Here is a 53,320-nt window from a genome sequence, read left to right on the forward strand (position 1 = left end):
ATGAAGGCTATCGATTTGATTCAGAGATAAACGACTGATGATATCAGGTTGTTTTTTATTGATGTGACCAAGCTTTCCTTCTCGCATCTGACGCCCCATCCAATCCACCCATTCAATATAATCGATCAGACGAAATGGAATACCATCGGCTCGCTCCTGAGACAGATACCCGATGAATGGAAACAAACCTGAAGGGGTCTCTTGGTTATTTTCTAATACGTCAACACGCCTCTTGAATGACGTATATTCCGAGGTCTCTGGCGTTTCAGCGATATTAGCCCGGACAGGATTCAAATCGGTATACGTCATCGCTGCCAACAAGGCTTTTTCATCTAACAGCGCCTGAGATTTGAATCGACCCTCCCAAAAATGCCCGCGACATTGATCCTCCTGATTAGCCCGCAAAGCAATGTAATAGTTCAGCTCTTTCATTAGCCAACTGAGTGAGTAAAGACGCTCACGCCAAAGACTAATCAGCTTCAGACACGCTGGATATTCAGATGCTGAAAGCTGTCCCTGAAGATAGGCCTGTATTAATGGTGGTAGTCGATGTTCTTGTCCCCATCTGGCAATCACTTCTCTTTCTGAGAGTTGCAGGGCTTTTGCACGATTAATATGGACAACCAAGTGATAGTGGTTACTCATCACCGCATAAGCACAAATATCAATACAGTAAATTCGGGCTAAAGCCAAAATACGTTGCTCTACCCAATGGCGACGGTGTTCATAAGATATACCAGTGAGTGGGGCGTCGCCACAGAGGAAAGAGCGCCGAACACAGCGAGACACACAATGATAGTATGATGTGATGTCAGGGGAAACGAGCTGTGTTCGGGCAATCGTCATAAAAATTCCTAGTGAAGGATGATGATATGAGTCTGCCTCAAGTGATGGGTCAGAAAAATAGTCCGATGGCGAGGGTACGTGTGATGTAACTTTTTTCTATGTAACTTTTATGTTGCTCAAGAATGACATACTCAGTGGATTTAAGGTGATGTAACTTAGGCGATGTAGCTTGTTGTGTGTCCAGATAACAAAACAGTCTGTCCCCATAACACCTGTGGATTTAAGGTGATGTGGCTTATTTTGTGTGCCCAGATAAACACCATATTTCGTGTGTCCCAGCAAAAATCTCATTTTTGTTAATCAGTCTGTCCCCCGAATAAATCCAGCTTTAATCAGTCTGTCCCCGTAAGCCCCTAATCTTCGAAATATGGCGTTGGTTGTTCTGCCAACCCCTGCCATTCAAAACAGTACTTATTCGGGGACTGTCGTTCTACGGGGCGGACAAACCGTTCTTTCGGTGTGCCGACGGATATCGCGCCAAGTACCTGATCTTCCGGTTGCATCCCCAGTATAGGCTTAAGCTCATCACCAGCCAGAAAGGTATACCAAAAACCACCGTATCCCATCAGATGTAGCCCCGTCATAATATTTTGCACCGCTGCACCACCACATAACCATTGGTCCCACAACGACACATGATGCTCCGGTTTTAAGTCTGTCACCGCTATAATCATCATCGGCGTATTGGCGATTTCCTGACAGGATCGCCGCGCCTTCTCGGTCAGTTCACCATTAGGGAGCTGCCGACGATACATTTCTAAAGTGGAATCTGCCAGCACCTGCATTTTATCACCTTTGACAATCAGAAAGCGCCAAGGCTTCAAATTGCCATGATCCGGCGTGGTCATCACCAACTCAAATAAACGATGCAATTCATGATCATCGGGTGCCGGATAAGTGAGTTTCTTCCGACAGTAAGAACGTCTGGATAATAAAGGCGCTAAAGATTCCATAATTAAACAACCTGTAATGATGTGTGTTTGCTGTTGCGGTGTTCATCTTCAGGATACTCACCATGAGAGAGACTCCGGGCAGCACATAAATCAGAATACTCACCCAAAGCTCGCTGCTGGCCTTGAGACAACATCAGATATTGATGACAGAGGGTTGCTACCATCCCCTGGTCATGGCTGATCACAATGAGGCTGAAATGTCGTTCGGCCTGTAAACGCTGCAGCAGCGCGATAATATGACGACGATTGACCTGATCCAACGCCGTCGTCGGTTCATCGAGAATCAACAGCTTCGGTGACACAATTAACGCCCTGGCAATCATCACTCGCTGCCGTTGCCCGCCAGAGAGTTCATGGGGGTAACGTTCAAGCAGCGATTCATCAAGACCGACTTCTTGCATTGCCTGACTGAGCTTTTGTTTCACGGTATGAGCCTGCCCATGATTCTGAGCCAAATAAGCATCTTTTAGAGAGTGATAAATCGTCAGGCGTGGATTAAAACTGGACGTTGTATCCTGAAAGACAAATTGCATCTTGCCGCGTTGTGCTCGCAGTTCTTGGCGGGACAGACGCTGCCAGTCCATGCCATCGAATTCGATCATTCCCGCTGCGGGAACGAGCTTCAATAAGGCTTTCGCCAGTGTTGATTTCCCTGCCCCGCTCTCACCGATAATCCCCAGATTTTCTCCCAAGGCCAGTTCGAAATGAATACCATCGATAATATTACTGACCGAGAGATCGTTTACACGTAACAGCGGAGAAGAAACTATAGCTTCGGGGCGTCCGAATGACTCATGTTCTAACAACATCCGCGTGTAGTCTTGCGTCGGCGCTGAGAAAATTTGTTCGGTACTGCCCTGTTCGACAATCATGCCCTGTTTCAGAACCAACACTTGATCAGCAATATCACGAACCAATTGTAAATCATGAGAAATAAGCACCATCGCAATGTTCAGCTCTTGCTGCAAACGTTTCAGTAACCGCAGAATCTGCTGCTGAGTTTGTTCATCCAACGCTGTTGAAGGTTCATCAGCAATCAAGAGTTGCGGTGCATTTGCGATCGCAATTGCAATCAGGAGACGCTGCCTTTGTCCTCCCGACAACTGATGAGGAAAACGTTTCCGATGTTCAGAGCGCAATCCCACCTGAAGCAATAAATCATCAACGCGCTGACGAAGTTGGGATTTAGACAGTTTGCGAGTGGACTGATGTAATTGAATGGCTCGGGTGAGTATCCATTCAGCGCGTTTGACAGGATTCAAAGCCGATAAAGGCTCCTGGGACACTCGACCAATGACACTACCGCGCAGTGCTCTCCATTGTTTTTCGGTAATTTTGGTCAGATCCTGATGATCAAAGAGAATCTGTCCCTTGTGCAAACCGTTACTCGGTGCAAGCCCCGTCATCAATTTCGATAACAGCGTCTTCCCGGCCCCACTTTCTCCGACAATCGCAAGCGTCTCACCGGCGGACAGTTCAAAGCTGACATCATTTAACAACGTTTGAGAACCAATCGAGAATGAAAGCTCACAACATTTAAGCACGCCCGTCTCCCCCTTCCGTTTCGGAGTCAGAGTTCGGTGTGTGGCTAGCGCATTCAGGTGTGTGTCCCCGTAGTGAACAGCTTTTGTTGAGGAATGTTGAGGTGTCTGTCCCTTTAATATCCGCATCTGTCAAAGCGTCTGTCCCTGCAACGCCTTCAACGGTTACTGAAACGCCTGTCCCTCTAACGTCTGCTCTAACGTCTGTCCCTCTAACAGAGCTCCGCCTTGCAGCCAGTTCCTGAACCATTTCTCCGATTAAAACTACCGAAGTCACCAACACTAAAATATAGGTACATCCGATCATTCCTAGCCAAGGGGCCTGCAAATTATTCTTTCCCTGAGCCAGCAACTCCCCCAGCGAAGGATAACCGGCAGGCAGGCCAAAACCGAGAAAATCTAACGTGATCAGCGCGCCTAATGCCCCGGCAAAAATAAACGGTAAATTACTGATCAAAGCAACGACGGCATTCGGCAAAATGTGGGTGAAAATAATGCGTCGGTCGGAAACACCGGCAATGATTGCTGCCTGCACGTAATCAAGCTGACGGATTTTCAACACTTCCGCCCGGACCTGCTGTGCCAAATGATGCCAACCTAACAGTGACAAGATAAGCAATAGCATCCAAGGACCCGGCTGCACCAGACTTGCCATAATCATGACAATAAAAATAGCCGGAATGGCTCCCCAGATTTCCGTAATTCGCTGTCCCAGCAGATCAACAACGCCCCCGAAGTAGCCCTGACAGGCTCCAAAAACCAGCGCCAATAACGCAACAATGAAGGTCAGCCCCAGCGCAAACAGCAAACTGATTTGTGTCCCGTAGAGAATCCGGGCCAGCACATCCCGCCCCTGGTCATCCACGCCCAGCCAGTTCATCGCTGAAGGGGGAGATGGAAAACTGACATCATAGTTAATCGTGTCGAAGGAGAAATGCACCGGTGGCCATAACCACCAGCCATGTTGGGTAATTGCTTTGGCAACGAACGTATCTTTATAGTTCGCTTCCGTAGCGAAAATACCGCCAAATTCGGTCTCAGGATAAACATGGAGCAGCGGGAAATACCATTGCCCCTGATACACGATCAGCAATGGCTTATCGTTGGCCAGTAAGGGGGACAGACAACTGATGAGGAAAACCATAGCTAAGATCATCGCTGCAATCTTGCCTCGTCTGATAACTTTAAAATGCTTCTCTTGTAATCTCATCCGTTCACCGCCTCAAACGTCATCCGCGGGTCAATCAGGCGGTACAGAATATCACCCAGTAAAGTCATCATCAGTCCAAGCAACGAATAGACATAGATAATCCCCAACACCACCGGATAATCCCGCTGCAACAAGGATTCAAATGCCAGCAGCGCCACGCCATCAAGCGAGAAGATAATTTCAACTAACAAAGCCCCGCCCATAAATAATGCCAGTAGATCAGCTGGAATTCGGGCTATCAGTACCAGTAGGCTGTTGGGTAATACATGACGAAACAACACACTCTGACGGCTTTCACCGATACTGAGCGCTGTTTCGACATAAGGTTGATTGAGTTGATCGACCACTGAATTTCGGATCAAGACCGTAATCGGAGCCAGCCCGCCAGCGACACAAGTCATCACGGGTAAGAAAATATGCCAGAGATAATCTTTTACCTGTTCCATCAGTGTCATCTGAGCAAATCCAGGAGAGACCAGCCCCCGCAATGGAAACCAGTCAAACACACCACCACCGGCAAATAAAATCATCAATAAAATTGCAATAATGAACGTCGGCAGTGCCACAGAAAGAAACAGCACAAAACTGGTCACTGCATCCAGCCATCCACCGCGATTGAGCGCTTTCCAGACCCCGAGAGGAATCGCGACCACATAGGTAATCAATAAACTCCAAAAGCCGATGGAAAAAGACGTCGGCAATTTGCTCCCGATTAATGCAGCCACCGACTGACCACTAAAATAACTTTTACCGAGGTCCAGCGTCAGATAATGCCATACAGTCTCGGTATAGCGTTGCCAAAGCGGCTGATCAAACCCATACTGTCTGGCGATTTTCTGGCGCAACTGGGTATCTATCTGCTGCCCGTCCAACTGTGTGTTCTCACTTTCAAACAGAGACGTCGTGCCTGTATCCATTCCCCCCATTTGGGCGAGAACCGCATCAAGCGGCCCCCCCGGCAGCCACTGCAACAAAAAGAAATTCAGCGTCACAATCGTCAACAAGGTCGGCACGATCAAACACAACCGTTTGACTACATATTGGCGCATCATGGGTGGGCGCTGTCCTGCTGTACGTTATTCCGACTGTCCCACCAAAATTCGATTTCATAGCCATAGGCCGGGTTTACTTTCGGCCGATGAATATAATCCGCATGCGCCACAAGCTGGAAGTTACGGGCCCATAACGGGAGAAAGTAGTATTTCCACTTCAAGACCCGATCCAATGCTCTGCCGTAGACTTCGGTTCTCTCATAACTGTCGGCATGCACTAAATCATTAACCAACGCATCAATCACCGGGTCATTAAATCCGGCAATATTGTTACTGGTTGCCACATCAGCAAATGACGACAATAAAGCTGAACGGACTTCGGTATTGGGCGGAATACGCACTTTGTATTGAATGGGCGTCATATCAAACTGATGTTGCATCAACTGCTTATAGAATTCAGTACCTGAACGCACCGCGATCTGTCCTTCAATTCCCAGTCGTTTCAAATTTTGCACATAGGCACCAAGGACAGGTTTCATCGCCGGAGACGGCACCAGAAAATGAATCACAAACGGCTGATGATTGGCATCAACCAGCCGCCCCTGCTCGGTTTTCCAGCCGGCGGCTTCAAGCAGTTGCTTTGCTTTAATCAGGTTCGCCCTATCATTGCCTGATCCATCGGTGGTCGGCCAATGAAAGGTTTCAGAGAACAATGCCGGTGGCAGTTCTTGTTTAAACGGTGCTAACACCGCGGCTTCTGATGAAGAAACAGGCCCTTCAGAGGCGAGAAAACTATTGTTAAACAGACTTTCCGCACGCTGATATTTGCCTTGAAAAGCACGTTGATTTAACCACTCAAAATCGAATGCGTACGCCAGTGCTTCACGCGTTTTCGGGTTGGCAAACTTCTCTTCACGCAGATTGAACAGTAACGCAGTCACAAATGACGGTGCCTGATAATCAATCCTGTCTTTAACGACTGTCCCTGTATCGAATGCCTTACCCTGATAGAGTTTTTGCCAGCGAGCCAGGTTAGACTCAGCAATGTAATTCACTTCACCGGCTGCTAGCGCTTGCACAGCTGCGTTGCGGTCACGGAAATATTCAACCCGAATTGTTTTGAAGTTATATTTGCCACGATTGACCGGCAGGTCTTTCCCCCAATAATCATCCCGTAATGCATAGGTAATACTTCGTCCCGGAATGACTGAGGTAATCCGATAAGGTCCGGAGCCAATCGGAATGTCTAACGATGGTTTGGTGAAATCTTTCCCTTGCCAAACATGCTTTGGCAGGACAGGCAGATTACCGGAATTGAGAATTTGTAAACGGCTGCCGTGCTTACCAAAATTAAACTTCACTTCCCGCGGCCCCAGCACCTCAACCGACTGTACGCTCTGAAAGCGGGATTTGATATTACTCAGACCCACGGTTTGGTACTGTTTGACGGAAAATGCCACATCCTCAGCGGTGACCGGTTGACCGTCGCTGAAACGGGCATTCTTTCTCAGTTTATAAGTCACCCACGAATCATCATCAGCAATGGTGATGGTTTCTGCCAAGGCACCATATCGGGTTTTGATTTCATCTTTGTCGTGGCCGCGATCGGTCAGACTGTCATAAAGCCAGAACAAGCCTCTGGGCTTGGTGCCCAGATTAATAAATTGATGCAACGAATCGAAACTACCGATTTCCGCAATCACCAATTCTCCTTGTTTCGGTGCATTCGGATTGGCATAGGCGAAATGGTCAAAATCGGCAGAATATTTCGGCTGTCCATACAGGGAAACAGCGTGGGTCACTTCATTCGCCACAACAGGCTGGCTCAGACAACTGATCGCCAGCATCAGTACGCCCAGTGTTTTTCTCAGCATGTTACGTCTTCCTTTTCATCAGCGGTATGATTCTGAAGGTGAGATGGGTAATCGTGAGCCGTTTCATCGTCTACCATGATATGTCCTTGATCAATCCGGTAGATTTTGTCAGCCATGTAGAAATAGTGATCATCATGCGTAATCGCTATCACGGTTTTTCCTCTGGCTTTCAACTCGGGAAGCAACTCGGTGTAAAAGACTTTGCGGAATGCCGGATCCTGATCGGCTGCCCACTCATCCAACAGGATAATGCTACGATTCTCTAAATAGGCCAGCAACAGTGCCAGACGTTTACGCTGCCCTTGAGACAGTTTGGTGGTACTGAGTTCGCCCTCGCTGACCGTCACCTTCTGCTCCAGTGACAGCGCATTGAGATAATGTTCAACCAGTGCCGAATCCGGTCTTTCACCCGATTCGTTAATCAGTTGTTTAAACAAATAAAAATCAGCAAATACCACAGAGAAATGGCTGAGAAACCAGTCGCGGTTTTCTTCGTTAATCTCCTGACCGGCAAACACGATTTTGCCTGCATGTGGCGTGTAAAGCCCGGTCACTAACCGGGCACACGTTGATTTGCCGCTACCGTTCCCTCCGACCCAAAACACCAGTTCGCCCTGCTTCAGTTCAAAATCAATCGGGCCGACACCAAAACCCGGCTCTCCGGATTCTGACGGGTATTGGTAAGTCACATTTTTCATCTGTAACGATTGCCAGCATGTTTCAGGCTCCGGCTGCTCTCCTACCGCGTCTGTCCCCTCATGCAACGCCAGTTGCTGCACTTTGGCGTAAGCGACAGAGCCTAAAATCAAACTGGGCAGCGAGCCAATCATGCCGGCAAGCGGAGAGCGCAAATACAAAATCGTCAGGGCAAATGTGGTTAATTGTTCTTTGGTACCCACCCCAAACACACTGTGGATGAGAATAATTGAAGCGATCAACAGCAAAATGGACGTATTGACCCAACTGCCGTTTAAGACCGTATATCGATCGGCTTTAACTTCCAGCCCTAACGCCTTACTGACAACGGGTTTTAAACCGTCGCTAAAGAAACTACTGCGACGTTGACGGCTGAGTTTCAACTCATTGCGTCCCAGTAATAAACCGGAATAACGGTCATAGAGTTGATCGTCATTCTCCCGTACTTCTCGCTTCAACTGTCTTGATGCCGACATCAGTTGCCGGGCAATCAGCACTGCGAGGATGGTCATCATCAACGTACAGAGGAAAAATGGCAGTGAAAGCTGTAACAGATAGCCATAACAACACAGCAGAACTGCAGCACCATAGACCACAAATGGTAGGCTGTTAAACGCCTGACTAATCGACGTCACATCCTTGGTTAAAGCTGCCAGAATCGCGGGTTGGCCAAGTTGATCAATTCGCTCGACCGAGGTTTTTAACACCCGTTGAGACAAGTGCAATCGCAGCCGATACACCACGTGATGGCCTAACGATGTCAGCATTGCCTGAGAGAAAAAACTTAAGCCAAATAACAGCAGAATCAGGACGAACAGTAAAGCAACATCCTGCCCCGTAATCACATCAGCTGATGAAACCCGGCTGATCATCGCAATCACCGCCACCCCGGCCCCGGCACTCAACGCACTCAACAGAATCGCTGTCAGAAACTTGAACGTGTTTCCCTTTAATAACGTCCAGACTAAGGTCATATAACACACCAGAAAACAAATAAGAATTATTAGCGTTCGTATTATGAACGAGAGCTTTATAAAAAGATAGAGAAGAAAGCATCAATGATGCGCAATTCATTGCCATTCATAACGAGGACAGGCGGCATAAGAAAGACAGACCTTACGAGGACAGACGGAATTACAGGGACTGACGTTATGATTGCGAGGACAGACGCTATAAGGTGAATAACGTGATTGCGTGGACAGGCAGGATTACCGATTGATTGCAAGGACAGGCACAATGGGAAAGCAAATACAAATAGCGGGGACAGACGCCACAATGCGCAACGCCTAACATTGCAAGCTTTGATTCATCAGGCTTAACGTTCTTCCTGACTGAGATCCGGTGTTTCCGGCATCTTCTCCGGACGCCTCCAGATGTAGTAGCTGCCAATCAACATACCGATGGTCGATACAACGACCCAGACGAAAGCCACCTTGTGTAACAGTAGAATCAGTAGGCAGACCGACATCGATAACGCTGACAGAATCTTATTCTTTCTGGAAATGACTTTGCCATTTTGCCAGTTCTCTATCATGTTGCGGAAAAAGGGCTTTGACATAAGAAAACGATGAATCGTAGGAGAGCCTTTTGCCGAGGCCCACGCACATAAAATCACAAATTCTGTCGTGGGCAGGCCCGGTAAAATGGCACCGATAATCGCTAGAATCAGACTGACGACCGCAATGAGTTTATAAACCCACAGATGCACCCCTGATGATTTTGTTTGCTGCTGTTCTGTCATTGCACTTACCGATATTCTCCAAGATTCAGACCAAATCAACTCACAACCCTGTGCCGAGTGTTAATCAGATCAGTTTATTCACTACAATGTTACCTCAGCATTAAGCTGTGTTCAGTCTCCCACGTCCCACTCAGAAAGTATATGGTGTCTGTCCTTTCTCTTCATTTACACCATAAATAACGACTAGATGCATCAAGATAAATCATTTGGGAATAAATAATCATAAAAATATGAATTTTATGGTAGATATCTAAAAACGAACTATAGTATAAGTGTTATAGTAGAGCCATGAGTCATATGAACTAAAAATATGTAAATAAGCTTGAGGAAACAATGGAAAAAGAAAAAATAAGAAATTTCGTTATATCTTTACTTAAAAAAAATGGTGAAAAAAACGACGTCAACATTAGTGATGATGATTCACTTATTGAGTCAAATCGATTCGACTCACTTGACATTGCTGAATTAACATTATTTCTTGAAGATGAGTATAATATTTACATATCTTCTTCAGATGCCGATTCATTCAAACAAATCGATACCATCAACTTAATTAATAAATATATCACAATGAACAAATAATATTAATTATTTTCATTATCTATCTGTTTGATGTATTTTACTATTTTTTTAGCAAGCAGATGATTCCCATTAGGCGTTAAGTGCGCACTAAAATCTATAAAAAACTGTTCATTCATATCATCAAATACATTAGACATATCGATAACATTACTATTTTTTATAGATAAATCAGACAAATTCCTTGCTACAGAATTCAGGAATGCATTCTTTGTAATATTTTCACCAATATTATCTACATTAGCTTTATTCCCCCAAACAACCGGAGGGATAAAAACTAACGTCTTCGTATTCAAACTAGCACCATAATTAATTATGTCTTCAAAATCACCCATTATTTTATTTGGTATTAATTTATTATAATATCCATCGATTGAGACTGTTGAGTCTGACATTATACTGTCAATCTTTTTTTCCACTAAATCCATAAGATAGGAAAATGCAATTTGATTTTTTATCTCATTATTCTTTCTAGTGATAAATTTATTATATTCAGTTACATAATCAAATGGACCATTAACAATAATTGCTAAATCATAATATTCTCCTGTCATTTCGTGAATCCTTTGCCAATTAGCAAGGTTTTGAGAAACCATTTGTCCCGGAGATGAATAGTTATCAATTTCATATTCAGGCAGTAATGCACTAAGATAAGCAACTAATGCTTTATCAGATGAATTATAGAAACCGAAAGCTTGAGATGCCCCTAAAACTAATAATTTTTTAGTTTTCACACTGGAAGTGTCATAATCATATTCTCTTTTACCAAGCTGATTAATTTTATATATACCATAATCACCCGGTTGAATGACATCCCCAACATATGGAAGATATCTATATTTAAGTGTATGATTATCATCATAATATTTAGCATACAATTGATGATCTAAATGTTCTGGCAATCCATTGATAAAATCATTCTTTTTACTTACCGATAGATGATATTTTCTAGCATATAGTAATAAATCACTCCCCGCATCAACAAGTAAACCAAGTAGTGAAATCAAAAAAAACAATACAATTAAAAATTTAAATTTCTTCATAATATTATTAAAAATCAAAGTAATAAAAGCTTTCAGGCTTCTGTGCAGCAACCATCGAGCAACCAAGAACAATCATAATCATTATTGGAACTGATAGATAAAGTGGAACTTTCATTAATCTAGTTCGTATATAATCAGCACTATCAAATGCATGTAGTGCTAGTGTTAATACAATTAAAGTCAGAATAACGAACTCCTTAGACGTAATCGGTTCAATATGAAAAGAAAATAATGCCTGATAATAAGATACCGCCATATCAACCGATGGATTACGAAACAATACTAATAATAATGTCCAAACCGTAAAATTCAGTATAATCGCTAATGGTTTCACATATTTATTTGCAATCACAAACCGTTCGTACCCGCTGTATTTTTCCAAGATCATGATGACTCCCTGAAGTCCTCCCCACAGAACGAAAGTCCAGTTCGCACCATGCCATAAACCCGAAACCAGCATCGTGATGAAAATCGGCATATAAGGTAAAATATTACGGAAGTAGCGTACCAGCGGAATGAAAACATAATCTCGCAGCCAAAAGCTTAAGGTCATATGCCAACGTTTCCATGTTTCCGTAAGAGAGTGGGCTAAATAAGGAGAACGAAAATTTTCAGGAAACTGGATCCCCAACGCGCCTGCGGTTGCAATCGCCATATCCGAATAGGCACTGAAATCACAATAAATCTGAATACTAAATCCAATCACAGCAAGCAATAGACTAAAACTATCATGTGATTCCGGATTCAAGAATATAGGATGAACATAAGCCCCGATCTGATCTGCGATCAACACTTTTTTTATCATACCAATTGAAAACAGAGGAAGATTATAAACAATATTCTGCCAAGACACTTTGATCTTAGAGAGTTGGGGAATTAGCTCTCGACTTCTTAAAATCGGTCCTGCAATTAAATGGGGAAAAAAACTAATATAGAGGCTAATGTCTAATATCGTGAACTTTTTTTTAGAAGAGCGTGAAAAATCAACCATCATGCTGATCAATGTAAAAGTAATGAACGAAAGTCCTAATGGCAGGCCGAAATTAAGCTTCATATCTAATCCAATGCTGCCTAGCAAAAAATTAGTATATTTAAAAAACACCAAAGGAATTAAGCTAATCATCACTAAAAAAATCAGGAATTTTTGTCGCTGGATCAGCAGCTGACATGATAAAACGCCCAGAAAAATATAGAAAACCAATACATAAATATAATGAACATTCCAATATGCATAGAAAAAGACACTACAAAGCAAAAGAATTATCTTTTGCCACCAATTGTCACGAACTAAACGGACAGTAAACAAAACTGATGTAAAAAACAGCAAAAAAACAGGTAACTGGAAAAGCATATGGCTATCTGAACTCCACCGAATAAAATTCGCTTAGTCTAAATCGTAGTTATATTTATGATACTTTTGGCTGGTTTGCTCATGTTTATCAAGCACGACGTTACCAATGACCAACATATCGATTTCGGTATTCATGAAACAGTTAAATGCATCTTCAGGAGACAGAACCATTGGCTCTCCTCTGACATTCAGGCTTGTGTTGACTAAGACCGGGCATCCGGTTATTTCATAAAACTGTTTCATCAACTGATAAAAACGTCGATTCGTACGCTCAGACACGGTCTGAAGCCTTGCCGTCCCATCAACATGAATAACGGATGGTAGTTTGTGGTTGACACCGTCTTTGGCCGTATAGATAAAATTCATATATGGCGAAGCATCTTCAATATCAAACCATTCACTTGCATATTCTTCCAATATCACCGGAGCAAAAGGCCGGAATGACTCACGATATTTAATCTTTAGATTCAGATCGCGCTTCAAATCAGGCTCCCGGGGATCAGCCAGAATAGAGCGATTTCCTAACGCTCTGGGACTGAATTCAGCTTTCCCTTGGAACCAAGCAACAATTTTACCATCAGCTAAAGCACCAGCCGTTAATTGAAATAGCTGCTCATCCGACACAAGACGATACTGGGCATCCATACAATCTAATTGAACCAACGCTATATCCTGTTCAAATACCGGCCCAAAATAAGGCATATAATCCGATATAGGTGTTCTGGGGGATTGAAGATACATATGATGACAGACTTGTGCAGCCCCTAACGCACTCCCGGCATCTCCAGCAGCGGGCTGAATCCAGATTCGCTTAAATATCCCACTTTTCAGAACTTTTCCAGCGGCTACACAATTCAACGCGACACCACCAGCCAAACACAGGTTGACTTCTCCGGTGAGCTCTCTGACATAGCGAGCCAGAGCCAAAAATATCTCGTCAGTGACGGCCTGAATAGACGCGGCTATATCCATGTGAACTTGTTCTAAACGACTTTCCGGTAACCTGGCTGATATTCCGAATAGGCGTACCAGTTCCGGACTATACATACGAAGCTCAGTTGCAAAGCGAAAATACTTCATATTCAGCCGAAAGCTGCCATCTGACTTAATATTAATTAGATTTTCTTTGATCAGATTGCTATAGACAGGCTGACCATAAGGAGCAAGCCCCATGATCTTATATTCACCAGAATTAACTTTAAATCCCAGAAAAGCCGTTATCGCAGAATATAGCATTCCGAAAGAATGAGGAAACGACATCTCTTTAACTCTGCGAATATCCTTTCCCGCCCCTATTGATATTGTTGTTGTCGCCCATTCCCCGACCCCATCAATCGTTAATATAGCGGCAGATTCAAAAGGAGACGGATAAAAAGCAGCAGCACTATGAGAAAGGTGATGGTCAGAAAAGAGTAGCTTCTGATTCCAAAGCCCTCCCCCTTTAAGCTCAGCCAACTGTTTTTTCAACGCTACTTTCTGAAATAATTTATCTTTCAACCAAACCGGAATTGCCTGACTAAATAACTGATATCCCCTAGGAGCAAAACGTATACAAGTCTCCAGAATTCTTTCAAACTTATTAAATGGTTTCTCATAAAAAATCACATAATCGATATTTTCCATCGTAATATTGTGTTCTTGTAAAATCCATTCAATCGCATGTCGTGGGAACCCATCATCATTCTTCACTCGACTAAAACGTTCTTCCTGAACAGCTGAAATGATCTCACCATTACAAATTAATGCAGCAGCACTGTCATGGTAGAAAGCTGAAATACCAAGAATATAGGCCATCAATTCAGTCCTTTAGAATTGCTTTGTAAAATCATCTGAGGTAAGCGTGTCTTTTTCTGGTTCGCCCCAATAACTAGAGATATTTTTATCTATTTTTAACGGTATCAACTTTGGACGGAACAGACGCAATAACCAACTCAGCGGTGTAATAAAAATAAAAAACAAGACCCAGAATAATCCTTTTCCTATCAAGGTATGAATTTTATCAAAAGTTTTGATTAAAAATTGCAGCTTCATTGGCGCAATCAAGGCATACAACAATACAATCACAGCAAATGGAACAGTCCATAGCCATATTGTCTCTTTGACGAAACTCATCACAGCAGAAAACATCAACAATCCGCAGCCGAGAGCCAAAAGTCTGATACGGATCTGTTGAATCCCTATAAGCGTATTATTTATCATCCCCAAGCTCCTTTTTTATCTTTTCAGCGACCAAGTCAGAGATAATTCCCAATGCTTTCTTATTCAGATGAATATCGTTTTGAGAGACCCAGAATGATGACGTCGGAGCCCCCTGAAACATCGGTAAGGGATTAATAAAATCAAAATGGTACCGCTGAGCAAATTTTTGGGTTATCTCTTCCATAAATGAAAATTGATAATGATTAAAATCATGCATCTCAGGAATTGAGACAATAATAATCTGGCTGCCTGTTTTATCTTGGAGCTGTTTCAGCTGATTAAATGCCTGAGACAATACCATCTGACCAGTCTCACTTTGCCACTGCTTACGATACCCATCGAGTAAAGCATCTTTACCAAACTTTCCACTGATAATTTGCTGGATAAATGTAGATGCAAGCGCCGCCAATTCACTATGTTCGACCAACCATCCAAGTGATTGAGTCGTAACTTGCGCTGTAGATCTGGGCGTAACAAGCACAACAAGGGTATCTGCCGACAGATTTTTTCCAATAGATTCCCATAATGTCACCGACTGATTTAAGTTCATGTTTCCGATACCGGCATTCACTACATCAACATCGGCTGGTAACTCACGTTTTAATTGCCCTCTGAGGCTATCTTTATCTTCTACGCCCCATCCCAGAGCAATTGAGTCACCAACAATCGCAACACGATGAGCAGATGTTTTATCCGGCTCAGGACCACGCATTCCCAGGCTATTAATTTGAATCGTGACGTTCTGTAACGTCGCAGAACGGTTTGGTATATGCTGATGTCCGATATCCGGGTCTGGGCTTTTCTCTTTCAGCAAATTAGCATAACGCCACATTTCAATGACATAATTCTCTTGACTCATCGTCGCCAAACGTACAAGCCCTTCCCCAAGAATCAATGCTAAGACCACACCTAATAGCATCAGAAGGCTATTACGCACCCATGAAATCATATTGATTGAATCCTTTTCATCATCTAAATCAGAGAGCAATTATCAAAATATCCAAAAAATAAGTAACCACTTACTTACAAAAATCAAAGCAAAATGAGACAACTAATCATTACAGAGAAAATATGAACATCGCCTTTGCCCATAGATTTTTAGAAAACTGCATAGATGAAAGGTGCCCAGCTGGAACCACTGGAGAACACAAACAAACCGGACAAAAGAAATAAAACCAATAAAAAAGGAAGCAAAATTATTCGGCTTTTTTTGGAAAACAAAAAACTCAATAGCTCAACAAAAATCTCTTTCATACTCCACCCACTTCATGACGTTAAAAACATTAATATCAACCACACAATTCATTGTAAGCATCTTGTAAATAAGAAGTTTTTTAACCCCCATAATGAATATAGTCGATTTTAAACCTTAGAGAAAACCAATACGTTGAAACAACGCTATCCAAGCGTTTATGTCCCTCAAAAATAACAAAAATATCAATATAATCATAACTTATAACAAGTATCAATCACGAAACACCTATAAGTGCTGTGAATTCAACAACCAAAGGAGCGTCTGCCGCGCGTGGGCGATCCGCGGTTGTCGTAAGGCGCTGGGAGCCCATGCCATATAATACTCTAGTCGCGTGTCTGCTATCGGGGCTTTGATCTGTTGCAGCTCTCCCCGCAGGATTTGTTCGTGGCACAAATAGTCCGGCATCACTGTCCAGCCAAACCCTTGCATCAGTAAACTACGTAGTGCCCGTAAATCCTGACTGACCAACGCAGGGGGATGGCTGCCCAGATGAATGTTATTCTTCTTCAGCCAGCGATCAATCACCGACAACTCAAGGTTGTAAGTCAGCATCGACTCATTGAGCAAGGCCTGTGTCAAATCCTCTGCCTGAGAGATTCTGGCCGCAATTTCCGGCGCGGCAACGGCCATCACCGGAGCTTCCATAACGGTTTCGCTGCGCAGGCGTTTATCCGTCACCGGATGGGCGGTAAATCCCAGATCGCAGTGACCTTCCACCAGCATGTGATGCACCAGATCACCGTCACCGGCATGCATTCTGACCCGAATATCCGATTGTAATAATGGCAACAAACGCGGGGCGATCACTTCAGCCATAAAATCAGCATGACCAATAATTTGCAGTACCCCCTCCATATTCACGGAACGAGCTCGCGCCTGTGCGAGCGCTGATTCGACGGCATCCAACTTATCACCGATATCGACCGCCAGTTCATCAGCAGCAGTGGTCGGCTCAACCCCGGAGGCTTCGCGGGTAAATAACTTTCTCCCGACTGCCACTTCCAGCCCGGCAATATGCTGTGATACTGCCGGTTGAGTCAGATTCAAATTTCTTGCCGCCGCGCTGATCGAGCGCTGACGATAAACTTCCACAAATGTTCTTAAACGGACCAGTGACATCGCAACTCCTGCACCTCAAAAGGCCATAAAAATATTTATACCCCATCTAAAATAACCTTGTTAGGCCAATGAGGCCACTCTCATATATGCTTTTCCCATCTCAAGCACAGCAATCGAACGACTCAGTTATGTTGAAAAAGTGACGTTGTAAAACACGCCATGTTCGACCAACACTGTCAGCTTTATTAAGGAGTCCATATGTCTGTACAAACATCATCCGCTCAGGTCACAGCAGCGAACCTCGATTCTTCCGATACCTCATCTTTTCATGAGATGAACTCAATTCTCAGCAGCATGAAACGGGCTCATCTGAAATCCGGCCCAGCGGATGCTGAATTACGTCAGGACCGTCTCCTGCGGGCGATTCGTTTACTAAAAGAGAACCGGGTCGCTCTGGCACAAGCGATGAGTGAAGACTTTGGACACCGCAGCACTTATCAGTCAATGGTAGCCGATATTGTTACATCAATGCGGGCACTCCAATACGCAGCAGAACATGTTGCAGAATGGATGGTCGCCGAAACAGTCGATGTTGAACAAGGTATGCAAGCCCGAATTCAACCTCAGCCACTGGGCGTAGTTGGCATCATCAGTCCATGGAATTTTCCGCTCAACCTTTCATTTGGCCCGCTGGCAGGGGTTTTCTCTGCAGGCAACACCGTGATGCTCAAACCGTCGGAACTGACGCCGAGAACATCGGAATTGGTCGCCGAACTGGTCGGGCGTTACTTTGACCCGATGGAATTTGTCGTGGTGCTGGGCGATAGCAAAATTGCACAACAGTTCAGTTCATTACCGTTTGATCACCTACTGTTTACCGGTAGCACCACAGTCGGTAAACAAGTGATGCGGGCAGCATCAGAGAATCTGGTTCCGGTCACCCTCGAACTCGGCGGCAAATCACCGGTCGTTATCGCACCGGATGCTGATTTACCCACAGCAATCACAAGAACGCTGACGGTTAAAACATTTAACGCAGGCCAGATCTGCCTGTCCCCGGATTACATTCTGCTCCCTCAAGAGTCTGAGGAACAACTCATCGATGCCGCCCAAAAATTTATGCAACAAGGCTTTCCGACGCTACAGACAAACCCGGATTACACCGCGATAATCAGCGAACGACATTATCAACGGCTGATTCATGTCCTTGAAGACGCAAAACAAAAAGGGGCTCGCGTGATCAGTCTGGCGCCATCGGGAGAAGTCGATTTTGATGTATCCAGCCGCAAAATTGCGCCACATCTGGTACTTGATGTCACCGATGAGATGGCAATTATGCAAGAAGAAATTTTCGGCCCGCTCTTACCGGTCAAAACCTATCAAGCGTTGGAAGATGCGATTGACTACATCAATCAACACCCTCGCCCGCTGGCAGCTTATTATTTCGGAGAGAACCAGACGCAACAAGCCCAGTTTGCCAACCAAACTACCTCAGGCGGGCTGGTCATCAATGATGTCATGACGCATGTGACGATTGAAGATCTGCCTTTTGGCGGCGTTGGTGCATCCGGGATTGGCGCGTATCATGGTATTCACGGCTTCCGTCGTTTCAGCCATGCAAAACCAATTGTCATTCAAAGTCAGGAAGGCGCATCTAGCCTGCGTCTACGCGCACCTTATGCCGATAAACAGACTCAACTGGAAGAGTTTCTGAGCCAGTAAAAAGCTCCCGGACTCAAACAACAAACACAAACAACAATGACTTTAATAGGAAGATAATCATGAAGATTTTAATGGTTCTGACCTCACACAGTGAACTCGGCAACACCGGTGAAAAAACCGGCTTCTGGCTCGAAGAATTCGCAGCCCCATACTACAGCTTCCTCGATGCCGGTGCCGAAGTGGTTCTCGCTTCACCAGAGGGCGGACAGCCACCACTCGATCCGAAGAGTGATCTCCCTGATTTTCAAACAGAGCTGACGCACCGTTTTAAAGCAGACCCGGCAGCACAGGCGGCTCTTGCCAATACCGTTAAGCTGGCAAGCGTCAAACAACAAGATTTTGATGCGGTCTTTTACCCAGGCGGACACGGCCCGCTTTGGGATCTGACCAACTCACAAGACTCCATTCAGCTCATTGAAAGCTTCGAGCGTGCCAACAAACCAATCAGCTTTGTCTGTCATGCGCCGGGCGTCCTGCGTCATGTCAAAGCAGCCGACGGAACCCCGCTGATTCAAGGACGCAAAGTCACTGGTTTTTCCAATAGCGAAGAAGCCGCGGTGCAACTGACTGATGTGGTGCCGTTTTTGATTGAAGATGAATTTAAAGCACTGGGCGGCCTATATGAGAAAGGCGATGACTGGGCACCTTATGTAGTTGAAGATGGTCTGCTGATCACCGGCCAAAACCCAGCCAGCTCAGAAGCCGTCGCTCAGGCATTGTTAAAGAAACTCGCATAATGCTCAAACACAATCCACTGTCTACAATCCAAATGATACTGTTTCGGCCTGCTCAGGAATGAGCAGGTCTTTTTATTGCCGACTCATTCTCAAAAACCTTTAAATCACTCCACATGATGATAACCAAGATATAAACCACTCAACCCAGTTATCATTAAAATAATTTAGATTCCCCCTGAACAGTATGCAGTACTGTTATTTATCCCGTCATTAGAAAATTAGCCATAATTTCTTTAAAAATCATCAAATAACAGCAATATTTCTATTGATATACCGGACATTCGATTTATTATGAACCTTCTTTTGATGGGCAACTTTCAATGCAAACATTGAAAAAATCAATCTGCCTTTAACAATATGTTGGAAATGCGGTATGAATATAAATCGAAAAAAAACAATTCTCTTTTAAAGAATAAAACATTGCTAAAAAGCGGGCAGCGTTTATTGACCAAATCATGTTTCTTATTTTTGATTGGCTTCTCTTATTCAGCGATTGAAAATAACGCAAATGCTTTCGGCCTTGGCGATGTTGTCAAAGTCGGCGGTGATCTGGTTGACTCAGCAATGAAGAAACAAGACGAAAAAGAAAAACAAGAACAAGAGCAAAAACAAAAGATATTACAAGATGCCAGAAACTATGCCGACCCGATCCTGAAACGATATAAACATGTTTCTGGCTATCATGGCATCAAAATTTCCCACGACACCCAAACACTCTATAGCGACCTGAAATATGTTTACAGTGGTGATGATGCTGACAAAATTCGTCAGGCTGCGAAAAAGCTTGATGAGAACCTGAGCCCTTACCAGTCACAAATTAACCGTATCGAACAACAGAAAAAGGCACAAAAAGAGAAAGAAAGACAACAACGTCTTGCTGCTGAGAAAAAACGTCAGGAAGAAATGAAAAAGCAAGCAGCAGCTGAAAAAGCAGCAGCCGAAAAAGCAGCAGCTAAACAAGCTGAAATAGTGAACCAAGAGAAAACAAAACAAGAACGTACCACAGCAGAGGAAACCCCTCAGGAAAAATCAGCTCGTAAGCGAGAGGAAGCTCATCAAGCGGCAATCGCACAACAAAAAGAATCAGAAAAAAGACGAGCCCGTAAAGAAGAATTAGAAAAACAGAGAATGCTTGAATTTGAACAAGAGGCTCAACGCCAACAAGCAGAACAAGAACGCCAACAAGCGGAGCAAGATAAAGAAAATGAAAAGAACAGGCAATATTTTATAACTGAATTGAAAAAAAGAAGAATATTCGATGACAAACTATCTAAATATTCCGAGCTGTATCCATTACCCCAACTCCAATTAGCTGTCGCTTCTTACAGCGGTCGCATGGAATACAAAAAAGCGACAAGCGAATTGGCACGAGGTGCCACCCGTGGACAACGTAAGAGTTTACTATGTGGTCTCCAAGGCAAACACTACGATTGGATCGGTAAGGTAACAGAGCTGACAACCAATAGTGAAGGGAAAGGAGTGCTCGCTGTGAAGTTCGGTGAACATATGTACCTGACAACCGCCAATAATGTTTTTAGTGATATTGGTGTAAACAGTTTGCTCGACCCTAGCAGTGAGATATTCCAGTCTGCACTCACACTAAGCCGTGGTGACATTATTCGGTTTGATGGCTACTTATTCTCAAGTCAAAACGACTGTGTTCGAGAATTCAGTGCCACATTGAGAGGCAGCATGACAGAACCTAACTACCTGTTTAAATTTATTCATATAGAAAAAATCAACTAATATATTGTTGGTCAACACATAACCAAACCTGTCCTCAAGTGGGCAGGTTTTTTTATTCTCTGTATATATCATTGAAAACAAATCGGTTCAGAACCCTTTAAACAACTCAACCCGATGATAATCAAGATATTTCCGGTGCTCCCGATGCAGAGCGCAGTGCATGTATTCGTGGATGCCGAGGGTTGTCGGGGATTGGAGCTGTCCGGAGATCATGATCCGGCCATTCGCCTCAAATGAAATAAAACCGAGATCGAAAGCTTTATCGAGATTGGCAAGTAACAACAGACCGTTGAATTTATCCAGCCGTTCTTGGTTATTCGAATCTCGCCAAGGCTTGATATGTGAAGCAACCAACAGTTGGGTATTCGGATAACGGGTCACGGCACAGCCCTGCCACAGATCAATTAACTGCCTGCGGTAACTCCCCTGCCCCATACGGGTATTCACCAAAATTTGCTTTTCGGTTTCACTCAGGGAACTATCAGTCATAATTTGTGACACATCATCCTGAAGATCGACCTGATTCAAATCCTTCAGAAAGAGCAGATAAGATTCAATCACTTGAGAAAACAACGGATGATGACGAGAATCAGTGACTTGCCCTTGCTGTGATGCTTTCAATTGAATCACCAGCGTATGAAAATCGCGGAATGATTTGATGTCAAACACTGCATGCTCAATGCCTAATTGCTGTTGCAGCCAAAGGGATAAATCGTGTTCAATCACCCGACAATATTTACGAATCGTGTCTTGTGTATGTCCGGTATCAGCCAACCACTGCTGATACAGAAAAGCCAGATCGGATAAGTTATGATTGAGAGCTTCTCTGAGATCATGATTGGTGATGCGGCTTTGCATATATTCAAACAACGCATCATCAAGGGTGACATGAGAAATCGCTTTTTTGGAGTAACGTTTTACCGTCGCAGGGTCAATGCCGGGATTGTAGACAACATGCCAGAAGCCTTCACTTTTCAGGTGGAAGTACGGATTCTCCGGAGTATTTTTATCAGCATCGCTGCGACGCTGATTGAAATTGTGGCTGAACGCCGTTTTCAGCGAGTCATCGAGATCAATCCGATTGGTTGCAATAGTGCCATTCTCAATCAGCTCGATCACCGCCAGCAACATGCACACCTTATGCGGGCTTTTATGCTGGCCTTTGGTATTCATATTCAGATTGCGAAACATCTCGCAGTAGTCATCCAACGACATTGATTATCCTTTCAGGCTTTCTCTTGCGACAAAACCACCGTTTGCCAGCAAATATCTTGTCGTTTGAGACTGTCATCTTGTCGGGATGAAATCAAGCGTGGCGTCAGCCCGACGCCTTCTGCCTGAGCAATCAATTCGTCGTCAGACAGCAGATAAGCCACTCTTTCATCGGCAAAATCACCATAACGTAAAGAGATCACCAAGCGTCCGTTGAGTGCCAGCAACCCTGCCAAATTGCTCAACGCCAACTGACGCTGTGCCGAGGTTAAATGCATCCACACCGCACTGACCAGAATCACATCGAATTGCCGTTTGTGTTCTGCAAGTTGCGATAACTCAGGCAGTGCGTCATCCAGCCATTCAACCGAGCTTCCGGTCAACCGTTCACCTTCCGCCCGCATCTGCGCCACCGGCTCCGCCGCCAATACCGAACAACCTTGCGCCGCCATCCAAAGCGCATCCCTCCCGGAACCAGCCCCGACATCCAGCACCGTCTCACCTTTCTCCGGCCAGAAGTGCTTCCAACTTGCATGCACTTGCTCGAAGCTGAGAGTGTTGTATTGGGTAGTGAGGGATTGGGCGTTCTGGCTGTAGAAGTCTGAATGTTGCATCGTCTCTATTGTGTCATTCGATTGAGCCATAATTTGATTTTCCCTGATGAAAAGATCGCCTCTTTCAATCTTATCCGTCTTTACCCACTAACCGAGCTTCCAGCTCTTTGAGAGATTCTCCCAATTCAGTTCTCCAACTCTGGGGACCGCTGCGGCTATTCCCTGAAACTAAGCAAGCTGCATATGAGGAAGAACTCATCAACTTGTCTTTCAGTAACTCGTAGCAATTATCCAGCTCGATCAGAGCACCATTGTCGATCATCTCCTGCTTTATCTGCCAACTTTTACCCGGCATACTTTGTGATGATTTTTTAGCAATCTGAGAACCTTTGGCAAGTAAAAAACCATCATCGGTCATTCGTCCATAGGCTTGCAATTTGTTCACAGTAAGAGTCAAGGGGTAATGGGTCAGAGATTCCTTGCTCTCCGACTCTGCTGCTGTGGATGAAGCAATCGGCTCCAGTAATCGATGTCCCAGACTTCCCAGTACCAACTTAATATTTTCAATAAACTCTTCCATCGCCGCCATATCAGCACGGGGCAAACCTGACTTAGTCGGACAATTTGAATTACTGACGGTATATCGATCAGCCGCTTGGCTCATTTCAACTAATCTTGCTTCTAAATATTTGATATGTGCTTTGGTGAGATTTTCATCTTTACTGCTAAAGATTATGACCTCATTCCAGAACTCTTTTTCACGGTCATGATTGGCCAATCGTCTGAAAACATCTTCAGATTCACCAATATAAGCGATGTTATCGTCATCGCCTGATGCCTTTTCCAGCAAAAAATAAACACCGGGACGTTTCACTTCATCCCAATGCTTCAGCTCTGAAAATCGTGTTCGTGGACACGCCAGTGCCTGCCCAGACCAATTGACGATTTCTACATGGCGTAACCCTGTCGGGCTGCCGTCAGCGAAGAATATACGAATACTGCGACCAAACTTAGACATGTAACCTCGTTGTTATGCTTTTTGTGATTATAAAAGTATTCTGTAGTCCCTTAAAAATTACAGTTCTGTTGAAAGTAACTCGTTCGATGCTATTACTCACAGTTAGCCCCCTAGAATTCGAGATTATAAGAGCCATCCATACAGATAAATGGAGCTCGTAAGGCCGTTCTAGAAACTGTTCTATAATCCCCACCTGATCAGATCAGTTAATGAGCTTCTGCAACTTCCCTTTCAACCGTCATCAATTCTCTATATGAGACATCAAAGAATGGCTGTTTTGCCCAAATCTGAGAGTTACCAATAATAAACAGGTTCTTCTTCGCTCGGGTAACCGCGACATTCAGTAAGTTCGGTTCGGAGGCTGCCCAACCGGCACCGCCCTGATTGTCCATATCACAACCTAAGACAAAAATGACCGTACCATTTTCCTTCCCTTGAAAGGTATGCACCGTACCAATATTTTTTTTCAGGAAATCAGAGATTTTGACTTTCTCTTTTTTAGCCAACTGCATAAAACGATCTGAGTTTTCAATAAAATATTTGACTTCATTTTTGACTGCTTTAAATGGTGAGATGATATAGACATCGCTCAGATTCCCTTGGGATTGAAGCAACTCAGTCAATAGTACGATCGTTTCTTCCCCAATCTGTGGCGTAAACTGTTTCTTCGAGCAACGGTCACTGGTTTCAATCCAGCGATTTTCAAAAAGCTGAGGATGTAACTGAGTCGGCACATTCTCATTACTTGTATAATTACCGTGAATCATGCGCCCCTGATAGGCAATTTCGTTGGAAATATCAAACATCGGATTAATACAGCGGCGGTGTACCCATAATGGAATACCAATCCATTCACTATTTAAATCACAGCCATAGCGATTTACCCGGTCAGCCAATGTCTGAACTGACTGTGTTAACGGTGTCCATTTTTCCTGCTCATACCCGAGTTCACTGGTTGTTAAGTAATTCACCAAGGCTGGAGGTGCGGTAAATACCGGCTTAATCTGCCAGGGATCACCGACGACAATCGTATTTTTACAACGCAGCACTCCACCGACCGCAGCCTGTGGAACAGCCTGCCCTGCTTCATCAATCATTAACCAACCAAAAGTACTTTCGGGAATGGAGGTAAACATACGTCCCATTGATGCAAAGGTCGTCGAAATCACGGGAACAAACATAAACACAATTTGCCACAACTCTGTGACCGGGCCATCACGAAGGTTGCCCAATATACAATCACTTAACAGGCTAATTCTTTTATGAAAGGAATTGATTTTCTGCGCATCTCTCACCCAGACTTCGTGCAGTTTTATTGCTTCAATAAAAACTTTTGACCGTAGATGGTTGAGTTCTTCACTTTGCCAATATGCGTGCTGCTGCAACTTGGGATCAGTAATAGAAATATTATCTTTCGGTAGTGAGCAATTTTTTAATCGTTGCCGGTATTGCTCGATCTCATTCCTGAACTGCTCCTGTGCTGCAATCAGCTCACTCAATGAAGATTCCTCCCCTGCATATTGTGAATTGAGCGCTTTTAACTGACGTTGAAAGGAAAGGACATTGGCCTGATGCTGAATTCGTTTTTGCTGAATCTGCTCGCATAACAGTTCCAGAACGATCAGTTTCGAACGGTAAGACCTCACCTCAGAACGGCGAAATATACGGGTAAAAAAACCGGGCGGCTCAGCTTTTTGCTGTTGGATAAGATGCTGATTTTGCTTCACTTCAGAACCAGCTAATTGCTCATGAATGATCTCGGCTTCCAGATAATCTTCAATCTGAATAGTTGATTGTTTTATCTGTCGGAGAACCTGCTGTTTCTGCTCTATCTGACGGCAGTATAACTCATCCTGATCTGACGATAGCAAACGCTCAAACTCAACGAGCTCTCGGTTGAGTGATTCAAACTCATTCAGAGCCTGACAGAAATTCTGTTTTGCCTGTAAAAAGCTGATTTTGGGCGTAATACTCTGATACTGCCAAAAGTTCAATAAATCCACTTCGGGCGCTCGGTTGCGAGGAATGTCAGCATAATCACAATGATAGTATTTATGGAAAAACAACCGATCCTTAAAATCCTTACGCTTAGCCTTCGCTCCCATCACAGCTGAGATCATTCCCCAAGAAGCCTCTGATGCATCTTCCAGTGACTTATATTTTTTGGCTTTGGTTCGTTTGGCAGCCATCAGGTTTGCAACCGGCCTGAAGAATGAACAGCCTTGCGCATACCCCTCCCAGATGGCTTTCATCTGAGGTAATTCTCTGGAGATATTCTCAACCGCAGCATTGTTCGACGAGGCAACAACCATCTCAAATCCGGTCAGCGACTCAATCAACAAACCATCCTTATCGATCCCCTCTCCGGCAAAGTTCAGTTTAGCCAGTACCTTTGCCCGTTCCACCACATTGTGCGCGACAATATCTTTCAACAAAGTTGTTTTTCCGGTTCCCGGTGGTCCGTTGACCGAAATAATCCCACCGTCAGTGCCTAAGGATGTTAAAGTCGCGTTGATTGCAAACTGCTGCATCAGGGACATATCGTGCTGAGGATTTCCCGGCCAGCGCCCGGCCGAAGTATTGGCAGGTTGCAGTATTTGCCGAATCAGTGGCAAAGCTTCATCCGTGTACAAATCGCATGCCCGTGTTTTGGGTTCTCCCAGATAGTCGAGCAAACCCGGACCGGCAGTTCCGGCCCGGATACTATTGATTGCCCGTTCCAGATCGCGGATGTAAAAACTGTTCAGAATCGGCATAGCAGATTCGGTCAGCGTGGGCTCGGTTTCTTCCGCTTCATTCTCTTCAGTCCCAGCCCCTTCCTTCGGCTCCTCCTGAACAGCCGTCTCTTTTTCCGAATGCTTATTTTTCGAATTATCGGCAATTTTTTCCGGAATATATTGCTGAAAACCGATTTGACAAAGGATAACGCTATCATCCGAGTGAAGTTTTAACTGTTCAGTTGACATTTCAGCCCATTGATACAATTGCTGAATAAGCATCAACAAAGACTTGGTATCAATCACTCCAGCATACTCATCCTGTATCTGGATTCGTTCGATTGCACTCGTCAGTCGCTCACAACACTCATCAAACTTGGCTAAGGTCATGTCCCGAACTTCACCGCGTTGCAAGTACCCCAACGCCCACGGCAGAGTACTGACCGAAAAAGACTCAAAATCCGGTGCTCCCTGCTGATCCAATTTCAGTTTGGCAAAGCAGGTCACACCTTCCAAATCCAGTCGCTGCTCAATTTCATCCGCAGGTAAATGGTTTTCCGTCAAACGGCATTCATCAACCATTTTTTCCATAACCGCTTTATCAAACAAACCGAGGTAAAGCGTGTATCTGGTTGCTTTTTCCGGATCAAGTCCGCACTGTCTGAAAGCCCTCGGACTCAACCACGGTAAACATTGATCCCCAGTCCGACTCAAATCCTGAAAGTAGAGTTGAACCGGATCAAGCTCACCTTTATCTTTATCCGGCTCAGGAATAGAATAAATCTGAAAAAATTCAACCTGATGCCAGGCTTTTAATATATTGATGGCCTGTTCGGAATTCGTACCCATACAACTGACTCTTTTATTTTTATGTAAGACTAAACTTAAATTTATATAACGAAATATAGTGATTACCTACGGATACCCAATCAGTCAGTCCTTTGGCCTGCTCCAGCACCAATTGAGTCGTAAATTACGTCCAATACCACGATTTGGTAGTAAGTAGTCAATTGCGAACTATCCTATCATATCAATGCATTCACGCGACTATGAACATCACGATCCATAGACAAAATTTGATTGAGAAAGATGATTGCAGAACGCAGGTGTCATCTTTGTTTCAGCAAGCAAGATGAAGGGATGTGGTTGATTTGGTCGAAAGTTAAAGACTCGGGATCAAAAAAGCCTGCATCATTTCGCAGGCTTTTAGGGATCTTGCTATCAGATGATCAGGCAACTTTGGCCGCTTTGACTTTGGTTTGCTGAATCATTTTTTGCGCAGACTTTCTGGCTGCTTCCTGAGCATCACCGGAACCCAAAAGGCCATAGCGGCGACGCACGGCGACAATTCTTCTCATTGTCGCTTCGAATTCTTTTCTGGCTAACTCATTGCTCATATTGAATTTTCCTTGAATCTTGTTTCTGATTCATCATGAAAGAATGTGTATGATCCCCCCAGAACTGCTTAAATGTCAACCGATGACTCTGTTGCATCACTCAGAGTCTGAGGCAAAAAACCGATAGATTCACAGCTTTTTTCATTAATTTTATACAACATTAATAGTTTTTCCAGAATCGTGATAAAAGCACTGGCCGCATGGCAATAATCCTGACATTTGTCGCCATCGTACAACATGCAAGACTGGTTTCTGTATATATTCAATACCCATCTGACCTTGTTTGACTCTCGAGAGTTTCCTTCATGATCATCTTCCTTCCATCGTTCATGCAAAGGAATCGATAACATGGAATGAGCCGGATTCTCAGGTCTATTGTAATATTCCTCTAAAACAGAATAGACCCCCTTATGATAGGGAATGGCACTGTTTTTATAAGACTCTGGTATATCTTTCGTATTTGAGACATATGAAAATTCGCCCGAGGCAACACAAGAAGGCGCACCTTCAAGATTCGCCAGAAACATTTTATTTCCTGAAACCGAATCATCGTAGATAGTAAAAGCAAACTGAATGGGGGCTTGCTCTTGGTCCGGGTCAGGATTTCTAGTTTCCGTCGTAGTCGTGAGCTTGTTATCCGTCAGACTGATAATTCCAGTGTAGTTATCACAAGTTGCAGAAGAAGCATAAAACATCCCGGCTGCAGAGCTACATTCCGATTCGATTTCACCATCCTCAAAATAGTGAACTTTCATAATATTTGCCCGGTAGAGCACTTTCTTCTCTATATTTGCTGCATCCCACGCTTTCACCAAGCCAATCAGCATATCGAGTACAATCCGAATATTTTTCTCACCTGTTTCAAGATTTTTACGAATAAAATCAGCACCTAAATGAATGTCAGCGTCTTCCGAAACATACATATTATTCTGCATGTCATCAAGAAGTGCCATCGCCCTTTGAATATTTTCCGCATACAGTTCCCAAAACGTTGTCGGCGGGCTTGTCTGATAAGAACGATGCCAATAATCGGTCTGCTTTGTTTTGACCCAGGCAGACAACCCAGAAATAATTGAGGCTATGAAAGAAATAATAAGAAAAAGGGTCGAATACCAGTTGATACCATCGGCATATTCATCCCAGGGCATGACAAAATTACGGATTTTCTCAGCATACAATGACACTGCAGCGGCAGCCATAAAAGTAACAAACCAGAAAATTCCTTGTGACAAAGGATGGAGAATAAATTCCAACCGACTGTAGTTTGCCGATTTACGCTTTCCCCGATGAAACAGGTCCACCCCGGCCTCCACATATAAATTAAAATGAATGACCACAAGTCTAATATAAACTCATCAGTCCATCGAAAATGACTGATTGGAATGGAGGCTTCAACCGAACAATTTCATCCTCAACCAACACCCCACTTACACCAAAAACCGCACTCACACGCAAAACTCACCTCAACCCCGAGACTCCCATTTACCCGATACTCACCACGTAGTACGATGACCGACATGAAAAAGACACTTGACCATCTTCCCGAGCGGAAACAACAAGATATTCACACCATTGCGACCATTTTGCGCGATGTGGTGGATGAATACGTGGCCGGAAGAAGCGGCAAAAAAGCCGGTTTTAAAATCCACAAAATCATCCTGTTCGGCAGTTATGCCAAAGGTAACTGGGTCAATGACCCGGCCAACGGCTATATCAGCGATTATGATGTGCTGGTGATCGTCAATCGCTTTGAACTGGTAGAAGAATTCACCCTGTGGAGTCTGGCGGAAGACCGAATCAGCCGTCGCATCCCCAAAACGCCGCTGGGGCTGATTGTTCACACCCTCGGCGAAGTCAATCAATGGCTGCACGACGGGCACTATTTCTTTCGGGATATCCGCGAGCAAGGTATCGAGTTGTACAGTGCCGATGGCCGGGAACTGGCACTACCGGGGGATCTGACGGCCGAAGAAAGTCAGCAGATTGCCGAAAAACATTTTGCTCAATGGTTCGAAAGTGCGTCAGAGTTCGTTGATGCCTATGATTTCGCGATGGGTAAATCGAGAATTAATCAAGCTGCATTTTTCTTACATCAGGCAGCAGAACGTTTTCTTGCCTGTACCCTGTTAGTGTGTACCAACTATCTGCCTAAAACCCACGATCTGGAAAAACTGCGCGCCTTCTGTGCCGGACAAGACGAACGATTCGCCCGCCTCTTCCCTGCCGACAACCAGTTCCGTCGCCGCAGCTTCCACCGCCTCAAACGCGCCTACGTCGATGCCCGCTACTCGGAGCACTACGAAATCACCGTCGAAGAGCTGGACTATCTGGCCGAAGAGGTTGAAAAACTGAAAATGCTGACGGAAGAGGTTTGTCGGGGAAGGATTGGAGAGAATATTGAATCGCAAAGGCAGAAATAAGCATTGATGTAATTGTTCACGCACTGCGTGAACAATCTAAACTGACAGTAAGCCTATCATCAGTGCCAACATCCTTGACCATATAGTTTCCGCGGGTCATGCGGTAATCGTCTCAATCCGTACTCGTCTTGAAGGTATAACTTCTCAAAGTTCCGAGCCTTTGCTCCCGGTGCTGGTAATTCTCTCAATATCTCAACTACGGCCTGAACTTCCGAGGTATTAAATCGATAACCACGCCGAAGAAGCTCATCTAAAATAACGATTGCGTGTCTGTATACTTCGTCTGAATCTCTCTCATTCTCTACCTGTTTATACATTTGAAACAGAAGACTATATAATGGAGAGGCAGGACTTACCTTTTTAATTACTCCACCAAATACTGACATTTTTTTAAATAACTCCATAGTACAGAAGAAACAAAAAAAGCTAGCATTAAATCCATTGACATAGAGAATAACCAGCCTGAATGTTTTTGTTCTGAGTATTTAATTACAGGATAAACATATTCAATTACTGTAATAATAGGAAATGATATTGCTATTGCTTTTATCTCATTAACTTTGAAATTTTTGCCGCCACGCCAAACATCAAACAAAGCCATAACGACTAAAAACAACATTGCTGTTGTGGTAAAAGAAATCGCCTTTTCTACAAAATCCCCCCAAATATTCCAAGCGTTAAGCCCTGAAAGAACAATAACGATAAAAACACACAACAAAGCGGCTAACGTCTTTAACTTCATAAGTATTACCGATTGATTGACAAAGCCTTATCGTATCAAAAGTCCTGAGAGTCGTTATGTTATTTTTTGCACAGAACATCATAGAATCGGCCACCAGCGACACACAATGCTATCAATAGAGAATGAACTAAAATGATTTTCAGATTCGCTCTGCTCAATTGCCTCCGCACTGCGGAGACAATCTTAACCGGGTAAAAATGACGGGCACGAATTTCGAACGTTTCGCCTCAGGCCGCTGACATCGAAGCCATTAATTTCAATAACTTTTGCTCAAGTGCAGAGTCCGAAATAATCTCAAAATCCGTATAAATCGCCACCGGTTTCAGAGCTTTACCGGTCGTTGGCTCCATGCGGACGAAACCTTTTTCACTGAGCGTTTTTAACGTGTTGGATAAGTTAGATTTGGCTCGACCGGAGATTTTGGCCAACTCAGTCAGGCTTGCCGGTTTTTCCGTCTCAATCAGGCGTAATAAGGCGATATTCTCCGGCCTTAAAATCTGTGCTACCGCATTAACCGATGTGTACCAAACCTTCGGCTCATCCGCTTGCGGCACATATTTCCCCTGTGCAATCGCCAGCAGACGGAAACGAATCAGTGCTTCAGACATAATGCCGATTCTTGCTTTCATGTTATTTCCCCTCTATTGCTACGATGGTTGCGTCAATGCCCGAGAAAAAGTCCTGTAGTAAGGTATAAACATCCTGAAATTCATAGGGTGTTCCCTGATCAATCGCAGTCCGGTGCAAATGATCGTAGTCATACCGTTTGCCGCTGAATCGTTTATTTTTCCGTGGCTTCACTGCATGAGCATTGTCATAACCAAAAACTCTTTTGTTAAATCTGTTATGTAGCGTCATGGTGTAACGGATCCCGTGGGGGCGTTCTCTGGTTGGCGGAACCGTCCATGCTTCAATTTTCCACCAATAACCATCATCCCGGTACACGACTGTGCCATGCATACTTAACAAAATATCTAATCCTTCCATCAGCTCTCCTGATGTTATACCCAGAGTATAACAAAATAAATCCTATTAGGAAGTCATTCATCACCAAATGATGCCGTTCCGCACTTTTGAATTCCCCAAAATCCAACGCATTCGTTAATCTCTCATCCTTTACCAACACCCCACTTACACCAAAAACCGTGATCACACGCAAAACGCACCTCAACACCGAGACTCCCATTTACCCGATTCTCACCGCGTAGTACGATGACCGACATGAAAAAGACACTTGACCATCTTCCCGGGCGGAAACAACAAGATATTCATACCATTGCGACCATTTTGCGCGATGCCCGCTACTCGGAGCATTACGAAATCACCGTCGAAGAGCTGGACTATCTGGCCGAAGAGGTAAAAACTGAAAGTGCTGACGGAAGACGTTTATAAGAGAAATTGGTATGACAGATGATAAACAGCCTCCTTTCACTATCACGCCAACCATCATCAGACTGATTTCGGAGATCAGTGAACAACTGGGCCGCCTGTCCGTACTTGAAGATGAAAAGAATCTGCGCCTGCGCCGGATTAACCGGATTCGCACGATTCAGGGCTCACTGGCCATTGAAGGAAACACATTAAGCGAAGCTCAGATCACCGCCATTCTGGAAGGGAAACGCGTGATCGCGCCACCGAAAGAAGTACAGGAAGCCAGAAATGCGATTCAGGCCTACGAACAATTTGAACACTGGCAACCGACGAATGAACAACATCTGCTCAAAGCTCATCAGGTATTGATGTCCGGTCTGATTGACGATGCAGGCCATTACCGTCACGGTAATGTCGGTGTGATGAATGGTGAAACGGTTGTCCATATGGCACCGCCATCCAATCGCGTCAAACACTTAATGAGAAACCTACTCAACTGGCTGACGACAACGGAGCTGCATCCGCTGATCACCAGCTCAGTGTTTCATTATGAATTCGAGTTTATTCATCCATTCGCCGATGGCAATGGCCGGACCGGACGTTTATGGCAAACACTGATCCTCAGTCAATGGAACCCGTTACTGGCACAACTGCCAGTGGAAAGCATGGTCTTCGAACACCAAAGTACCTACTACCAAGCTATTAACAAAAGTACTCAACTGACTGATTCTGCCCCCTTTATTGAATTTATGCTTCAAAGTATTCAGAAAACCATCACTAGTGCAGCTGCACAATCAGATCCTCAAGTTACCCCCCAAGTTACCCCCCAAGTTACCCCCCAAGTTACCCCCCAAGTTAATATTTTGATTTCATTGATAGATAAACTAGGAACAACGGATCGTGACACACTCCAACAAGCACTGTCACTCAAAGATCGCAAGTCATTCCGTGAACGTTATCTGAAACCGGCACTGGAAAATGGCCTGATCGAAATGACTATCCCCGATAAGCCTAGCAGCAAGTCACAGCAATACCGACTGACTGAACTCGGGAAGAAATTACTGAAAGTTGAATAACTGAGATTCCCGGGTCATTCATTGAAAACGATTCAAGCACCTCATGGAAAAAGAATGCAACCAGACAATACTAAACTGAAAACCTTGCAGCAGTTGTTGGCCGAAGGTGAGCAAAGTGGTGATACCGACTACGATTTAGATGAACTTATCGGTGAGCTTGAAACTCCGGAAGCAAAGCAAATGGGTCGAATAGAAGACAACCCGGATTTATCATATGCATTCATGCAGCAATTACTGATTGCCAAAGCCGAAAAAGATGCCGGGGAGCTGGAGGCATATATCTTTGGCTGAAATCCAGCAGGTTCTGCAAACCCCGACATGCAGAAAAACAGTTAGACAGCGTAATCTCAATCGAAAAACGAGCCATAGAATTGATACTATAATGGCAAATTTATAGTAAATATGTATACTTTAGTTACTACTGTAACAAAAAGGTACATCATGCTTTCTTTATATACCGCCTATGATGTTCAGCTTGAACTGAAAACATTCATCAAACAATCCCGCAAGCAACAAAAGCTCACCGTAGAAGCGTTGGCAAAACGTTCCGGTGTGCCTTACAGCACGATCAGAAAATTTGAAAGCAGTGGTAATATCTCTCTCCGGCAGTTTCTGATGTTATTTGAAGCAGTCGGTGATCTCAGCCAAATCAGAGCACTCACTCAGACGAGCCAGTCGGAACCCAAAAGTATTGACGAGGTTTTAAAAGATGCTTAATGCACCGCTGTACGTCAAAAGAACCTTTTAATTTTTTGACCGTCAATCAGGATGACCACGCAAAAAACTTTGCCTTTCTCGCAGATGACAATGACCAGTGGCGTCTCTCACGCTTCACTCTGTTGTTTTAATCTTGGATAAACAGGCTCGACTAAAATGCTAATGACATCACCTAAGCCATGCTCCGATTAAGAAAAGAATTGCCACAGATTAGCAACTGGTGATTGATAGCATCGGAATATGTCAATATGATGTAATGATGCATACGGAACCTGACATCTCTACCGGGTTCTGTTCAAAGGAGAAAACAGCTGAAATCATACCGTGTGATTTTGTCCGTTTTGTATGTTTCAGGAGGCAATGTATGTACGTTGTGACGGTAACTTTCACTCTTGTTCCCGAGTCATTTGAATCATTTATTAAGCTCGCCCAAGAGAATGCAGACATCGCGAAGGACGATCCCGGATGTCTCCAGTTTGATGTTTGCTGGAATGATAAAGATAAGCAAGTCTTTTTCTATGCGCTCTACGGTTCGGAAGAAGAATTCAACGAATGTTTGAAAAACGAGCACTCACTCATCTTTGATCAGAAAACAGAACCAATGATCGTGGAAAAAAGATCCAAAATTTTCTCCAAAATCCATATGGCATAACCATCAATTTGTGATCCGCACCGATTCAACGTGATGCGGATCGTTCATGAAGTCAGATATCCACCGACTGTAATTTCGCCTGACGCATTTTCTTCAATGCAATGCAGGTGAGCGCAGTGACAACGGCCCCAAGTGCCATACAGAACAACGCCAACAAAGGTTTGTTCATCGCTCCCAGTAAAGCGACAACCGGTCCGCCGTGCGCCACACTATCAGTGATGCCGAAAGAAAAAGCCATCACTGCAGCAACCATCGAGCCCAACATATTGGCGGGAATCACCGACACCGGATCCTGCGCTGCAAACGGAATCGCTCCTTCAGAAATCCCGACCAGCCCCATTGCACCGGCAGCCTTACCGGCTTCCAGTTCCGAAGCTTCAAACAGGCTCAGTTTACGACCAAGTACTGTGGCTAATCCCATACCGAGCGGCGCAACCGGAATCGCACAGGCCATCGCCCCCATGAACTGCGTCTGGCCGCTGGCAATCATGCCGACCGAAAACAGAAACGCTACTTTGTTGAACGGGCCGCCCATATCAAACCCAGCCAGACCGCCCAAGACAATGCCCAGCAACACCATATTACCGGTACTCATCGTGGTCAGGAGTTCGGTCATGCCATGCATCAAACTGGCAATCGGTGCACCAATGACAAAGATAAACAGGCCGGAGATAAACAGCGCACCGGTAATCGGCGCGATCATAATCGGCACCAGCGGCTGAATCATCTTGTGATAATTGAAACTGGTTAGCCAGCGAATGAAATACCCCACCAGCAAACCGGCAATAATCGCACCGATAAACCCGGTGCCGGCAGCGGCATCGTAGAATGAGCCGTTATTGGCAATCCAGCCACCGATCATACCCGGGGCTAGTGCCGGACGGTCAGCAATCGCATAAGCAATATAACCGGCCAGAATCGGAATCATCAGCTGGAAGGACACAACACCGACATCCAGAACTTTATTCCACAGGCTTCCTTGCGGAATCGCCATCCCGGCTTCAGTCGGCTCTCCGCCAATCGCCAGTGCCAATGCAATCAACAAGCCACCGGTAACTACAAACGGAATCATATGCGAAACACCGTTCATCAGGTAACGATACAACTCCGGACGGTTGCGGGATGGCTGGGCATCACGGTTTTCCGCAGCAGAATCAGGCTGATAAACGGGAGCCTGCAATGCTTTGTGAATCAGACCTTGTGCATCACGGATCGGCTCTTTGACGCCGGTTTCAATCAGTTTTTTACCGGCGAAGCGGGTCAATGATACCTGCTTGTCACTTGCGACAATAATCGCGTCAGCCGCTGCAATCTCTTCTGCCGTCGGGCTGTTTTTCACCCCGATCGACCCGTTCGTCTCGACTTTGATCTGATAGCCCAGTGCCGCGGCACCTTTTTCCAGTGATTCAGCCGCCAGATAAGTATGAGCAATCCCGGTCGGGCATCCGGTCACCCCGATCAGAAAGCCGTTTTCTCCGGATGACTGCGGTGTCGGTTCTGACTTCGCCAACAACAGCGCCAACGCTTCCTCTTCAGTCTGCGCGGCAAAAAACTGCTCAATAAATCCTTCTTCAATCAGTTTGGCAGAAAGCTCCGCCAGTACTTCGACATGATGATTTGCATTGCCATCGGGAGAAGCAATCATAAAAAAGAGTTTCGATGGCTGTCCGTCTTCAGCACCGTAATCAATGCCCTGACGGCTGATCCCGACCACAACGGCAGGCTCGCTCACCGCTGTACTTTTGGCGTGGGGAATCGCAACACCATCGTCAAAACCGGTATTGCCGAGCGCTTCCCTGGCATAAATATCCGCTAAAAATTGTTGTTGATCGGTGATGCGTCCTTCCGCGGCCAGCATTTCAGCCAGCTCTGCAAGCACTTCCTCTTTGGTGGTTGACGAAAGATTCAGCCGAATCAATCGCGATGAGATAAGTTGAGTAATCATTTTCGTTCCCCGTTCATTCTGTCAGTCATCACTTCGTTGGTGGGAGAAAAGAAGAAAAAAGTGTCTGTCCCCGTAAGAAACAGGGCATTTTACGGCGTCTGTCCCTGTAACTATTCCTGTAACAGGTAACGAACGTTGACCGCTGGGGTGTCTGTCCCCGTAACTGCCTGTTCCCATCGCTAATATTGTGGTGACTGTCCCCGTTAGTTAATAGTGAAACAAAAATGCATTTACTGGAGGATTGTATCATCATGATTCAAATGTGATCTGTATCGGTCTGTGGTACTTAAGTTCTATGCTTGAATCATGAATAATATTTATATCAATAAATCACACAGCGGTTCAGGAACAGAGAAAAATGTATGATGATAACAACATGACTTGTCATACAATTCTGCATGAATGAGTGACGGCAGGAAATGATGAGCCAGGTATTTCACAATCTGATTGAAGCGATTATTGATGAACGGGACAGTTGTCAGCGCATCTGGTTTGCCGGTGATCAACAGACACCGCCGCCATTTAGTTATCAGGTCAACTTTCCTCGTCTGGAAATTGCGCTCAAAGGTGATTACAGCAATCAGATCGAAGATGCGTTGCATGGCATCACTACCGTTGAGATTCAGGCCGGGAGTGCGCTGTATATTCCCCCCAATTGCTGGAATAAGCCGGACTGGGAAAATGAGTGTTCGGTGCTCAGTCTGTTGTACGGCCGCCGTCAGATTGGGTTCAGCTTTGTCGCCAAGCGCAAAGGCACCGACGGATTTTATGATGTCCAGAAGCATAGTGTGCAAATGCGCACCGGCTATGCGATCGATAATATTCTGGAAAGCCTCAATGCACTGGCGAGAGAAGCACAAAAATCACCGATGGACGAACACCTGCTTTGCGCGCTGCTCAGCTACACCCAAAGTATTCTCCGTCAGCCGGAACGTTCAGCCAAAAGCCGTAGTGAAGATCTCTATCAGGGGATCTGTATTTATATTCAGGAAAACTTTCACCGCGGCATCACCCGAGACTCGATTGCTTCACGGTTCAGTCTGTCTGCCAATCACCTCTCTCGGCTGTTTCATCAGCAGGGGCACATGACACTGGCTGACTACATTGCCTGGGTCAGAATTGATCGGGCGAAGTTCATGCTGAAAAAATACCAGTTCCGCCTTAACGAGGTTGCCGAGCGTTGCGGTTTTCAGGATGTGAATTACTTTTGTCGGGTGTTTAAAACCAAAACCGGCATGACCCCTTCCGAGTACCGGACACGCTTTGATTAAAGCGCTTTATTTATCCCCGGGGACTCTTAAGATCACTCAAAGATAGCATGGCGGGCTCAGCGTGCTACATTACCGTTCGCCATCACATGGAGCAGAATGCCTTTGAGTGTCTCCTCCCGTTTGGCATCAAGCAGAAGCTGTGTATTCAGATCGTCGATCAGCCAGCGGGTCAGCCGGGTCATCGCCATCACAATATCCCGATTCAGCGACTGAGGCAGAACCAGACCAATCAATAATGAGACCGGTGCGCACACAGACTGCCAGTCCAGAGGCTGTGTCAGGGGCATCACCATCAGTACCGGTATCTCGACCACCTCACTCATCACATGCGGCAATGCCACCCGGTTCGGGAGGGCGGTTGTCGAGATATCCTCCCGCAGGCAGAACTGTGTCAGTAGTTTGTCTGCCCGCCCGGGCGCAATTCGAGCGGCAAGATAATCCAGTGCTGAACGCTTATCGGCAAATCCGGCATGGCATTCATAATCCCAGCGGTACGCAAACGGCAGAGAAAATGCCGGATGGGAGGCAAAGAGTTGCTCCGCAGCGTGATTCTTACGGTGTGAAGTTGAAAGCAGAATCGCGTGTTCACTTAAGTATTCGGTGAAAACCATGCAGGCCAGTTCGGCATCCAACCCCTCTATCGCGATCTGACACAACTGATCGGCACTGTTGTTCAGGCTCAGAACATTGAGCGGCTGACTGAGCGGGGTATACGTTCCCCGGCTCAGATTATAGAAGACAAAAATCGAACGAAAATAGCGACAAAGCTGTTTCAGCGCATTCGCCTGCCATGCCGGAAGCCCTTTATCCTTGAGTAGAAAAGTGATCCGAGTGGTAATCATACTTTTTTCAGACAGCGCTCTAAAACCGATCCTGCATGGAGCAGAACCTCTTCAATGGAGAAATGAAATACCTGACAGCCTTTAAACCGGGATTTCTCTTCGATTTCGATATCAGAGACGATCATCCGGATATCGGCAGCAACGATATCGGCAACCGTCAGCTCATTTTCGATGCCCATCGCTCCTTGCGTCTCAACTTTAATCGCCAACCCACGCTGGCTGGCAGCTTTATGGAGTTGCTCTGCTGCCATATAAGTATGAGCAATTCCGGTCGGACATGCGGTTACGGCAACCACCTTCATGATCTCTTTCCTTCCCTTATCTGATAGTCATCGGTTGCAACTTATCACCGAGATGTTTTCCTGACCAGTATAACTCAATTGACAAAGAACTCATCAGAGCTGCATTTATTCGTTCGGCGTTAAAGCCGGAAAAGAACCGTTACGGCCACGGCATATAACTCAGGTAGTCCAGACCGGCAGACAACTTGATGCCCAGATATAGATTTGCAGCCTGAACTGCCTGACCGGCAGCACCTTTGACCAGATTATCAAGAGAGCAGATAGAGAGGCACTTGTTCTGTTTCACAACTGTAGACACTTCCGCATTGTTGGTGCCACAAACTGTTTTTAACATCGGTGTCTGGCCATTGATGAGATAATAAATAAAGGGCGTGTCTTTGTAGGTAGAAAAATATGTGCGTTTTACATCTTTAAAGGTAAATCCGTCATTCAGAGTGCTATAGGCAGTGATATACACACCACGCAGAATATCCAGATCGAATGCAGAAAAAATAATCTCCAACGGTTCATTGGTATATTGTTTCAGAGTTTCAATTTCAGGTAACTGCGCGTGATGAAAAGCGTCATGTAAACCAAAGTTATTCAGTCGCTCTGCATATACGGCTGCGGAAATATCTTCATTAAACGTTGAACCGAGCTTCGCTTCAATCACAATATCGCCTGAAATCATGTGATTGCGAATCAGCGGATATAATGCGTAGATAGCCGCCGCTGCAATCCCTCCGGGGATGTGGATCATCGATACTGATGGATCTGGTGCTGTCAGTTCCGGGATAAAAAACTGGCAGCGGAGATTGTCGGCTAAGTCTGCCGATGATTGCAGCGTAAAGATGCCATTGCTGTCCATCGACCGAAATCCGTCTCCGCCACTGAGATTCAGTATCCATGTGCTATGTTGGTTGAGATAAGGTAGGCGTGCCGATAATTGCTCCTGAGGCAGGCAGGAGAAAATCAGATCATAGTGGTCATTTAACTCATCCAAAGGTAAATAACGGAGCATTGGCTGATCACGCTGGTAACGAAACCGGTCATTATACCGTTCAACCAATTCACCCGCTTGTGACTCAGAAGAGACAAAGGTTACCGCTATATTGGGGTGTTCACTGAGTATTCGATATAATTCTCCGCCGACAAAGCTGCTTCCTTCCAAAATTGCAGCATAATAAATCCTATCCATTCTAATCAATGTCCCTCTCATGCAGTCGGGCACGTCAATCATGACTTACAATAAAAACCACATGCTATAAATAATCATTAAAAATTAAATATAAGAGAACATAAGGACATTTCAACTTCATCTTGTAACTGGGTTCATTTATCCGCACTAATTTTATATGCGAAAATTCAGGAATAACATTTGATGGAATATGGTCTATTTCTGCCCTGCAACAGGGCGGAAATAGACTTCATTCAGCAAATTATAAAAACGCCTTATACGGTAACTCGGGTTCATCGGTAAAGATATCGCGGAAGCCCCGGAAATGCTGATAATGCATCCGGCCTTTGTCCGTCGGATAGGTATATTTACCGCCGACCTGCCAGAAGAATGGGGCAAAGCCGTACTGTAAGCGTTCTTTTTTCATCTGCCATAACACTTCAATTTCACGCGGATCATTTTGGAAGTTGGCCCAGATATCATGATGGAATGGCACCACCACCTGGCAATCCAGCGCTTCACCGGCGCGCAAAATATCGGAAGCCGTCATTTTATCAGTGACACCACGTGGATTCTCACCGTATGAAAGTAAGGCGACGTCGATCTGGTATTCGTTACCGTGTTTGGCATAGTAGTTTGAGTAATGCGAATCACCGGAGTGATAGACCGAACCACCGGTTGTTTCGATTAAGTAATTCACCGCCCGGTCGTCCATCCCGTCCAGAATCGATTTGTCATAAGATGAGACGCCTTCCGGCAGGGTGACAAGGGCCGTCCGGTCAAAAGAGTCCAGCACTTTGATACGCACATCGCCGATCTCGATACAATCACCGACTTTGGCAACCACACAGCGCTCTTGTGGGACACCCCAGCTGATCCATAAATTCACACACGCTTGCGGGCCGATAAACTTCACATGTTCACCGCAATTTTGCAGCACGGCCGCAGCCACGTTCACATCGATATGATCGGCATGATCATGAGAAGCCAATACCGCATCAATTTCTTTGATGGCAAACGGATCCAGCACAAACGGAGAGGTTCTCAAGTTGGGCTGTAATTCACGCACACCACCCATCCGCATCATCTGATGCTGATTCTTCATCAGTGCATTTTTTTGAGTCCGTTTGCCGGTGCCACACCAGAAATCAATCGACAGATTGGTATTACCTTCGGTTTTCAGCCAGATGCCGGTGCATCCCAACCACCACATTGAAAATGTATTCGGTTCAACTACGGTTTGCTCAATCTCTTCATTGAGCCAAGTTCCCCATTCAGGAAACGTATTGAGGATCCACGATTCGCGTGTAATTTCGTTTACCTTGCTCATAACAACACCTTTTATTTCTGATTTATTGTAAATTTTGCATGTAGGGAGCCAAGCGCTTGAACCGAAGTTCAAGCACCTAAAAATATGATCCGTTCAAAACGATGATCGATTCAGCGCGTGATCGGGCTAAACCAGTATGACCTGTGTCCCCTGCGCTTCTAATGCACTCACAACGTTTGCCGGCGCATCTTTACCGGTAATCACCATATCGATTTTGCTGCTCGGGCAGAACAACATGCCCGTCCGCTGACCGACTTTGGAGCTGTCAACCACCACGACCAGTTTATCGATCTGTTCCAGCATCTGCTGCTCTGCGACAGCGGTTAACATATCAGCCTTATATAACCCGTTTTCCGTCAGACCTTTGCCACTGGTAAACATCCAATGCCCCGCATAACCGCCCAATGCATCCGGAGCCGGATTGAGGAAAATATTTTGCGCTTTATTGTATTGACCACCGATAATGATGACATCTTCATGATCCTCATGGATCAGATAGCTCGCCAGCGGAAAGTAATTGGTGACGATTTGTACATCTTGCCCACATAACTGCTGCCCCAGCATGAATGCTGTCGAACCACAGTTAATAACAACGCTATCCCCCGGTTGACAAAGTTCGGCAGCGCGCATCGCAATGAGAGACTTCTCCCGATAGTGTTCGGTGCTATCAATATTCAGTGGTGTCCACTTTTTCTTTTTGCCGACAATCCGTTCCGCCCCGTTGCGCACTTTCTTCAGTTTACCGAGTTCATCAAGTTTTGAGATATCGCGTCGGGCGGTTGCCGGAGAAACGTGAAAGGCGTCGATAATATGAGACACATTGATCGATTGTTTCTCTTCTAACAAAGACAGAATGCCATGATGTCTCTGGACTTCATTCATAAGCATCATCCTATTTATCACTGAGCGTCATCACTGAGTGATTACTTGTGATTACATTTGATTTGTTTTGATTCTATTAATCATCCCGATTGATGTCAAATGATTCAGATGAAAAATTAAACGCCAAACAAGACAAAAAAATAACTCATTGTTTTTAAACAATAATAAATCATATCAAGTGATCAGCGTAGCATTTGTCATACTTGGTGTTGGATAAAATTGATATAAATCAATTCAATCAAAAACAATCATTGAATGATTACAAATGATTTTTTAAAGTCTATTCCGTGAGCAAAACAAATCGATTCCTGCATATCACATGACGGAATCACTCTGACCTACGTCTAACAACAAATACAAATATATCTAGGGGTAAAGATATGGAGTTCTTGTATAACATCTTCTATATTTTTTACAGCCAAGTGATGACCAAAGCCCCGCTACTCCTCGGTTTGGTTACTCTCATCGGTTACTGGTTGCTAAAAAGAGATGCAACGACCATTTTGAAAGGATCAATTAAAACCATCGTTGGTTTTATGCTGGTTCAGGTCGGTGCAGGTACACTGGTCGCAGGCTTTAAGCCAGTGATCGCTAAACTCTCGGAATACCACGGACTGACAGGTTCGGTGATTGATCCATATACAACGATGATGGCCACGATGGAAGTCATGGGCGAAAGGTATTCATGGGTCGGCTATGCGGTATTACTGGCACTGGCCATTAATATTGTGTTGGTGCTATTTCGCCGTTATACCGGTATTCGCACCATCATGCTAACCGGGCATATTATGTTCCAACAGGCCGGTCTGATCGCCGTCTTTTACCTGATCACCGGTGCCTCTATGTGGGAAACCATCATCTGTTCAGCAGTGTTGATGGCACTGTACTGGGGTATCTCATCCAATATTATGTTTAAGCCGACAGAAGCGGTCACCGGTGGTGCCGGATTCTCGATTGGTCACCAACAGCAAGTCGCCTCTTGGATTGCCACCAAAGTTGCCCCCAAACTCGGGGATAAGAATGACAGTGTCGATCACTTGAAACTGCCCGGCTGGCTCCACATTTTTCACGACAGTATCGCTGCGACAGCCATCGTTATGACGGTTTTCTTCGGCATTATCCTACTCTCTTTCGGCCTTGATAACCTCCAAGCGATGGCCGGGAAAACCCATTGGACGATTTATATTCTTGAAACCGGTTTGAAATTCGCAGTTGCCATTCAGGTGATTGTCGCCGGGGTGCGGATGTTCGTAGCAGAACTGTCTGAGGCCTTCAAAGGCATTTCTGAACGCGTGATTCCCAATGCGGTACTCGCGATTGACTGTGCTGCTATCTATGCCTTTTCTCCCAATGCGATGGTATTCGGTTTTATGTGGGGTGCTATCGGCCAGTTTACCGCAGTGCTGGCGATGCTCGCTTTCAATGCGCCAATCATGATTATTCCCGGCTTTATCCCGATGTTCTTCTCCAACGCCACAATTGGTGTTTTTGCCAACCATTTCGGTGGCTGGCGTGCGGTGATGAAGATCTGCTTTGTGATGGGCATCATTGAAGTGGTCGGGTCGGCGTGGGCAATCCACTTATTCAGTCAACATGGTGTGGCGTTCAATGGCTGGATGGGCATGGCTGACTGGGCCTTGGTTTTCCCTCCGATAATGCAAGGTCTGTCCATGTCGAAACTGTTCTTCTTCGCGCTGATCGGGTTGGCTGCCCTCTATATGTTTTTCGCGGCCAAACGGCTACGTGCTGAAGAAGATGCCCAGGGTATGGTTGAAATCAGTGAAGAACCCGAAGTCCTCGAAGCCGTAGAACAAGCCCTGAAAACACATGACGGACAGCGTCCGGTCAGCATTCTGGCAGTTTGCGGTAACGGTCAGGGGTCATCAATGATGATGAAAATGAAGATCGGCAAATATCTGGAGAAAAAAGGCATTCCGCATGTCATGGACTCCTGTGCCGTGTCTGACTACAAATCCAAACTGGCGACCACCGATATTATCGTTTCATCCAGACACCTGTCCTCTGAAATGGATCCGGGAGAAGGGAAGTTTGTCCTTGGCGTACAGAACATGCTCAATCCCAATTCTTTCGGTGATGAGCTGCTGGAGATCATCAATAAGAACTTTGCCGGTCATCAGTCAAGTTGACGATCGACCACATGAAACATTGAACATTTCACTATGACTACGGGCCTGTCCTTTCCACCTATCTCAGTCAAAGGACGGCCCTCACGGAGATGATTATGGGACTGAAACAGTCACTTATCGATAACGATTCAATCCGGTTACAAGCATCGGCCTCAGACTGGCGTGAGGCGATCAAAATCGGCACCGACCTGCTGATCGCATCGGGGGCAATTCTGCCGTCTTACCATGATGCAATTATCAGCAGCGTCGAAACGCTCGGCCCTTATATTGTGATTGCCCCTCAGCTGGCAATGCCGCATGCCCGGCCGGAAAATGGCGTGGTACGCACCGCTTTTGCGTTAGTCACGCTGGAAAAACCCATCTACTTTGTCGGAGAAGATGAACCGGTTGATGTACTGATCACGCTGGCCGGCAGTAGCTCTGACGAACATATGGAAGGGCTGATGGAAGTCACTCAGATATTAGATGACGACGAGAGCGAAACCGGTGTGGATCTCGACAAACTCCGTCGTTGCCGTTGCCAAGAAGATGTGCTGCAAGTCATTGATACAGCACTGGCGAAAGCGTCAGCTTAAGGAACCACCATGTCAGTACCGTCAGATTCATTCCAATCGTTAAAGCAGCAAGTTCTGGACGCCAACCTGAAACTGCCACGTTATGGGCTGGTAACCTTTACTTGGGGCAACGTCTCTCAGATTGATCGCGCTGCCGGTGTGGTGGCAATCAAACCATCCGGTGTGGCATACGAGACCATGACCGTTGATGACATTGTGATTGTCGATCTGGCCGGGAATCGGGTCGAAGGCACCCTCAGCCCGTCGAGTGATACCGCCACACATCTGGAAATTTATCAGGCTTTTCCGCAAGTTGGCGGAATTGTTCATACCCATTCACGTCATGCCACGATCTGGGCGCAGGCTGAACAGGATATTCCGGCACTCGGAACAACCCATGCCGATTATTTTTACGGCGATATCCCCTGCACTCGTCGGCTGTCCGGTGATGAAATCATCAATATGTATGAAAAGAATACCGGATTGGTGATTGTCGAAACGTTTCACATGCGCCATATTGAACCGATGTCTGTCCCCAGTGTGATTGTCGCAGGACATGCACCATTTTCATGGGGGGCCGATGCAAACGACGCCGTACATCACGCGGTGGTGTTAGAAGAAGTTGCTGCGATGGCGATTGCGACACGATCTTTAAATCAGGGGATCACCATCCAACAGGAGCTCTCTGACAAACATTACCTGCGTAAACACGGTGTAAATGCTTACTACGGACAAAGGTAATCTTACATGTATAAAGTGCTTGCATTAGACTTAGACGGAACCGTACTCACGGACGACCACACCATTCACCCTGAAGTGAAACAGGCGATTCACGCTGCACAACAACAGTGCCACGTCGTGATTGTCACCGGTCGTCACCATACCGCAGCAAAACCCTATTATCTCGAACTGGGGCTGAATACACCGATCATTTGCTGCAACGGCACGTATGTCTATGACTATCAGAACGACACCGTCCTGCAATACGACGCGATTGCCAAAGACGATGCGCGGAAGTTCATCGATCTCGCGACACAATACCAAATGAAAATGGTCCTGTACGTCACCAATACGATGAACTATGCCAAACATAATCCGATTGTTTATATGGAAGCACTCGAAAAATGGGCCAGCCAATTCCCGGAATCTATCCGTCCTCAGATTCATCGGATTGATTCATTTCACCAATTGGTAGAACAGGCAGATCATGTGTGGAAATTCGTTGTCGAAGGGGTGCCAAGCTCCGTCGAACGGCTCTCGGAACACCCTTGGGTGAAAGAGATATTCAACGGTGAATTCTCTTGGTCAAATCGCATCGATTTCGCCGCCAAAGGCAACAGCAAAGGCAAACGACTGGCCGAATATGTCGCCAATCTGGGATATGACGCCAATCACGTCATTGCGATCGGTGATAACCACAATGACATTTCAATGCTGACCTATGCCGGCTTAGGCGTGGCAATGAGGAATGCTGACGACACCGTCAAATCTCACGCGCAACAGATCTGTCAAACCGATAATAACAGCGATGGCATTGCCCATCTCATACGACAGAAAATTCAAGGATAAATCTCATGACCCTACCCATGATTCAAATTGCTTTAGACCAAACCGACCTGACCTCAGCCATTGAAGTGGCACGCCGTGTCGAAAGTTTTGTCGATGTGATTGAGGTCGGTACCATTCTGGCTTTTGCCGAAGGCATGAATGCCGTCAGAACGCTGCGCCACAATCATCCGGATCATCTGCTGGTTTGCGATATGAAAACCACCGATGGGGGTGCGATTCTGGCCCGAATGGCATTTGAGGCCGGAGCAAACTGGATCACCGTTTCCGCTGCGGCTCACATCGCAACCATCGATGCCTGTAAAAAAGTCGCGGATGAGTTCAACGGTGAAATTCAGATCGAAATTTATGGCAACTGGACAATGGCTGACGCTAAATCATGGGTTGACTTGGGGATTACTCAGGCAATTTATCACCGCTCGCGCGATGCAGAGCTGGCGGGTGTCGGCTGGACACCGGACGATCTGGATAAGATGCGTCAGTTGTCAGATTTAGGACTGGAACTCTCAATCACCGGCGGCATCGTTCCGGATGATCTTTATCTGTTTGAGGGAATCAAAGCGAAGACCTTCATTGCCGGCCGGGCGCTGGCCGGAGCGCAAGGCCGCGAAACGGCAGCCGCGCTGAAAGGACAGATAGAACGTTTCTGGGGGTAAGCGGATGTACCAACATGTACAACGTCACCGGACCGGCCTGTATGAGAAAGCCCTGCCAGCCAACATGACATGGGAAGAGAAACTCACGACGACGCGCGCATTGGGATTCGATTTCCTTGAAATTTCGATTGATGAATCGGACGAGCGGCGTAGTCGGCTCGACTGGGATAACGATACCATTTATGGCTTGCGTCATTTGTGTGAGCAACTTCAGGTACCGCTGCATTCGATGTGCCTGAGTGCCCACCGAAAGTTCCCATTCGGTTCGCTGGATCCGGAGGTTCGTCAACAAGCGGATCTGCATCTGGAAAAAGCCATCACACTGGCTTATAAATTGGGCATCCGGGTGATTCAACTCGCGGGATATGATGTTTATTACGAACCCACCAGTGCACAAACTCATGCCTATTTTGTGGCAGGGATGAAGCGCGCGGCAAAATTGGCAGAACGTGCCGGGGTCATGCTAGCGGTAGAAATTATGGATACGCCGTATCTCAATGCGCTGAGTAAATTTGAAGTGCTGAATCGCGCGGTGCACTCCCCCTATTTCACTGCTTATCCGGATGTCGGTAACATCAGTGGTTGGAATTACGACGTCTGCACGGAACTTGCGTTGAGCTTACCGCATATCACGCAGATTCATCTTAAAGACACGCATCCGGTCAGACCGGGTTATCCGGGACAGTTCCGCGATCTGGTGATCGGTGAAGGTGACGTTGATTTTTCAGCGGTATTCAGCACCCTCAAACAGCTCGACTGCGTGGTGCCGTTGGTACTCGAAATGTGGGCTCAGGATGAGCGCTGGCAAGACAATATTCACACCGCCCAGCAACGTCTCAACCAAGCCTGCATGGTGGCAAACCTGCCACCGCTCTTTCCACAATCTACGGTTCCCGGCCATTCACCCCACTGATAACGGTTCGGACAGGCACATCGGTGTCTGTCCGTGCTGTCTGTCTCTGCATAAAACCGATTCGTCTCTTAATCAAAAGAGCGCTTGATGAGAAAAAATACGCTGCACAAAAAGTTTAACCGGAAAAATTGACTTCTTTCTTTGGTTATCGCAAGGTGAACACTTGTGCATATAACACTGATCTCGCTCGCAATTTGATGAAATTACTCCACCTACAACTGTTCTGGTATGAGAAGTATCACACACTACTAGACATGGAAGACTTACCAACGCTGTCACCGACCCAAGCACAGGAGCTCAAACACTGGCTTAAAAAACGCCGCAAGCTCCTCACTTATGAGGTGCACCATCAACCGTGGGTCAAAGTAAACGTTGAGGGAGCGTCTTCAAGCCTATGTTTGTTGCCGAACGGAACATTGACCGAACAGGATTTATTCAGTGACAAAGCACTACGCGGTCTGTGGAAAGTGGTAAATGGCTTCTTATTTATGAAGGTGATCAGTGGTGAGTTTATTATTGAGTATCAAGTCGTCGGTTGTACGGAACATAATATTCACTGCGGCATCGAGTATATTAACGGACAACTCAGTTCCTACAGTAAATTTATTCAAACCCAGTCATAAATAACGTTTTCAGACGCAGATAAGTCATGATAATCATAAGAATCTGTTTTCATCCGTTAAAAAATTGTTTTAAATAGCAAGCACCCGTGTGACACAGATGGAACGAGTCAGTTATGTCGATCGATTTCAGAGCTAGATTCAGAGCCAACCGCCTTTATGACCAAAATAACGGCAAAGAAGCAAGTATCATTCCATATAACCATAACGGGAAAATCCCGCCGTTATCCTGCTTTGAAAGTGATCGCGGCCGGATCATCAATTCCGCAGCAATTCGGCGCTTGCAACAAAAAACGCAGGTTTTTCCGCTGGAACGCAACTCCTCAGTCCGGAGTCGCCTGACCCATTCGATGGAAGTACAGCAAGTCGGGCGTCATATCGTGCAGCAAATTTATAAGATGCTGGGGCGAGATGCAGAACGCTACGGGCTTGAATCGCTGGAACGCCACTTTGAATCGATCGTGGAAATGGCGTGCCTGATGCATGATGTCGGCAACCCGCCCTTTGGCCATTTCGGAGAGCAGGCAATCAATGATTGGTTCCACCAGTATATTCCCTCGAAAGCCGCAGCAGTCCCGCTGTCTGAGCCATTGCAGCGGGATCTCACCGAATTTGAAGGCAATGCTCAGGCCGTCCGTCTGGTCCATTCGATTCTCAGCCTGAACCTCACCTACACACAGATCTCAGCGATCCTCAAATATACCCGTCGTGGCGATGAGTTAAGCCCGAAGACATTGCAGGCTGAAGGTCATCAGTTTGCTGCCGGTGAACTGCAATATCTGAAAAAGAAGGTCGGCTACTATCTGAGTGAAGAGATCTTTATCGATAAACTGTACGGCTCTCTTTCTCTGGAAAAAGGCAATCGCGCGCCATTCTCTTATATTATGGAAGCAGCCGATGATATCTCATATGGTGTCGCTGATATTGAGGATGCCGTCGAGAAAGGCATTATAGATATCGAACTGACCAGTGCCGCACTGAAAGCCGAGTATCAACGTCTGCGACAAGCAGACTATCCGCATGCTGATCAAGACACGATGGATAGCATTGTTGAGACGTCACTCGCTAGTGCCACTCGTGCCAATAACTGCGCGGTGAGTCACTTCTTTATTACCTTACGGGTCGAAATCAGCAAACGCCTGCCGAAACATGCTGCCGAGCAGTTTATTCACAATATCGAGGCCATTTACCACGGCAATCTCGACCGTGCGCTGATTGAAGACAACAGCACCGAACATGTGCTGGTCGAGACGCTGAAAAACGTCGCCAAAAAACATGCTTTCTGTGATAAAGAAGTGGAAGCCCGGGAGCTGCAAGGCTATCAGATTATCACCGGCCTGCTCGACTTCTATAAACCATTACTGGAACTGAGCCGAGCTCAGTTTGAAGCGATTGCCAGCGGTGAGAGCAAACTGCCACTCTTTCCCGCTCGTTTGTATAAAAAACTGCCGAACAAACATCTGCGGGCCTACGAAAATGCGATGAGAGCCATTCAAGCCGGGCGTTTTCCCGGTGGCTATTCGGTGGATGAAGACAGCTGGGAATATTACTTTCGGGTGCGGCTGATTCAAGATTACATCAGTGGTATGACCGACCAGTTCGCTTTTGATGAATTCCGGGCATTGAGTGTGATTGATAGCTTGTAAATCACGATTGTTCGCAAAGATGGTCAATCGGCCGTTGACCATCTTTGTAGCATTTTTAACCAAAATACTGTTTCACGTTCAATACCACACCGGAAACATCCCCACCCCACAAACATGTTTAAAATTTAACCATTCCCACTCAGTTCTGACCTTTATACCGACCGGGTGCAGAATAAAATATCAACATATTTTATTCACAAATCACATCTCGCTGAAAATACCCAAAAAACATCAGCTATTTATTATTCTATAAATAAAGCCAAAAATGACACAACTATCTACATTGTTCATTTTAATTAGAAATATATATTCAAATTATTGGCACAAATCAAAATTTAACATCGTTTTAAAAATAGATAGCATTAGAAAGTCATATATATTAACATTTGATTTACATTGAGATGAATATATTGCAAACACAACTATCCCTCAATGACACACAACAACACTCAAATACAGGAAAAATAACTATGCAGTCACTTGTTGATTTTTTGAATGGGATCATCTGGAGCACGGCACTGATTTATCTATGCCTTGGCGCCGGACTTTTCTATTCGATCCTGACTCGCTTTGTTCAGGTACGTCACTTTGCAGAAATGTGCCGCTTACTCTTTTCGGCCAAAACGTCAACGAAGGGGATTTCTTCCTTTCAGGCTTTGGCCGTGTCGCTTTCCGGGCGAGTCGGAACCGGGAATATTGCCGGGGTTGCAGCCGCCATCGGTTTCGGTGGTCCGGGCGCAGTCTTCTGGATGTGGGTTGTCGCCTTCCTCGGAGCAGCGACAGCTTATGCCGAGTCAACACTGGCTCAAATCTATAAAGAAGAAGATAACGGTGAGTTTCGCGGTGGTCCGGCTTACTACATCGAAAAAGCGATGGGCCAAAAATGGTATGCGATGATTTTTGCGGTTGCCACCATCATTGCGTGTGGTGTGCTGCTACCGGGCGTTCAGTCAAACAGTATCGGTAATGCCATCGAATCAGCTTTCGGCAGCGGCGAGATGGTTGAGACTGCAATCGGTACATTCAGTATGGCGAAAATCCTGACCGGGACTATCATTTCCATTCTGATGGCTTTCATTATTTTCGGTGGCGTTAAACGTATTGCAAGTTTCACTCAGATTGTCGTCCCTTTTATGGCACTTGCATACATTATTACCGCTTTCGTAATTATCCTGCTCAATATCAGTCAGGTACCACAGGTCTTCAGTCTGATTATCGGGGATGCATTCACGCCGATGGCAGGTGTCGGTGCAGCGATTGGCTGGGGTGTCAAACGCGGGGTCTACTCCAATGAAGCAGGTCAGGGAACCGGGCCTCACGCGGCAGCCGCTGCGCATGTACAACACCCGGCGCAGCAAGGTTTAGTTCAGTCTTTCTCTATTTATATTGATACGCTGCTGGTCTGTTCCGCAACTGCGTTTATGATTCTGATTATCGGTGCTTACAACGTGCACGGCGCTGTTGAAGGGGCATTCCTCGTGCAACATCTGGCTGCCGATGTGGCAGCAAACAGCCCGGCATTTACGCAGATTGCGATTGAAAAAGCGATGCCGGGGGTCGGAAAAACCTTTGTCGCCATTGCGCTGTTCTTCTTCGCATTTACCACCATTCTGGCCTACTACTATATCGCCGAAACAAACGTCGCCTATATTTGTCGTCGCTTTAGTTCTGAGGCACTGACCTTCTTACTCAAGATTGTCCTGCTCAGTGCAACGTTCTACGGTTCGGTGAAAACCGCCAACCTCGCGTGGGCAATGGGGGATATCGGTGTGGGTCTGATGGCGTGGCTCAATATTATCGGGATTCTGATCATCTTCTTCCTCAATAAACCGGCGATGTCCGCCCTGAGCGATTATGAAGAACAACAGAAACTCGGTGTCGAACAATATACCTTCAACCCGGTGAAACTGGGAATCAAAGGAGCAGAGTACTGGGAACGTCGCTATGAGCGTCAAACCGGTCAGAAACCGACCGCGACCTCTGACAGTGAAGTCCTGCCGCTCACCAGAGAGCAGACCGAATCATAACGGTTGAGCAAAATAGTTAAATAGTTAAAAGGGAGCCTCGGCT

At 45.6% G+C, this 53,320-nt stretch carries 50 protein-coding genes; 20 read left to right on the top strand and 30 right to left on the bottom strand.

The genetic code is table 11. The annotated features are described in order from the left end of the window. The 8 genes from AC55NX_RS15595 to AC55NX_RS15630 all read right to left on the bottom strand — a co-directional run. Positions 1-846: transposase (locus AC55NX_RS15595; RefSeq protein WP_496996561.1), on the bottom strand; the 846-nt coding region annotated here is incomplete at its 3' end. A 353-nt stretch (positions 847-1,199) separates the two neighbouring features. Next, positions 1,200-1,799 carry a nitroreductase family protein gene (locus AC55NX_RS15600; protein WP_496996562.1) on the bottom strand — a complete coding sequence of 200 codons (600 nt, stop codon included), beginning with the start codon at positions 1,797-1,799 and terminating at the stop codon, positions 1,200-1,202. Between the two features lie 2 nt (positions 1,800-1,801). Further along, entirely contained in the window at positions 1,802-3,343 is a 1,542-nt protein-coding gene (locus AC55NX_RS15605) for an ATP-binding cassette domain-containing protein (protein ID WP_496996563.1), read from the bottom strand. Continuing rightward, complete coding sequence (locus AC55NX_RS15610) at positions 3,336-4,550, bottom strand: ABC transporter permease (protein ID WP_496996564.1); 1,215 nt, start codon at positions 4,548-4,550, stop codon at positions 3,336-3,338. The genes AC55NX_RS15605 and AC55NX_RS15610 overlap by 8 nt, the downstream gene beginning before the upstream one ends. Next, a complete protein-coding gene (locus AC55NX_RS15615) occupies positions 4,547-5,602 on the bottom strand; it encodes an ABC transporter permease subunit (RefSeq protein ID WP_496996565.1) in 1,056 nt (351 codons plus the stop codon). Before AC55NX_RS15615 ends, AC55NX_RS15610 begins: the two co-directional genes overlap by 4 nt. Continuing rightward, positions 5,599-7,416: an extracellular solute-binding protein gene (locus tag AC55NX_RS15620; protein WP_496996566.1), complete on the bottom strand. Its 1,818-nt coding sequence runs from the start codon at positions 7,414-7,416 to the stop codon at positions 5,599-5,601. Before AC55NX_RS15620 ends, AC55NX_RS15615 begins: the two co-directional genes overlap by 4 nt. After that, positions 7,410-9,086: a cyclic peptide export ABC transporter gene (locus tag AC55NX_RS15625; protein ID WP_496996567.1), complete on the bottom strand. Its 1,677-nt coding sequence runs from the start codon at positions 9,084-9,086 to the stop codon at positions 7,410-7,412. Before AC55NX_RS15625 ends, AC55NX_RS15620 begins: the two co-directional genes overlap by 7 nt. A gap of 341 nt (positions 9,087-9,427) precedes the next feature. Further along, positions 9,428-9,853, bottom strand: coding sequence for a YbaN family protein (locus AC55NX_RS15630; RefSeq protein WP_496996568.1), 426 nt, complete (start codon positions 9,851-9,853; stop codon positions 9,428-9,430). Positions 9,854-10,186: 333 nt separating this feature from the next. On the opposite strand from AC55NX_RS15630, the gene AC55NX_RS15635 reads away from it, so the two are divergent. Then, entirely contained in the window at positions 10,187-10,435 is a 249-nt protein-coding gene (locus tag AC55NX_RS15635) for an acyl carrier protein (protein ID WP_077336593.1), read from the top strand. Between the two features lie 2 nt (positions 10,436-10,437). Here AC55NX_RS15635 and AC55NX_RS15640 read toward each other — a convergent pair whose 3' ends face one another. The 7 genes from AC55NX_RS15640 to AC55NX_RS15670 all read right to left on the bottom strand — a co-directional run bounded on the left by AC55NX_RS15640 (position 10,438) and on the right by AC55NX_RS15670 (position 17,399). Next, positions 10,438-11,475 (bottom strand): SGNH/GDSL hydrolase family protein, encoded by a 1,038-nt coding sequence (locus AC55NX_RS15640; RefSeq protein ID WP_496996569.1) that lies wholly within the window; start codon positions 11,473-11,475, stop codon positions 10,438-10,440. A gap of 7 nt (positions 11,476-11,482) precedes the next feature. Continuing rightward, positions 11,483-12,826: an MBOAT family O-acyltransferase gene (locus tag AC55NX_RS15645; protein ID WP_496996570.1), complete on the bottom strand. Its 1,344-nt coding sequence runs from the start codon at positions 12,824-12,826 to the stop codon at positions 11,483-11,485. Between the two features lie 33 nt (positions 12,827-12,859). Continuing rightward, positions 12,860-14,620 carry a carbamoyltransferase family protein gene (locus AC55NX_RS15650; protein WP_496996571.1) on the bottom strand — a complete coding sequence of 587 codons (1,761 nt, stop codon included), beginning with the start codon at positions 14,618-14,620 and terminating at the stop codon, positions 12,860-12,862. Positions 14,621-14,632: 12 nt separating this feature from the next. Further along, entirely contained in the window at positions 14,633-15,025 is a 393-nt protein-coding gene (locus AC55NX_RS15655) for a hypothetical protein (RefSeq protein ID WP_496996572.1), read from the bottom strand. Continuing rightward, a complete protein-coding gene (locus AC55NX_RS15660; protein ID WP_496996573.1) occupies positions 15,015-15,974 on the bottom strand; it encodes an SGNH/GDSL hydrolase family protein in 960 nt (319 codons plus the stop codon). Before AC55NX_RS15660 ends, AC55NX_RS15655 begins: the two co-directional genes overlap by 11 nt. A 149-nt stretch (positions 15,975-16,123) precedes the next feature. Further along, positions 16,124-16,279 carry a DUF5989 family protein gene (locus AC55NX_RS15665; protein ID WP_496996574.1) on the bottom strand — a complete coding sequence of 52 codons (156 nt, stop codon included), beginning with the start codon at positions 16,277-16,279 and terminating at the stop codon, positions 16,124-16,126. 226 nt (positions 16,280-16,505) lie between these two features. Further along, on the bottom strand, positions 16,506-17,399 hold the full coding sequence (locus AC55NX_RS15670) for a LysR family transcriptional regulator (protein WP_496996575.1): 894 nt from the start codon (positions 17,397-17,399) through the stop codon (positions 16,506-16,508). Positions 17,400-17,597: 198 nt separating this feature from the next. Here AC55NX_RS15670 and AC55NX_RS15675 point away from each other — a divergent pair, with 198 nt between their 5' ends. The 3 genes from AC55NX_RS15675 (at position 17,598) to AC55NX_RS15685 (ending at position 21,544) form a co-directional block, all read left to right on the top strand. After that, positions 17,598-19,061, top strand: a complete 1,464-nt coding sequence (locus AC55NX_RS15675) for a coniferyl aldehyde dehydrogenase (protein WP_496996576.1) — start codon at positions 17,598-17,600, stop codon at positions 19,059-19,061. Between the two features lie 59 nt (positions 19,062-19,120). Then, entirely contained in the window at positions 19,121-19,798 is a 678-nt protein-coding gene (locus AC55NX_RS15680) for a type 1 glutamine amidotransferase domain-containing protein (RefSeq protein WP_496996577.1), read from the top strand. A gap of 366 nt (positions 19,799-20,164) precedes the next feature. Then, a complete protein-coding gene (locus tag AC55NX_RS15685; protein WP_496996578.1) occupies positions 20,165-21,544 on the top strand; it encodes a hypothetical protein in 1,380 nt (459 codons plus the stop codon). Positions 21,545-21,631: 87 nt separating this feature from the next. Here the strand turns inward: AC55NX_RS15685 and AC55NX_RS15690 are convergent, their stop codons facing one another. The 6 genes from AC55NX_RS15690 to AC55NX_RS15715 form a co-directional block, all read right to left on the bottom strand. Then, on the bottom strand, positions 21,632-22,759 hold the full coding sequence (locus AC55NX_RS15690) for an HNH endonuclease (RefSeq protein WP_496996579.1): 1,128 nt from the start codon (positions 22,757-22,759) through the stop codon (positions 21,632-21,634). Between the two features lie 11 nt (positions 22,760-22,770). Further along, positions 22,771-23,400 (bottom strand): class I SAM-dependent methyltransferase, encoded by a 630-nt coding sequence (locus AC55NX_RS15695; protein WP_496996580.1) that lies wholly within the window; start codon positions 23,398-23,400, stop codon positions 22,771-22,773. A gap of 40 nt (positions 23,401-23,440) precedes the next feature. After that, on the bottom strand, positions 23,441-24,328 hold the full coding sequence (locus AC55NX_RS15700; RefSeq protein WP_496996581.1) for a GIY-YIG nuclease family protein: 888 nt from the start codon (positions 24,326-24,328) through the stop codon (positions 23,441-23,443). Between the two features lie 206 nt (positions 24,329-24,534). Beyond that, positions 24,535-27,894, bottom strand: coding sequence for a DEAD/DEAH box helicase (locus AC55NX_RS15705; protein ID WP_496996582.1), 3,360 nt, complete (start codon positions 27,892-27,894; stop codon positions 24,535-24,537). Positions 27,895-28,274: 380 nt separating this feature from the next. Further along, positions 28,275-28,442, bottom strand: a complete 168-nt coding sequence (locus AC55NX_RS15710; RefSeq protein ID WP_496996583.1) for a hypothetical protein — start codon at positions 28,440-28,442, stop codon at positions 28,275-28,277. 68 nt (positions 28,443-28,510) lie between these two features. Further along, a complete protein-coding gene (locus AC55NX_RS15715; protein WP_496996584.1) occupies positions 28,511-29,743 on the bottom strand; it encodes a hypothetical protein in 1,233 nt (410 codons plus the stop codon). Between the two features lie 216 nt (positions 29,744-29,959). Between AC55NX_RS15715 and AC55NX_RS15720 the strand changes: the two genes are divergently transcribed. Then, positions 29,960-30,862: a HEPN domain-containing protein gene (locus AC55NX_RS15720; protein WP_496996585.1), complete on the top strand. Its 903-nt coding sequence runs from the start codon at positions 29,960-29,962 to the stop codon at positions 30,860-30,862. 364 nt (positions 30,863-31,226) lie between these two features. Here the strand turns inward: AC55NX_RS15720 and AC55NX_RS15725 are convergent, their stop codons facing one another. From AC55NX_RS15725 to AC55NX_RS15735, 3 genes are all read right to left on the bottom strand, one after another. Then, the gene (locus tag AC55NX_RS15725) at positions 31,227-31,604 is read right to left on the bottom strand and encodes a hypothetical protein (RefSeq protein WP_059120154.1); all 378 of its coding nucleotides are present in this window, start codon (positions 31,602-31,604) and stop codon (positions 31,227-31,229) included. Between the two features lie 227 nt (positions 31,605-31,831). Further along, positions 31,832-32,233 (bottom strand): HVO_A0114 family putative DNA-binding protein, encoded by a 402-nt coding sequence (locus AC55NX_RS15730; protein ID WP_476486105.1) that lies wholly within the window; start codon positions 32,231-32,233, stop codon positions 31,832-31,834. A gap of 1 nt (position 32,234) precedes the next feature. Continuing rightward, positions 32,235-32,591 carry a toxin-antitoxin system TumE family protein gene (locus AC55NX_RS15735; protein ID WP_059120152.1) on the bottom strand — a complete coding sequence of 119 codons (357 nt, stop codon included), beginning with the start codon at positions 32,589-32,591 and terminating at the stop codon, positions 32,235-32,237. 234 nt (positions 32,592-32,825) lie between these two features. Here AC55NX_RS15735 and AC55NX_RS15740 point away from each other — a divergent pair, with 234 nt between their 5' ends. From AC55NX_RS15740 to AC55NX_RS15760, 5 genes are all read left to right on the top strand, one after another. Beyond that, positions 32,826-32,996, top strand: a complete 171-nt coding sequence (locus tag AC55NX_RS15740) for a hypothetical protein (protein WP_496996586.1) — start codon at positions 32,826-32,828, stop codon at positions 32,994-32,996. Between the two features lie 11 nt (positions 32,997-33,007). Further along, on the top strand, positions 33,008-34,051 hold the full coding sequence (locus AC55NX_RS15745; protein ID WP_496996587.1) for a Fic family protein: 1,044 nt from the start codon (positions 33,008-33,010) through the stop codon (positions 34,049-34,051). 54 nt (positions 34,052-34,105) lie between these two features. Next, positions 34,106-34,342, top strand: coding sequence for a type II toxin-antitoxin system ParD family antitoxin (locus AC55NX_RS15750; RefSeq protein ID WP_496996588.1), 237 nt, complete (start codon positions 34,106-34,108; stop codon positions 34,340-34,342). Between the two features lie 150 nt (positions 34,343-34,492). Next, positions 34,493-34,768, top strand: coding sequence for a helix-turn-helix domain-containing protein (locus tag AC55NX_RS15755; protein WP_496996589.1), 276 nt, complete (start codon positions 34,493-34,495; stop codon positions 34,766-34,768). Positions 34,769-35,132: 364 nt separating this feature from the next. Beyond that, the gene (locus tag AC55NX_RS15760) at positions 35,133-35,420 is read left to right on the top strand and encodes a putative quinol monooxygenase (RefSeq protein WP_059120147.1); all 288 of its coding nucleotides are present in this window, start codon (positions 35,133-35,135) and stop codon (positions 35,418-35,420) included. A gap of 52 nt (positions 35,421-35,472) precedes the next feature. Here AC55NX_RS15760 and AC55NX_RS15765 read toward each other — a convergent pair whose 3' ends face one another. Next, entirely contained in the window at positions 35,473-37,365 is a 1,893-nt protein-coding gene (locus AC55NX_RS15765) for a PTS fructose transporter subunit IIABC (protein ID WP_496996590.1), read from the bottom strand. A 422-nt stretch (positions 37,366-37,787) separates the two neighbouring features. On the opposite strand from AC55NX_RS15765, the gene AC55NX_RS15770 reads away from it, so the two are divergent. After that, on the top strand, positions 37,788-38,636 hold the full coding sequence (locus tag AC55NX_RS15770) for a helix-turn-helix transcriptional regulator (RefSeq protein ID WP_496996591.1): 849 nt from the start codon (positions 37,788-37,790) through the stop codon (positions 38,634-38,636). A 56-nt stretch (positions 38,637-38,692) separates the two neighbouring features. Here AC55NX_RS15770 and AC55NX_RS15775 read toward each other — a convergent pair whose 3' ends face one another. From AC55NX_RS15775 to ulaR, 5 genes are all read right to left on the bottom strand, one after another. After that, positions 38,693-39,478 (bottom strand): PTS sugar transporter subunit IIA, encoded by a 786-nt coding sequence (locus tag AC55NX_RS15775; RefSeq protein ID WP_496996592.1) that lies wholly within the window; start codon positions 39,476-39,478, stop codon positions 38,693-38,695. Then, positions 39,475-39,780, bottom strand: coding sequence for a PTS fructose transporter subunit IIB (locus AC55NX_RS15780; protein ID WP_496996593.1), 306 nt, complete (start codon positions 39,778-39,780; stop codon positions 39,475-39,477). Before AC55NX_RS15780 ends, AC55NX_RS15775 begins: the two co-directional genes overlap by 4 nt. A gap of 139 nt (positions 39,781-39,919) precedes the next feature. Further along, positions 39,920-40,957: a hypothetical protein gene (locus AC55NX_RS15785; RefSeq protein WP_496996594.1), complete on the bottom strand. Its 1,038-nt coding sequence runs from the start codon at positions 40,955-40,957 to the stop codon at positions 39,920-39,922. Between the two features lie 241 nt (positions 40,958-41,198). Beyond that, positions 41,199-42,266 carry an L-ascorbate 6-phosphate lactonase gene (gene ulaG, locus AC55NX_RS15790; RefSeq protein WP_059120142.1) on the bottom strand — a complete coding sequence of 356 codons (1,068 nt, stop codon included), beginning with the start codon at positions 42,264-42,266 and terminating at the stop codon, positions 41,199-41,201. A gap of 126 nt (positions 42,267-42,392) precedes the next feature. Further along, positions 42,393-43,148: an HTH-type transcriptional regulator UlaR gene (ulaR, locus tag AC55NX_RS15795; RefSeq protein WP_496996595.1), complete on the bottom strand. Its 756-nt coding sequence runs from the start codon at positions 43,146-43,148 to the stop codon at positions 42,393-42,395. A gap of 380 nt (positions 43,149-43,528) precedes the next feature. Between ulaR and AC55NX_RS15800 the strand changes: the two genes are divergently transcribed. The 9 genes from AC55NX_RS15800 to AC55NX_RS15840 all read left to right on the top strand — a co-directional run bounded on the left by AC55NX_RS15800 (position 43,529) and on the right by AC55NX_RS15840 (position 53,277). Continuing rightward, positions 43,529-45,295, top strand: coding sequence for a PTS ascorbate-specific subunit IIBC (locus tag AC55NX_RS15800; RefSeq protein WP_496996596.1), 1,767 nt, complete (start codon positions 43,529-43,531; stop codon positions 45,293-45,295). Positions 45,296-45,390: 95 nt separating this feature from the next. Continuing rightward, a complete protein-coding gene (locus AC55NX_RS15805; RefSeq protein ID WP_496996597.1) occupies positions 45,391-45,870 on the top strand; it encodes a PTS sugar transporter subunit IIA in 480 nt (159 codons plus the stop codon). Between the two features lie 9 nt (positions 45,871-45,879). After that, positions 45,880-46,590 carry an L-ribulose-5-phosphate 4-epimerase gene (locus tag AC55NX_RS15810; protein WP_496996598.1) on the top strand — a complete coding sequence of 237 codons (711 nt, stop codon included), beginning with the start codon at positions 45,880-45,882 and terminating at the stop codon, positions 46,588-46,590. A 6-nt stretch (positions 46,591-46,596) separates the two neighbouring features. Next, positions 46,597-47,418 carry a Cof-type HAD-IIB family hydrolase gene (locus AC55NX_RS15815; protein WP_496996599.1) on the top strand — a complete coding sequence of 274 codons (822 nt, stop codon included), beginning with the start codon at positions 46,597-46,599 and terminating at the stop codon, positions 47,416-47,418. A gap of 5 nt (positions 47,419-47,423) precedes the next feature. Then, positions 47,424-48,071 carry a 3-keto-L-gulonate-6-phosphate decarboxylase UlaD gene (locus AC55NX_RS15820; protein WP_496996600.1) on the top strand — a complete coding sequence of 216 codons (648 nt, stop codon included), beginning with the start codon at positions 47,424-47,426 and terminating at the stop codon, positions 48,069-48,071. A gap of 4 nt (positions 48,072-48,075) precedes the next feature. Continuing rightward, positions 48,076-48,984 (top strand): L-ribulose-5-phosphate 3-epimerase, encoded by a 909-nt coding sequence (locus AC55NX_RS15825; RefSeq protein WP_496996601.1) that lies wholly within the window; start codon positions 48,076-48,078, stop codon positions 48,982-48,984. Positions 48,985-49,181: 197 nt separating this feature from the next. After that, positions 49,182-49,607: a hypothetical protein gene (locus AC55NX_RS15830; protein ID WP_496996602.1), complete on the top strand. Its 426-nt coding sequence runs from the start codon at positions 49,182-49,184 to the stop codon at positions 49,605-49,607. 113 nt (positions 49,608-49,720) lie between these two features. Then, positions 49,721-51,250 carry a dGTPase gene (gene dgt / locus AC55NX_RS15835; RefSeq protein WP_496996603.1) on the top strand — a complete coding sequence of 510 codons (1,530 nt, stop codon included), beginning with the start codon at positions 49,721-49,723 and terminating at the stop codon, positions 51,248-51,250. Between the two features lie 470 nt (positions 51,251-51,720). Further along, on the top strand, positions 51,721-53,277 hold the full coding sequence (locus tag AC55NX_RS15840) for an alanine/glycine:cation symporter family protein (protein WP_496996604.1): 1,557 nt from the start codon (positions 51,721-51,723) through the stop codon (positions 53,275-53,277). The last annotated feature ends 43 nt before the right edge of the window (positions 53,278-53,320 follow it).

Source organism: Vibrio rubrogenes (genome assembly GCF_059641415.1).

Coding starts and splice junctions, on each gene's coding strand:
- AC55NX_RS15600 (WP_496996562.1), bottom strand. CDS start 1,799: ATGGAATCTTTAGCGCCTTTATTATCCAGACGTTCTTACTGTCGGAAG.
- AC55NX_RS15610 (WP_496996564.1), bottom strand. CDS start 4,550: ATGAGATTACAAGAGAAGCATTTTAAAGTTATCAGACGAGGCAAGATT.
- AC55NX_RS15615 (WP_496996565.1), bottom strand. CDS start 5,602: ATGATGCGCCAATATGTAGTCAAACGGTTGTGTTTGATCGTGCCGACC.
- AC55NX_RS15620 (WP_496996566.1), bottom strand. CDS start 7,416: ATGCTGAGAAAAACACTGGGCGTACTGATGCTGGCGATCAGTTGTCTG.
- AC55NX_RS15625 (WP_496996567.1), bottom strand. CDS start 9,086: ATGACCTTAGTCTGGACGTTATTAAAGGGAAACACGTTCAAGTTTCTG.
- AC55NX_RS15630 (WP_496996568.1), bottom strand. CDS start 9,853: ATGACAGAACAGCAGCAAACAAAATCATCAGGGGTGCATCTGTGGGTT.
- AC55NX_RS15635 (WP_077336593.1), top strand. CDS start 10,187: ATGGAAAAAGAAAAAATAAGAAATTTCGTTATATCTTTACTTAAAAAA.
- AC55NX_RS15640 (WP_496996569.1), bottom strand. CDS start 11,475: ATGAAGAAATTTAAATTTTTAATTGTATTGTTTTTTTTGATTTCACTA.
- AC55NX_RS15645 (WP_496996570.1), bottom strand. CDS start 12,826: ATGCTTTTCCAGTTACCTGTTTTTTTGCTGTTTTTTACATCAGTTTTG.
- AC55NX_RS15650 (WP_496996571.1), bottom strand. CDS start 14,620: ATGGCCTATATTCTTGGTATTTCAGCTTTCTACCATGACAGTGCTGCT.
- AC55NX_RS15655 (WP_496996572.1), bottom strand. CDS start 15,025: ATGATAAATAATACGCTTATAGGGATTCAACAGATCCGTATCAGACTT.
- AC55NX_RS15660 (WP_496996573.1), bottom strand. CDS start 15,974: ATGATTTCATGGGTGCGTAATAGCCTTCTGATGCTATTAGGTGTGGTC.
- AC55NX_RS15665 (WP_496996574.1), bottom strand. CDS start 16,279: ATGAAAGAGATTTTTGTTGAGCTATTGAGTTTTTTGTTTTCCAAAAAA.
- AC55NX_RS15670 (WP_496996575.1), bottom strand. CDS start 17,399: ATGTCACTGGTCCGTTTAAGAACATTTGTGGAAGTTTATCGTCAGCGC.
- AC55NX_RS15675 (WP_496996576.1), top strand. CDS start 17,598: ATGTCTGTACAAACATCATCCGCTCAGGTCACAGCAGCGAACCTCGAT.
- AC55NX_RS15680 (WP_496996577.1), top strand. CDS start 19,121: ATGAAGATTTTAATGGTTCTGACCTCACACAGTGAACTCGGCAACACC.
- AC55NX_RS15685 (WP_496996578.1), top strand. CDS start 20,165: ATGCGGTATGAATATAAATCGAAAAAAAACAATTCTCTTTTAAAGAAT.
- AC55NX_RS15690 (WP_496996579.1), bottom strand. CDS start 22,759: ATGTCGTTGGATGACTACTGCGAGATGTTTCGCAATCTGAATATGAAT.
- AC55NX_RS15695 (WP_496996580.1), bottom strand. CDS start 23,400: ATGGCTCAATCGAATGACACAATAGAGACGATGCAACATTCAGACTTC.
- AC55NX_RS15700 (WP_496996581.1), bottom strand. CDS start 24,328: ATGTCTAAGTTTGGTCGCAGTATTCGTATATTCTTCGCTGACGGCAGC.
- AC55NX_RS15705 (WP_496996582.1), bottom strand. CDS start 27,894: ATGGGTACGAATTCCGAACAGGCCATCAATATATTAAAAGCCTGGCAT.
- AC55NX_RS15710 (WP_496996583.1), bottom strand. CDS start 28,442: ATGAGCAATGAGTTAGCCAGAAAAGAATTCGAAGCGACAATGAGAAGA.
- AC55NX_RS15720 (WP_496996585.1), top strand. CDS start 29,960: ATGAAAAAGACACTTGACCATCTTCCCGAGCGGAAACAACAAGATATT.
- AC55NX_RS15725 (WP_059120154.1), bottom strand. CDS start 31,604: ATGAAGTTAAAGACGTTAGCCGCTTTGTTGTGTGTTTTTATCGTTATT.
- AC55NX_RS15730 (WP_476486105.1), bottom strand. CDS start 32,233: ATGAAAGCAAGAATCGGCATTATGTCTGAAGCACTGATTCGTTTCCGT.
- AC55NX_RS15735 (WP_059120152.1), bottom strand. CDS start 32,591: ATGGAAGGATTAGATATTTTGTTAAGTATGCATGGCACAGTCGTGTAC.
- AC55NX_RS15740 (WP_496996586.1), top strand. CDS start 32,826: ATGAAAAAGACACTTGACCATCTTCCCGGGCGGAAACAACAAGATATT.
- AC55NX_RS15745 (WP_496996587.1), top strand. CDS start 33,008: ATGACAGATGATAAACAGCCTCCTTTCACTATCACGCCAACCATCATC.
- AC55NX_RS15750 (WP_496996588.1), top strand. CDS start 34,106: ATGCAACCAGACAATACTAAACTGAAAACCTTGCAGCAGTTGTTGGCC.
- AC55NX_RS15755 (WP_496996589.1), top strand. CDS start 34,493: ATGCTTTCTTTATATACCGCCTATGATGTTCAGCTTGAACTGAAAACA.
- AC55NX_RS15760 (WP_059120147.1), top strand. CDS start 35,133: ATGTACGTTGTGACGGTAACTTTCACTCTTGTTCCCGAGTCATTTGAA.
- AC55NX_RS15765 (WP_496996590.1), bottom strand. CDS start 37,365: ATGATTACTCAACTTATCTCATCGCGATTGATTCGGCTGAATCTTTCG.
- AC55NX_RS15770 (WP_496996591.1), top strand. CDS start 37,788: ATGAGCCAGGTATTTCACAATCTGATTGAAGCGATTATTGATGAACGG.
- AC55NX_RS15775 (WP_496996592.1), bottom strand. CDS start 39,478: ATGATTACCACTCGGATCACTTTTCTACTCAAGGATAAAGGGCTTCCG.
- AC55NX_RS15780 (WP_496996593.1), bottom strand. CDS start 39,780: ATGAAGGTGGTTGCCGTAACCGCATGTCCGACCGGAATTGCTCATACT.
- AC55NX_RS15785 (WP_496996594.1), bottom strand. CDS start 40,957: ATGGATAGGATTTATTATGCTGCAATTTTGGAAGGAAGCAGCTTTGTC.
- ulaG (WP_059120142.1), bottom strand. CDS start 42,266: ATGAGCAAGGTAAACGAAATTACACGCGAATCGTGGATCCTCAATACG.
- ulaR (WP_496996595.1), bottom strand. CDS start 43,148: ATGAATGAAGTCCAGAGACATCATGGCATTCTGTCTTTGTTAGAAGAG.
- AC55NX_RS15800 (WP_496996596.1), top strand. CDS start 43,529: ATGGAGTTCTTGTATAACATCTTCTATATTTTTTACAGCCAAGTGATG.
- AC55NX_RS15805 (WP_496996597.1), top strand. CDS start 45,391: ATGGGACTGAAACAGTCACTTATCGATAACGATTCAATCCGGTTACAA.
- AC55NX_RS15810 (WP_496996598.1), top strand. CDS start 45,880: ATGTCAGTACCGTCAGATTCATTCCAATCGTTAAAGCAGCAAGTTCTG.
- AC55NX_RS15815 (WP_496996599.1), top strand. CDS start 46,597: ATGTATAAAGTGCTTGCATTAGACTTAGACGGAACCGTACTCACGGAC.
- AC55NX_RS15820 (WP_496996600.1), top strand. CDS start 47,424: ATGACCCTACCCATGATTCAAATTGCTTTAGACCAAACCGACCTGACC.
- AC55NX_RS15825 (WP_496996601.1), top strand. CDS start 48,076: ATGTACCAACATGTACAACGTCACCGGACCGGCCTGTATGAGAAAGCC.
- AC55NX_RS15830 (WP_496996602.1), top strand. CDS start 49,182: ATGAAATTACTCCACCTACAACTGTTCTGGTATGAGAAGTATCACACA.
- dgt (WP_496996603.1), top strand. CDS start 49,721: ATGTCGATCGATTTCAGAGCTAGATTCAGAGCCAACCGCCTTTATGAC.
- AC55NX_RS15840 (WP_496996604.1), top strand. CDS start 51,721: ATGCAGTCACTTGTTGATTTTTTGAATGGGATCATCTGGAGCACGGCA.